Genomic DNA, 56,027 nt, shown 5'->3' on the forward strand with positions numbered 1-56,027 from the left:
GCCAGGGTCGCTCGGCGGCCCTGCGCGGCCTGTCGGAGCGCACCGACGTCGACGATCTGCAATCCTTCGTCAGTGCCATGGTCCAGGCCGACTCGTTCGGCATCCCCGTCGCCCAGGTGCTGCGCGTGCAGTCCAGCGAGATGCGCGTGAAGCGCCGCCAGCGCGCGGAGGAGAAGGCCCAGCAGGTGCCGGTGAAGATCACGGTGCCGCTGATCTTCTGCATCCTGCCCTGCCTCTTCATCGCCGTCATGGGCCCGGCCGTCATCAGCATCATGGACAAGTTCTAGTGGGCCGCCCCCGGTGAAGGACCTCCAGCCGCTCTCCATCAGCGCCGCCGCACGGACCTTCGTGCTGGTGGCCCTGCTGGTCCCGGTGTCCCGTGGGCTGGAGCTGTCGGCGGCCTACGCCCTGGTCGCGGCCGGACTGACCTGGCTCCTGGCGAGCCTGGCCGAGCGGCGCAGCGCCGCGTCGGCGCTGCCGCTGTTGGTGCTCGAGGCGCTGGTGGTCGGCGTGGCCGCCGGCTACGGCCTGCCGGGCACGATCGCGATCCTCGGCACCCTCGCCGTGCCGCCCTTCGTCGCCGGGCTGAGCCGCGGACTGGTCGGCACCGCGGTGGCCCTGGGCGTCGAGCTGGCGGCCCTGCTGGTCGCGGTGCAGCTGCTGCACGGCGGCGCGAGCGGCGAGCAGGCCTTCAGCATCGTCACCTGGACCATCACCGGTCTCGGGCTCGGCCTCATCGCGACCTTCCTGCGCTCCTCCATCGCCCGCACCAACGACCCCCTCGAGCCCTACCGCTTCGCCCAGGAGCTGCTGCGCCAGCTCATCGACCTCAGCGGCGGCTTCAGCTCCGGCCTCGACCCCAACGCCCTGGGCGGGGCCATCCTCAGCGGGGTGCGCGACGAGATCCCGACCTCGACCCTGGTGCTCTACGTGCCCCGCGGCGACGGCCTCACGCCGCTGCTCACCCGCTCGCTCGAGGGCGAGGACCTCGGCGACAGCGAGCTGCGCGCCGAGCGCTCGTGGGCCGGGGCCGCGATCCTGGTGGAGGGCCGCTCCTTCGCCTTCCCGCTCTCCACCGGCGCGGGCGTCGCCGGCATCGTCGCCGGCACGCTCTCGGAGCGGCTCGACCCGGTGCCGCTCGACCTGCGCGACCGCCTGGTGGGCCTGGCCCGCGGGCTCGGCCCCAGCGCGGTGCACCTCGACACCGCCCTGCTCTTCGCCTCCTTCCGCGACGCCGCCACCGCCGACGAGCGCCGCCGGCTCTCCCGCGAGATGCACGACGGGGTGGCCCAGGAGATCGCCTCCCTGGGCTACGTCGTCGACGCCCTGGCCGCCCGGCCCGCCGACCCCCAGCAGGCCGAGCGGATCGAGATGCTGCGCGAGCGGATCAGCGCGATCGTCGCCGACGTGCGCCGCTCGGTCATCAACCTGCGCACCACGGTCGGCGAGAGCGAGAGCCTCGGCGCCGCGATCGGGGCCATCGCCCGCAACCTCAGCGAGGTCTCGGGCCTGGCCATCGAGGTCACCCTCGACGAGCACACCGGCCGGCTGCGCCCGGAGGTCGAGGCCGAGCTCTTCCGGATCACCCAGGAGGCCGTCAACAACGCGGTCAAGCACGCCCGCTGCACCACCGTGCGCGTGCACTGCCAGGTCCACCCGCCGCGCGCGTCGATCAGCGTGGTCGACGACGGCCGCGGCCTCGGCGAGCCGCGCACCGACTCCTTCGGCCTCGGCATCATGCGCGAGCGGGCCCGTCTGGTCGGGGCCGACCTCACCGTCGAGGACCTCCCCGGCGGCGGCGTCGGCGTGCGGGTGAGCCTCGGCGACCGGCTGGCGCCGCAGGACTCGTCCCAGCCCTCGGGCCCGGCGGCAGACAACGAGCCCGTGAGCACCACTACAGTGAGGGCATGACCGACCAGCCGATCCGTGTCCTGCTGGTGGACGACCACGAGCTCATCCGCACCGGACTCTCCGGCGTCTTCGAGCTCGAGGCCGACATGACCATCGCCGGGGTGGCCGCCACGGTCAGCGAGGCCATCGCCTCCTTCGACACCCTGGCGCCCGACGTGGTCGTCACCGACCTCCAGCTGCAGGACGGCACCGGCCTCGACGTCGTGCGCGCGGTGCGCAAGCAGAGCACCACCGTCGGGCTGGTCGTGCTGACCATGCACTCCGGCGACGACCAGATCTTCGCCGCCATGGAGGCCGGCGCCTCGGGCTTCGTCGGCAAGGACGCCCCGTCGGCCGAGGTCATCCGCGCCGCGCGGCACGCCAAGGTCTCCCCGCGGTCCTTCGTCTGCACCGGTCTGGTCGGGGCCATGATGCGCCGCACGGCCGCGGAGTCGACCCGGCTCACCGACCGCGAGCACGAGGTGCTGCTGCTGCTCGCCGACGGCCTGGGAGCCGCCGCCATCGGCGACAAGCTCTACCTCAGCGAGTCGACCGCCAAGTCCCACATCGCACGGATCTACCAGAAGCTCGGCGCCGCCAACCGCGCCCAGGCCCTCGTCACCGCCATGCGGATCGGCCTGCTGTCGAGCATCGCCCCGGGCGGACGCTCCTGAGGCTCCGCCGACCGGGCCATGGGCCCGCGGCGGGCGGTGCCGGGGGGTAGTCCGAAGGGACTACCCGGGTCGGAGCGGTGGGCCGATCCGGCAGCGGGTGATCCCTAGCAGGATCAGTGGTGTGAGGTCCCCCGACCTCGACGACAGATCCACGGACCACATGGGAGCCCCTAGACATGATCACCTACCTGAGCATCCTGCTCAACGCCCTCCGTACCGACCGCGACGACGAGCGCGGCGCGTCCGCTGTCGAGTACGGACTCCTCATCGCCGGCATCGCGGCCCTCGTTGTGCTCGTCGTGTTCGCCTTCGGCGGCACCATCAGCGGCATCTTCAGCGAGACCTGCACCGACATCACGGCCAACGGTGCGCCCGCCGGCACCGACTGCACGCCCTGACCTCATGCGCGCCACGTCAGAGACGGGCGCGTCAGCGGTTGAGTACGGCCTGCTGATTTCGGGCGTCGCTGCCCTCGCGGCCGCCGCGGCCTTCGCGTTCGGCGGCGGCGTCGACGGACTCTTCGGGGAGACCTGCGACACCGTGAGCGCCAGCACCGCCTCAGCAACCGACGGCTGCTGAGGCCGGCACCCCAGCACAGCACGACCCCGTCAGGGGAGGGACGAGCAGCCCCCGTCGACCACAGCGGTGGTCGACGGGGGCTGCTCCGCGTCCGGCGACGTCCCGTTGTCAGCCGGGGGCGTCGGCGAGGGCCCGCAGCTCGCGCCGCCAGTCCTGCGTGAGGCTCTCCACGCTGAGGCCCGAGACCCGCCTCAGGGTGGTGCCGAGGTCCTCGCCGCGGCTGGTGGCCTCGTAGAGCCGCACGAGCGCCTGCTGGCCTGCGCGCTCGGCGACGAATCGGCAGGCCAGCCAGGCGCTCTCGTAGGTCGCCCCGAGATGGGTCTGCGCGACGTCGAAGTCGGAGGTGCCGGGCAGGGCCGCGGGCAGGCCCTCGCGCCGCACCTGGGCGATGGCCTGTGCCGCGGTCGTGGCGAGGGGCAGGTCGACGTCGCGCAGGGCGACGTAGTCGGCGAAGCCCTCGACCAGCCAGAGCGGTGCCCGGCTGGTGGGGGCGTCGGTGACCGCGTGGGTAGCCTCGTGGCTCATCACCACCTGGGCGCCGGTCGGGCGCAGCCCCGACATCTCCTCGGGGTTGACGAAGACGTGCAGCGGGCCGCCCGGCTCGTCGCGGCCGTCGACGGGGGCGGTCACCGCGGCGACACCGGCGTAGGTGCCGGCGGGCACGTCGAGCAGCGCGTCGAGCTGGTCGGCGCCGGCGGGCACCTCAACCACCAGGCGGGGGCGGTCGGCGGGCACCACGCGCGCGACCACCGGCACGGCGCGGCGGGCCAGGGCGGCGTACTCGCGCAGCTCGGCGGCGTCGCCGGCGACCATCACCAGCGTGTCGGGGGTGCGGGCCACCCGCAGCGGCTCGGCGAGCCACAGCGGTGTGCGCAGGCCGCCTCCCCCGGCCGAGACGAGGGCGACGCGGTCGGGCTCGGCCCGCAGCGTGAACGCCACCTCGGTGCGCGCGGGCGCCGGGTCGAAGCCGCGCAGGCGCCAGGTCACCTCGACCGCAGCCGACCAGGTGCCGGCCGCGTCGACCGCGCTCGCCTGCTCGACGTAGCGCAGCGTCACGCCGGTGAGCCGCAGGGCGTCGGCGTTGTCGACCACGGCACGCAGGCGCTCCGCCGCGGCCGCGTCGTCACCGGGGGCCAGGGCGGCCGCCGCCGCGGCGTCGCCGCTCGCGATCGCCTGCTGCAGCCGCTGCAGCGCCGCGCTGGCCAGGCCGGGCTCGGCCTCCCCCGCCGCGGCCGGGTCGGGACCGGCCGGTGCGACGTAGGGCGAGTCGGCGACCCGCCACACCGCGAGCCCGGCGAGCACCAGCACGCACAGCGAAAGGCCGGCCACCCACGTGCGTGGGCGACCGGCCTTCGAGGTCGGGGCGTCGGTCAGGGCTCAGCCCGGGCGGACGGCGCCGACGTAGGGCATCGACATCACCGGGGCGGTGGTGACACCGCTGCCGGGGTTGGCGGCGTGCACGATCATGCCGTTGCCGATGTACATGCCCACGTGGCTGATCGGGCTGTAGTAGAAGACCAGGTCGCCGGGCTGGAGGTCGCTGGAGCTGACCTGCGGGCCGGAGGAGAACTGGGCGCTCGAGCTGTGCGGCAGGGAGACGCCCGCCTGGGCCCAGGCCATCATGGTGAGGCCCGAGCAGTCGAAGGCCGACGGACCGGCGGCGCCGTAGACGTAGGCGTCGCCGACCTGGGCGAGGGCGTACTGCACCGCGGCGGCGGCGCGGCCCGAGGCCGGCACGCTGGTCGGCGCGGGCGCGGCCGTGCGGGCCGAGCTGTCGCGCGAGACGACGGCCTCGCGAGCCTCGGTCTCGAGGCGGTCGAGCAGCGACTCGGCCTCGGCGAGCTTGTCGTCGATGGTCGCCTTCTCCTCGGCGAGCTGCTCCTTGGTCTCCGCGACGTCGGCGGCGCGCTGCGCGACGGCCTGCGCCCGGATGTCGAGGGCCTTCGTCTCGAGGGTGTAACTGTCGAAGAGCTCGTCCTGCACGGAGTCGAAGGACGACATCGTGGTCATCTGGGCCAGGAAGGCGCTGGGGTCGTCGGAGACGACGACCTGGCCGACGGCGGAGATGCTCTCGCCCTCGTACTGGCGCACGACGGAGTCGCGGACCTGCTCGCGCACGGCGTCGAGTCGGGCGTCCTGGCGGTCCTCGTCGGCGTTGAGCGCCGCCAGGTCCTTCTGCAGGTCGGCCAGCTCGATGCGGGCGTCGTTGAAGCGCTCCGAGGCCTGCTCGGCCTCGTGGTAGAGACGGTCGACGCGTGCCTCGACGTCGTCGATGTCGGGCTCGGCCTGGGCCGGCGAGGTGGGGATGAGCCCGATCGCACCCACGAGGGTGAGTCCGACGAGGGCGGTGCTGAGTCGTTTCCGGCCGTGCTGCACGAGCGGACGGTCTCCCTTGCTGTCGTACGCCTACCGGGTGAGCTGACGGATTCGGGCACGACTCGCCCTACGCCCGCTCCTCGCACCGGTGGGTGCGCCTCGCGGGAGATTCACCCCAGAAGAGTTGGTTCCCCGGCTCCGGCGCCGCCAGGCGGCGTCGGACTCAGCGTGGTGCCCGCGCGAACCGGATGGTCCACTGCCACGGGCACCTGAGCACGTGAGGCTAGTCGCCTCACCCCGGCGGACAAAACCCGCCCGCCGGATCGCCCCGGCGCGTCGGGCGCCTTCACGCAATCTTTACCCCCGTCAGCCCCTCGGGTCCCAGTGACCACAGGAGTCACATCCGGCGCGGGGGTCCGCGTCACGCGGACTCGGCGCCCGGGGTGTCGACCGCCCGCACCAGCCGCAGCGGCGGCACCAGGCCGCCGGCGGCGAGCGCCTCGAGCGCGGCCGCCTCGTCGTCGTCGAAGGTCAGCTCGGGCGGCGGCCCGAGCAGCACGGTGACCACGCAGTCGTGGCAGGCCAGGCCCCGGACCACGCAGCTGTCGCAGTCGATTCTCGTCGTCATGGGCGAGACGCTCGCAGGCGCCACCGACAGTCCTGCGCCGCACCGGGCGGGAGCGCGTGTCGCAGGGGCCGGGTCCGTGGGCCGGCGGGTCGGTGGGCGGTGGGTCGGCCCCGGCGTCGGCCCCGGTGTCAGACCCGGCCCAGCAGTCCCGCGAGGGCGTGGACGCCGACGACGCGTGCTCCCGAGCGGGTGACGTCGGCACGCAGGCTGCGGTCGTCGGTGACCACGAGCACCGTGCGGCCGGCGGGCTCGGCCGCCACGAGGTCGCGCAGCACGTCGTCGGCGATCACCCCGGGCGGGCTGAAGAGCACCTTGACCCCGCGGGGCGGGCTGACGGGGGGCCGGTGCTCGGAGTCGGCGGCGTCGAAGACCACCGTGGTCTCGGCCCCCGTGCGCGCGACCAGCGGCGCCAGGGCGGCCAGCAGCCGGATCCGCTGGGCCTCGAGCGACGAGCCGCCCCACACGCCCTTGCTGACGTTGTAGCCGTCGACGAGCAGCCGTCCGTGGGGCAGGGCGAGCAGCTGCTCGAGCACCGCCGGGCTCACGGTGTCGGCGACGCCTCCGGGGGCGCGGGGTCCGCGCTCCGCCGCCACCTCGGCCTCGACCCGGTCGGCCGGGCTGCCGCTCACCGGCGGCAGGGCCAGCTCGCGGCGCAGCCCCGCGGCGGCGTCGATGACCGAGTCGAGCAGCAGACGGGCGCGCAGGCTGACCTCGTCGCGCTCGCTGCGGGCCGCGCGGCGCTCGGTGCGGCCGGTCGCCTCGAGCCGCTCGACCTGCGCCTGCAGCCGTCGTACGCCGCTCCGCTCGGCCGCCAGTGCGTCCTCGGCGGCCCGGCGGGCCCGGGTCTGCTCGTCGAGCTCGCCTCGGAGCCCGTCGAGGACCGCGTCGTCGACCGCCTGGTCGCCGCGGCGCGCCTCGGCCAGCCGGCGCCGCAGGCCCGCCACCTCGGCCTTGTAGTCCTCGACCTGCTGGCGGTGCAGGGCGCGTTGCTCGCGCAGGGCCTGCTCGGCCGCCTCCGCGCGGCGTCGCCACCGCGACTCCTGCTCGGCCTCCTGCTGTGCGGCCCGGGCCGCGGTCAGGTCGACCGCGGCGGCGACCGGCTCCTGCCAGCCCTCGGGGCGCACCAGCCAGGCCAGCGCGGCCGCCTCGACCGGGTCGTCCAGGCCCGCCAGGTCGGCGAGGGCCGACGACCGGCGCGCGGCGACCTGCACCGCCACCCGCTCGCGCAGGCGCTGGTCTACCAGCGCTGCGGTGAGGGCGGTCGCACCGAGGCGCGCGCGCCGGGACGGCGTGAAGGCCGCGACCCGTCGCAGCGACGGCGGCAGCGCGGCCACGTCGGGCAGCACCTCGGCGCTCAGCGCCACCACCCGGGCGCGCACCGGCTCGGGGAGGTCCCCGAGGTCGGAGGGGGCGGCCGGGTCGGACATGGAGGGGCACCTCGCGGGGAAGTCGGGCGGGTCGGGACGGGCGAGTCGGGCGGGTTGGGGCGGGGCGGGCGGCTCGGGGCGGGCACCGCGCGGTGGGCCCACGGCCCCCGGAGCACGACCCGGGGCACGACCCGGACCGCGCCCCTGCGGACCGCCAGCCTATGCCGCGCGTCGCCACCGGACTGTCGGTGCGCCGCTCTAGCGTCGCCCACCATGAGCAGCAGCACGCGAGAGGCGCCCTCGCCCTGGGAGGCCCAGCGCAGCTTCGACGAGCTCGGGCGCCCCCTGCGCGACCTGACCTTCTGCGTGGTCGACCTCGAGACCACCGGGGGCTCGGCCGCGGGTGGCTCGATGATCACCGAGATCGGCGCGGTCAAGGTCCGTGGCGGCGAGGTCCTCGGCGAGTTCCAGACCCTGGTCGACCCCCGCGGCGAGATCCCGCCGTTCATCGCCGTGCTCACCGGCATCACCAACGGCATGGTCGCGGGCGCACCGCCGATCGAGTCGGCGCTCCCGGCCTTCCTGGAGTTCGCCGCGGGCTGCGTGCTCGTCGCCCACAACGCGCCCTTCGACGTCGGCTTCCTCAAGCACTTCGCCGAGCAGCAGCAGCGGCCGTGGCCGCGCTTCGAGGTGCTCGACACCGCGCGGCTGGCCCGCCGCGTCATCACCCGCGACGACGCTCCCAACTGCAAGCTCTCCTCGCTGGCGGCCCTCTTCGGCGCCACCACGACCCCCAACCACCGCGCCCTGTCCGACGCCCGCGCCACCGTCGACGTGCTACACGGCCTCATGGAGCGGCTGGGGGGCCTCGGCGTGCACACCCTGGAGGAGCTGCAGACCTTCTCGGCGCGGGTGAGCACCGCCCAGCGCAAGAAGCGCCACCTCGCCGAGGGCCTCCCCCACGCCCCGGGGGTCTACCTCTTCCGCGACGACCGCTCCCGGGTGCTCTACGTCGGCACCTCGCAGGACCTGCGCACCCGCGTCCGGTCCTACTTCACGGCCTCCGAGACCCGCTCCCGCATGGGCGAGATGGTCGGGCTGGCCGCCACGGTCACCGGCATCGAGTGCGCGACGCCGCTGGAGGCCCAGGTGCGCGAGCTGCGGCTCATCGCCGAGCACGAGCCGCGCTACAACCGCCGCTCGCGCAACTCGCGCAAGGTGCACTTCGTCAAGCTCACCCGCGAGACCTGGCCGCGGCTGTCGCTGGTGACCCGGGTGCTCGACGACGACGCCGACTACCTCGGCCCCTTCGGCTCGCGCCGCGCCGCCGACAAGGCCCTGGCCGCGCTGCACGACACCTTCCCCGTGCGCCAGTGCTCGGGCCGCCTGCCACGGCGCCCCTCCCGCAGCGCCTGCGTGCTGGCCGAGATGGGGCGCTGCCTCTCCCCCTGCGACGGCAGCGTCGACCAGCAGACCTACGCCGCGATGGTGCGCCGGCTCAGCGACACCCTGCTGCGCCGCCCCGACGAGGTCGTGGAGTCGATCAACCGCCGCATGGAGGCGCTGGCCTCCGACGACCGGTTCGAGGAGGCAGGGGTGCACCGCGACCGCCTGGCCGCCTTCGTGCGCGCCGCGTCACGCACCCAGCGCCTCTCCGCGCTCAGCGGCTGCCCCGAGCTGGTGGCCTGCCGCCGCGAGGACGACGGCCGCTGGGCGGTGCACGTCGTGCGCCGCGGGCGCCTGGCCGCCGCCGGGGTGATCCCCACCGGCGCCGACGCCCACCAGTACGTCGCGGAGCTGCGGGCGAGCGCCGAGACCGTGGCCCCCGCGCCGGGGCCGGTGCCCGCGGCCACCGCCGAGGAGAGCGAGAAGATCCTGCGGTGGCTGGAGTCCCCCGGCGTGCGCCTGGTCGACGTCGAGGGCGAGTGGGTCTGTCCGGTGGCCGGGGCCACCCGCCACCTGGCCGTCCACGACGCGGTCGCCGAGTCGCGCCGCACCCTCGTGCCCTTCGAGGACCGCCGCGACCTCACACCCGTGCACCGCCCGGCGCGCTGAGCCCACCGCCGGCCCACGGCCCCGCCCAGCGCGCTGAGCCCATCACCGGCCCCCGGCCCCGCCCGCCCCGGCGCCCCGACCCCGGCGCCCCGGCCCGGGTCCGGGTCCGGTCGCGCGGGCTCGCGGCCCGCCGGGTCTAGGCTGGCCCGCATGCTGACTGCGATCGTCTTCGTCAAGGCCGACGTGGCCCGGATCCCCGAGGTCGCCGAGGGCATCGCCGCCCTCGAGGGCGTCTCGGAGGTCTACTCCGTCACCGGTCAGATCGACCTGATCGCGCTCATCCGGGTGCGCCACCACGACGAGGTCGCCGCCGTGGTGGCCGACCGGCTCAACAAGGTCCCGGGCGTGCAGTCCACTGAGACCCACATCGCCTTCCGCGCCTACTCCCGCCACGACCTGGAGTCGGCGTTCTCCCTCGGCCTCGACTGAGCCGCCGGCGGACCCCTCAGGCGGAGGCGGCCACCCAGCGGGCGAGCAGGTCCTGGGCGGCCCCGGTGTCGACGGCCTCGGCGGCACGCGCGATGCCGGCGGCCAGGGCCTCGTCGACGGGCTCCCCCGGCGCTGCGTGCACCGCGAGGGCGGCGCCGGCGTTGAGCAGCACGGCGTCGCGCACCGGCCCGCGCTCACCGGCGAGCAGCCGCCGCACCACCTCGGCGTTGTAGGCGGGATCGCCCCCGGCGAGGTCGGCGGTCGTCGCCGCCGCGAGGCCGTGGGCCCGCGGGTCGACCGAGGTGCGGGTGACCTCCCCGGCGTGCACGACCCACAGCGAGGACGTGGTGGTGGTGGTGAGCTCGTCGAGGCCGTCGTCTCCGCGGAACACCCAGGCGTCGACCCCGCGGGCGGCGAACACACCGGCCATGACCGGCGCGACGGCGGCGTCGGCGCACCCGACGGCCTGGGCCGCGGGGCGCGTGGGGTTGGTGAGGGGGCCGAGGAAGTTGAAGGTGGTGCCGACCCCCAGCTCGCGACGGGCCACGGCGGCGTGACGCATGGCCGGGTGGAAGGCGGCCGAGAAGCAGAAGGTGATGCCGACGCTGCCGGCCAGCTCCGCCACCCGAGCCGCGGAGAGGTCGAGGCGCACCCCGAGCGCCTCCAGCACGTCGGCGGAGCCGGACTTGGAGGAGGCCGAGCGGTTGCCGTGCTTGACCACGCGGGCGCCGGCGCCCGCGGCGACGATCGCCGACATCGTGGAGATGTTGACCGACATCGAGCGGTCGCCGCCGGTGCCGACGATGTCGAGCAGGCGACCCTCGACCGAGATGGGGGTGGCGCGCGCGCTCATCGCCTCGACGAGGCCGAGCATCTCCTCGATCGTCTCGCCCTTGGCGCGCAGCGCCACGGCGAAGCCCGCGATCTGCACCGGCGTGGCGTTGCCCTCGAGGATCTCCGCCATCGCCCAGACGGTCTGCTCCGCGCTCAGGTCGCGGCGCGCGACGAGGTCGCCGAGGACGTCGGGCCAGGTGACCACGGCGCTCAGGTCGCCGCGGGCGCGCGGTCGCGCAGCAGCGTGACGACGGTCTCGGCGAGCTGGAGGGGGTCGATGGGGTGGGGCACGGCCGCCTCGGCCCGTGACCAGGTGGCCAGCCACGCGTCCTGCGGGCGACCGGTGAGCACGATCACGGGCGGGCAGTGGTAGATCTCGTCCTTGAGCTGCTTCGCGATGCCCATGCCGCCGGCGGGCACGGCCTCGCCGTCGAGCACCGCGAGGTCGATCAGCCCGGAGTCCATGTGCTGCACGACGACCGGCTCGGTGGCGACCTCGACGTACTCCAGCTCGGGGAGGTCGGGGTGGGGGCGCCGGCCGAGGGCCAGGATCACCTGCTGGCGCGTGTGCACGTCGTCGCTGTAGACGAGCACCTTCAGGGCGGTCTTCGGGCTGGTCACGGGCGCGATGCTACCTCTCGGGATCGCGGCCGGGCGGCGGGGTCGCGGCGCTCCCCGCGCCGGCGACGGCCGCCGAGCGGGCCTCGCGCGCCTCCATCAGGTCGAGGCGACGGTCCTCGCGCGTGGCCTCCTTCATCGACGAGCGCACCCACTGGGTGAAGAGCACGCCGAAGAAGACCAGGGCGATGAGGTCGCCGGTGCCCCACAGGATCCCGCCCGCGAGGTGCTGGTCGTCCATCGGGTCGGGGAGCCAGGCTCCCATCGGTCCCTCGGAGAGCCGGGGGTACCAGTCGCCGCCGAGCAGGGTCTCCTGGCCCATGATCGTGACCCCCAGGAAGGCGTGGAACGGCAGCGTCAGCACCGTGAGCAGCACCCGGAAGGGGTAGCCCACCCGTCCCGGCACGGGGTCGATGCCCATGAGGGGCCAGAAGAAGAGGGCGCCGACCATCACCAGGTGCACGTGCATCATCTCGTGGACCCACACCGACTCCAGCGAGGCGCGGTACCACCCGGAGAAGTAGAGCGCCCACGGCGAGACGATGTAGAGGGTGAAGGTGAGCGGGGGGAAGGACAGCACCCGCCCGACCCGCGAGTGGAGCACGGCCAGGAGCCAGCGGCGGGGGGTCGCGGGGAGCGTGCGCAGCGCGAGCGTGACCGGCGCCCCCAGGGCGAGCGCCAGCGGCACGAGCATCGACAGCGCCATGTGCTGCACCATGTGCACGCTCAGCAGCGTGGTGTCGTAGGCCGCCAGCCCCGAGGCCGTCGCGACGTAGAAGGTGCCCATGCCGAGCACCACGAAGGAGACGGTCCGGCCGACCGGCCAGTGGTCCCCCCGGCGGTGCATCGCGCGCACGCCGAGCAGGTAGAGCCCGACGACCCACACGGTGCCGATCGTGGGCACCGGGGCCAGCGACCACTGGCTGAAGAAGGCGCCGAGGTCGAAGGGCGGGAGGGTCAGGTCGGAGGTCCAGGCCGTGCCCGCGGAGACCGCCGGAAGACCTCCGGTGGAGGCGGGCAGGAGCGACGACAGCGCGGCAGGATCCACGCGCTCCACGATAGGACGACTCTCATGAGGGGGTCGGGGTGGCCTCAGCCCGGGCTCAGGACATAATGCTCAGGTGGCGACAGCAGCAACTATCCCTGCATCCCGTCTGCACGGGCACCATGACCGACCGAGCATGGTCAGCGTCGGGACAATCATCTGGCTTTCGAGCGAGCTGATGTTCTTCGCGGCCCTGTTCGCGTCGTACTTCACGATCCGCGCGGTGAGCCCGGAACTGTGGGCCGAGAACACGGCGGTCCTCGACGTGCCGTTCGCCTCGGTGAACACCACGATCCTGGTCCTCTCCTCGCTGACCTGCCAGCTCGGCGTCTTCGCCGCGGAGCGGGGCCAGGTGGGCCGTGCCGGCTCCCTGCTCCAGTTCCGCAAGTGGGGTCTGCGCGAGTGGTTCTTCCTCACCTACGTGATGGGCGCGATCTTCGTCGGCGGGCAGGCGGTGGAGTACGCCAACCTGGTCCAGGAGGGCATCACCATCCAGGACTCGGCGTACGGCTCGATGTTCTACCTCACCACCGGCTTCCACGGGATCCACGTGACCGGCGGCCTGATCGCGTTCCTCCTCGTCCTCGGTCGCACCTACCTGGCCAGGCGGTTCACCCACGAGCAGGCGGTCAGCGCGATCGTCGTCTCCTACTACTGGCACTTCGTCGACGTGGTCTGGATCGGTCTGTTCGCCACGATCTACCTGGTGAAGTGACCGATTCCTACACAACAGATGTAGAGTTTTCTCAACAGACGACAGAGGATCTACTGTGCGCTTCCTGAACCGCTCCGCCGGACGACTCTCCCGGCACCGTCGTGGCCGCCTCGCGGGCCTGATGATGCTGGTCGTGGGTCTGCTGCTCACCGGCAGCATGTACGCCGCCTTCGCGCCGGCCCAGGCGGAGAGCACCGACACGCAGGCCGCCGACGTCGAGGCCGGCCGCGAGCTGTTCCTCATCGGCTGCGCCTTCTGCCACGGGCAGAACGGCGAGGGCCAGTACACCGTCAACGGCGACCAGATCGGCCCGAGCCTCGTGGGCGTCGGCGCCGCGGCGGTCGACTTCCAGGTCGGCACCGGCCGGATGCCGATGGCCCAGCCCGGCCAGCAGGCCCCCCGCAAGCCGGAGTCCTACAGCGACGAGGAGACCGCCCAGCTGGCGGCCTACGTCGCCTCGCTCGCGCCCGGTCCGGGCATCCCCGACGAGAGCGACTACAGCCTCGAGGGCCTCACCGCCGAGGAGCAGGAGGCCGCCATCGTCCGCGGTGGCCAGATCTTCCTCACCAACTGCACCGCCTGCCACAACTTCGAGGGCGCCGGCGGGGCCATGCCCCGCGGCGGCTACGCCCCCACCCTGCGGGGCGTCGAGCCGAAGTACATCTACGAGGCCATGCTGACCGGCCCGCAGGCGATGGACAGCTTCTCCAACGGCAACATCACCCCTGACGAGAAGCGTGACGTCATCGCCTACCTCGGCTCGCTCGAGGAGTCCCCGCAGTACGGCGGCTTCGGCCTCGGCGGCCTCGGCCCCGTGGCCGAGGGCCTCTTCGCCTGGGTCGTCGGCATCGGCGCCCTGGTCGGCTTCGCCATCTGGATCGCAGCCCACACGACCCGCTCGAGCAAGAAGAAGGTGAGCGCGTGACCACGACGCACGACTCCCAGGGAGGCGGCGCCGGACTCGAGCAGAGCTCCGACGGCCACCACCTCCCCGCGCTCCCGCCCGAGGAGCCGCTGGCCAACCCCGGGCTCCCGGAGCACACCTGGCGTCCCACCGACGTCGACCCCAAGGCCGAGAAGCGCGCCGAGCGCCAGGTCGCGGTGCTGTTCGGCCTGTCGGCCGTGTGCACCGTGCTCTTCGTCGTCGGCTACATCGCCCTCGGCATCGGTGACAACCACGACACGGTGCTCAACTACGGCGCCTCGACCGTGGTGCTCGGCACCACCCTGGGCGGTGCGCTCCTCCTGATCGGGATCGGCATCATCCAGTGGGCCCGCAAGCTCATGGCCGACCACGAGATGGTCGAGATGCGCCACCCCGCCCGCTCCTCCGACGAGGACCGCGAGGTCACCCTCAAGGCCCTCAACGACGGCCTCGAGGAGTCGGGCATCGCCCGACGCCCCCTGGTGCGCAACTCGCTGCTCGGTGCCGTCGGCCTCCTGGGCGCGCCGGCCATCGTGCTGCTGCGCGACCTCGGCCCCACCCCGAGCCAGGCGGCCGCCGCCGACCCCGAGAGCGGTGGCCTCGAGCGCACCATCTGGGCGCCCGGCATGCGCATCGTGCGCGACGTCGTCGGCACCCCGATCCGTGCCTCCGACCTGGAGATCGGTGACCTCGTCAACGCCGAGCCCGAGGCCATCTTCCCGACCGAGGAGAACGGCTACCCCGAGATCGAGGGCGTCGAGCTCAACGTCGCGAAGTCGAAGGCCGCGGTCATCCTGCTCCGCATGGACCCCGACGAGATCATCCCCGGCGAGGGCCGGGACAACTGGACCGTCGACGGCATCACCTGCTACTCCAAGATCTGCACCCACGTCGGGTGCCCGATCTCGCTGAACGAGCGCACCACGCACCACCTGCTGTGCCCCTGCCACCAGTCCACCTTCGACCTGGCCGACTCCGGCCGCGTCATCTTCGGCCCGGCCGCCCGGCACCTGCCGCAGCTGCCGATCATGGTCGACGACGAGGGCTACCTGGTGGCGCAGAGCGACTTCACTGAGCCCGTCGGGCCCAGCTACTGGGAGCGATCCCACGAAGACATCGGCGATCAAGGCGAGGCTGACCTATGAGCATCGACACCAGCAAGGTCGCGACGACCACCTCCGGCGCCGCGGCGACGGCCAAGCCCAACCGGGCCGGCGCCGTCGCGAACTGGGCGGACGAGCGCCTCGGCCTCGGCACGCTCGCGAAGAAGAACCTGCGCAAGGTCTTCCCCGACCACTGGTCCTTCATGCTGGGCGAGATCGCCCTGTGGAGCTTCGTGGTCCTCCTCCTCAGTGGTGTCTTCCTGACGCTCTGGTACGTCCCGAGCATGGGCGAGGTCCACTACGAGGGCTCCTACAACCAGCTGCGCGGGATCGCGATGTCGGAGGCCCTGGCCTCCACGCTGCACATCTCCTTCGACGTGCGCGGCGGCCTGCTGATGCGCCAGATGCACCACTGGGCCGCGATGCTCTTCATCGCGTCGATGATGATCCACCTGCTGCGCGTCTACTTCACGGGTGCGTTCCGCAAGCCCCGCGAGCTCAACTGGGTCATCGGCTCGCTGCTGCTGCTCCTGGGCACGCTGGAGGGCTTCACCGGCTACTCGCTGCCCGACGACCTGCTCTCCGGCACCGGCATCCGGGCCGCGGACGGCTTCATGAAGTCCATCCCGGTGGTCGGCACCTACCTGTCGTTCTTCCTCTTCGGCGGCGAGTTCCCGGGTGAGTCGATCATCCCGCGGCTCTACACCATCCACGTGCTGCTCATCCCCGGCCTGCTGCTGGCCCTGATCGCGGCCCACATGCTGCTGCTCGTCTACCACAAGCACACCCAGTGGCCCGGTCCCGGACGCACCGAGGAGAACGTCGTCGGCTTCCCGATGCTCCCGGTCTACGCCGCGAAGGCCGGCGGTTTCTTCTTCATCGTGTTCGGCGTCTGCGCCATGATGGGCGGCCTGCTGACCATCAACCCGGTGTGGAAGTACGGCCCCTACGACCCGACGAAGGTGACCGCGGGCTCCCAGCCCGACTGGTACATGGGCTGGCCCGACGGCGCGCTGCGCATCATGCCGGGCATCGAGTCGCACATCTTCGGCTACACGATCGCGTGGAACGTGTTCCTCCCGATCATCGTGCTGCCGGGCCTGATGTTCACGATCCTGCTGATGCTGCCCTTCATCGAGTCGTGGATCACCGGCGACAAGCGCGACCACCACCTGCTGGAGCGCCCGCGCAACGCCCCGACGCGCACCGCGATCATGGTGGCGCTGATGACCTTCTACGGCCTCATGTGGGCCGCGGGCGGCAACGACATCATCGCGATCAAGCTGAACCTGAGCATCAACCAGATCAGCTACTTCATGCGGGTGGCCGTCTTCGTCGGCCCGCTGCTGGCCTTCTTCATCACGCGTCGCTGGTGCATCTCGCTGCAGCGTCACGACGAGCAGAAGCTCCTGCACGGCTACGAGACCGGCATCATCATGCGCTCCCCCGAGGGCGGCTACAGCGAGCGTCACCTGCCCATCTCGGAGAGCGCGGCCTACACCCTCACCGCCCGCTCCCGCGAGGAGGTCTACGACCCCGAGGCGCAGACCGACGCCAACGGCGTGCCGGCCCCCGGCGGTCGCCTGGCCAAGCTGCGCGGACGCCTCTCCACGCTGTGGTACGCCGACAACGTGCAGAAGCCGACGGCGGCCGAGCTCGAGGAGGCCCACCACCACGCGGAGCACGAGCACCAGCTCCAGGGTGCGATGGAGGGTCGTTCCGCCGACGGTCACCAGTTCGACGGTCACCACGCCGTCGAGGGCGAGACGCTCCGCGGCGACCACTGATCCACCCGCACCACCACGACGAAGGCCCCGGACCGATCGGTCCGGGGCCTTCGTCGTACCCGCTCCCCTCCCCCACCGCGCCCACCGCGTGTACGCGTGCCAGGCCCTCCCTCGTGCGCGGGGTGAGCCCCGGACGTCACAAACGGAGCACCGAGGGGCGGCACCGGCCTCAGAGGGTGGGTGTGGCGTGGAGTCCGTCCGCACAGCACCACGGGACACCGGAGACGGCGCCCGGGGCGCCGCAGAGCGGCCTCAGAGGGCGGAGGCGGCCCGGTAGTCGGCGTAGGAGGCGTTCCAGTCGCCGTAGCCGTTGTCGAGCGTCATCGGGCGGTCGGTGCCGGTGTACTCGACGACGTCGCCGCGCAGCGTCATGGCGTAGAGCCAGGCGGCGTTCTCGGTGCTCATGCCCGTGCAGCCGTGGCTGACGTTGGCCGAGCCCTGGGACGACACCGACCACGGGGCGGCGTGGATGAACTCCCCCGAGTAGGTCAGCCGCATGGCGTACTGGACGTCGGCGATGTCGTAGGCCTCCGCGCTGCCCGCGGCGATGCCGACGGTCTCGGAGTTCATGCGGCGGCTCTCGAACTTCTCCATGATCACCTTCGTGCCCGACCGGGTGGTGAACCCGGCCTTGCCCGTGGTGATCGGGATGGTGCGCAGCAGCTCGCCGTTGCTGAAGACCTGCATCTGGTGGGTCCGGGCGTCGACCTTGTAGACGTGGGCGTCACCGACCGTGAAGTCGATGTCGCGGTCCTCCTGGCCGTAGATGCCGCCGCCGGCGTCGACGCCGTTGATGTCGACATCGACGCTGACCTTCGTGCCGGCCTTCCAGTAGGTCTTCGGCCGGTAGTGCACCTCGGAGTCGCTGAGCCAGTGCCACGTGCCCGGCTGCGCCGGGGTCGCCGTCACCGACATCGCCCGCTCGATCGCTGCGCGGTCGGTCACGGGCAGGTCGAAGGTCACCACGACGGGCATACCGACGCCGACGGTCTCGCCGTCGAGCGGTGCGACCGAGGGGAACGTCTGCTGGTCGAGGGTGAGGTCGGCCGTCGTGAAGCGCGTGACGTCGCGGACCGGCTCCCCCGCCCCGTCGTGGGCGAGCGTGGTGACGGTGTAGGGGGTGCCGGGCTCCAGCCGCTCGGAGGCCTTCCAGGACGCGGCGTCGTCGGCCATGGCGCCGGCGACCGGCCCGGCCGGGGAGGTCACCTTGACCGAGTCGAGCTCGGCGTGGGCGACGGTCACGGCGACGAGGGTGTCGACCGGCACGTCCTGGGCGGCCTTGCGCACGTTGGCCGAGACCGAGGCGGGGGCCGCCTGCGAGGTCTCGTCGGTGCCCGACCGTCCCGGCGCGGTGTCGCTGCCGGCGCCCGCCTCGGTCTGTCCCGCGTCGCAGGCGGTCAGGCCCACGCAGGCCGCCAGGGCCAGGGAGGTCATGACGGCCGCGCTCGACCGGCGGGCGCGACGGGGCAGGCTGAGCGACATGCGGGCGACTCCAGGAGGACGACGTCCCGGATCCTCCGGGACAGGTGGTGGCGTGGGCCCGGCAGGGCCGCTCCTCCAGGGTAACCGCGCAGAGTAAAAAGACCGACTCCGCACGCCGGACGGCGTGCGGAGTCGGTCACTGCGCGGTGCGGTCCGTGCGGGACCTCACGACGGGGTCTGCCTCAGTGGGCGTGCTCCCCGCGGTAGAACTCGAAGATCAGGCCGCAGGTGGCCACGGCGCCGAGCACGGTGCCGATGATGAAGAGCCACCACGCGCCCATGGCGATCGCGAACACCATCACGCCCAGGGTCAGCGCGGCCCACAGCGGCCACCACGAGTACGGCGGGAAGAAGCCCAGCTCGCCGGCGCCGTCGGCGATCTCGCCGTCCTTGCGGTCCTCGGGCCGGTCGTCCATCTTCTTGGCGTGGAAGCCGAGGTAGATGGTGACCATGAGGGTCAGCAGGGTGGTCATGGTGAGCGCCGAGGTGCCCGTCCAGTCGCCACCGGTGCTGCCGGCCTCGGTGATGAACCAGTAGGCCGGGGTGACCAGCACCAGGAAGATCGTGCAGATCGCGAAGATCCAGGCCTCGGCCTTCATCGCTGGGTACCTCCGTCGGTGCCGTGGTCGTCGGTGCCGGTCTGACCGCGCCGCTCACGCAGCAGGTCGGCACGGCCCTCCATGTCGGGTGCGTCGGCGAACGAGCCGCTGTCGGCGGCGGCGGCGTTCTGCTCCATCTCCATCGCCGCGATCTCCGGGTGGTGCAGGTCGAAGGCGGGCGACTCCGAGCGGATCCGCGGCAGCGTCACGAAGTTGTGGCGCGGCGGCGGGCAGGAGGTGGCCCACTCCAGCGAGCGGCCCCAGCCCCACGGGTCGTCGGTCTCGACGAGCGGGGCGTTGCGGGAGACGTAGACGTTGTAGAAGAAGGGGATCATCGAGGCGCTGAGCAGGAAGGCGCCCACGGTCGAGATCTGGTTCAGCGTCGTGAAGCCGTCCTCGGGGAGGTAGTCGGCGTAGCGACGGGGCATGCCCTCGACACCGAGCCAGTGCTGCACGAGGAAGGTGAGGTGGAAGCCCACGAAGAGGATCCAGAAGTGGAGCTTGCCGAGCCGCTCGTCGAGCATGCGGCCGGTCATCTTGGGCCACCAGTAGTAGAAGCCGGCGAACATCGCGAACACGACGGTGCCGAAGACGACGTAGTGGAAGTGCGCGACCACGAAGTAGGAGTCGGAGACGTGGAAGTCCAGCGGCGGGCTGGCCAGGATGATGCCGGTGAGACCACCGAAGAGGAAGGTCGTCAGGAAGCCGATCGACCAGAGCATCGGGGTGTCGAAGGACAGCGAGCCGCCCCACATCGTGCCGATCCAGTTGAAGAACTTCACCCCGGTCGGCACGGCGATGAGGAAGGTCATGCCGGAGAAGAACGGCAGGTCGACCGCGCCGGTCACGAACATGTGGTGCGCCCACACCGCCACCGAGAGGATCGCGATGCCGAGCGTGGCGCCGACCAGGCCGACGTAGCCGAAGAGCGGCTTGCGGCTGAAGACCGGCAGGATCTCGGTCACGATGCCGAAGAACGGCAGCGCGATGATGTAGACCTCGGGGTGGCCGAAGAACCAGAACAGGTGCTGCCACAGGATCGCGCCGCCGTGGGCGGTGTCGAAGACGTGGGCACCCAGCTGCCGGTCGGCCTCGAGGGAGAGCAGCGCGCCCGCGAGCACCGGGAAGGCGATGAGCACCAGCAGGCTGGTGATCAGGGTGTTCCAGACGAACAGCGGCATCCGGAACATGGTCATGCCCGGAGCACGCATGCAGATGATCGTGGTGATGAAGTTGACCGCTCCGAGGATCGTGCCGAGACCGGCCATCCACAGACCCATGATCCACAGGTCGCCACCCACGCCGGGCGAGCGGACCGCGTCGGAGAGCGGGGTGTAGGCGAACCAGCCGAAGGAGGCGGCGCCCGAGGGCGTCAGGAACCCCGACGCGGTGATGAGGCTGCCGAAGAGGAACAGCCAGTAGCTGAACATGTTCAGGCGCGGGAACGCCACGTCGGGCGCACCGATCTGCAGCGGCATGATCACGTTGGCGAACCCGAAGAACAGCGGGGTCGCGAAGAGCAGCAGCATGATCGTGCCGTGCATGGTGAAGAGCTGGTTGTAGAGCTCGTCGTTGACGACCTGCTGGCCGGGGTAGGCCAGCTCGGAGCGGATCAGCAGCGCCATGACGCCACCGATCAGGAACCACGCGAACGACGTGATGAGGTACAGCTTGCCGATCAGCTTGTGATCGGTCGTGGTCATGATCGTGACCAGCTGCTGGCCCAGCTGCTTGCGCGGCTGGCCCTGCGGCGCCGACGTGGTCGGCTGTGCTGCGGTGGCGGTCACTCTGCTGCTCCCTCGGTCTCGTCGGTGGGGGCTCCGGCCTGCGTCCGGACGAACTCGCCGCCGGTGATGGGTGCGTCGGTCTCACGACCGGCGTCGACCAGGGTCTGCAGGTAGGCGTCGTACTCCTCCTGCGGGACCACCTGGACGTTGAAGAGCATCCGCGAGTGGTAGGTGCCGCAGAGCTCGTAGCACTTGCCGGCGAACTCGCCGAGGCGCTTGGGCGTCACCTGGAAGGAGTTGTCGCGACCGGGGATGACGTCCATCTTGATCAGGAAGCCCGGCACACCGAAGTCGTGGATGACGTCGGGCGAGCTGAGCTCGAAGCGCGTGGTGGAGCCCTCCGGCACGTAGAGCGTCGGGATGTAGCCGGCGGTGCCGGCCTCCCACACGTAGCGGTCGGTCTCGGAGACGCCGTCGCCGTTCTCGTCGTCGAGGGCGTAGTTGAACGCCCACGACCACTGGAAGCCCACGACGCCGATGGTCTGGTCGGGCGGGGTGTCCTCGTCGAGGACGATGTTCTGCACACGCACGGTCTGGGCGAAGAACACGATCACCATCATGATCGGCGCGACGGTGTAGAAGATCTCCAGCGGCAGGTTGTAGCGCGTCTGCACGGGGATCTCGTCGTCGCTGCGCCGGCGGTAGCGCACCACGACCCAGAAGATGAGCCCCCACACCACGACGCCGGTGACGAGGGCCGCGATCCACGCGCCCTGCCACAGGTCGAGGGTGTGCTCACCCTGCTCGGTGACGGGCTCGGGCATCGCCAGACGCCGCGCCTCCGAGGAACAACCGGACATCAGCAGCACGCCGAGGCCGAGCGCGGCAGACAGGCCGAGGCGGCGTGCACCGCCTCGACTCACAGCTGAGCGCTGGGGAAGCCACAGACTCACGAAAGAGCCTTCCTCTCAAGCCATCTTGGGTAGTTCTCAGAGTACTTCACCGCCCCCTCACGGGGGGAGCAGGGTGGCCTACGGTTGCCACCGTGACCGACTCCGCGCCGCGACCGGCCGCGACCTACCTCGACGCCGCGTCCGGCGAGCCCCTCCATCCTGCCGCGCGCGAGGTCGTGCTCGCCGCGCTCGAGCGGGGCTACGCCGACCCGCGCCGCCTGCACGGGCCCGCCCGCGACGCCCGGCTGCTGCTCGACAACGCCCGCGCCGTGGTGGCCGAGTGCCTCGGGGTCCGTGCCGACGAGGTCAGCTTCACCGCCTCGGGCACCGACGCGGTGCACCGCGGGCTGCTGGGCCTGCTGCGGGCCCGCGCCCGCAGCGGCGACCGGGTCGTGCTGCCCAGGGTCGAGCACTCCTCCGTCCTGCACGCCCTGGAGTGGGCCGGGGCGAGCGCCGAGACCCTCGAGGTCGACCGGCTCGGTCGTGCCGACCCGGCCGCGCTCGCCGCGGCGGCCTCGGCGCCCGGGACCGCGCTGGTGGCGCTGCAGTCGGCCAACCACGAAGTCGGCACCCGCCAGCCCGTGGCCGGTCTCGTCGCGGCCCTGCGCGCGGGCGGCAGCGACGTGCCCGTCTTCGTCGACGCCCGGGCCTCGGCCGGTCGCGAGGACCTGCCGCCCGGCTGGGACGTCGCCGCCGCCTCGGCCCACCTGTGGGGCGGGCCCGCGGGCGTGGGGGTGCTGCTGGTGCGCCACGGCACGGGCTGGGTGAGCCCCTTCCCCGCCGATGACCGCGTCGACGAGCGCACCTCCGGCTTCGAGAACGTGCCGGCGGCGCTGGCCGCTGCCGCCGCACTGCGCGCCGTGGTCGCCGAGAGGGCCGAGGTCGATGCGCGGCAGCGCCGGCTCGTCGACCGCATCCGGGCGGCCGCGGCGGCCGTGCCCGACACCGAGGTCGTCGGCGACCCCGAGGACCGGCTGGCCCACCTGGTGACGTTCTCCTGCCTCTACCTCGACGGCGAGGCGCTGGTCACCGCGCTCGACCGACGGGGCTTCGGGGTGGCCAGCGGCTCGGCCTGCACGGCCTCGACCCTCGAGCCGAGCCACGTGCTGGCCGCGATGGGCGCCCTCACCCACGGCAACGTCCGGGTGTCGCTGACCGCCGCGACCACCGAGGACGAGGTCGAGCGCTTCGTGGCCGCGCTGCCCGAGGTCGTCGCCGACCTGCGGGCCGAGGTCGGCCTGTGACGCGGGGCCCCGACCCGGACGAGGCGCCCGGGCAGGGGCCGGGCCAGGTGCCGGGCGAGGACCCGACCGCGGTCGCCCTCGAGCTCGACTGCCGCGGCATGGTCTGCCCCGCGCCGGTGATCGAGCTGGCCCGCCACGTCGGCGACGTGGCGCCCGGCGAGGTGGTCGCAGTGGTCGCCACCGATGTCGCGGCCCGCGTCGACGTGCCGGCGTGGTGCCGCATGCGCGGGCACCACTACGTCGGCGCCGACGACCTCGGCGACGGCGCGGTGCGGCTGCGGGTGCGCCGGGCCTGAGCCCGGCCGACGGCGGGCGGGCCCGCCGGCACCTCAGGCCAGGCGGGCCAGGTGCGGAGCGACGTCGGCGGCCGCCTCCGCGCCGTAGGAATCCTCGAGGCGGCCCAGGAACTGCTCGGAGGTGAAGGAGTACTCCTGCGTGCCGACGGTCTCGACGACGTAGGCCGCGAGCACGCAGCCGACCTGCGCGGAGCGCTCGAGGCCGAGCCCCCAGGCCGCGGCGGCGAGGTAGCCCGCACGGAAGGCGTCGCCGACCCCCGTGGGCTCGACGGCGGTCACGCCACGGGCCGCGTGGAGCTCGATCGGCTCCTCGCCCGCCCGCAGGATCCGCACGCCCTCGGCGCCCAGCGTGGTGACCTGGGTGCCGACGCGGTCGAGCACCTCGGCGCCCGACCAGCCGGTCTTCTGCTCGATCATCGCCGACTCGTACTCGTTGGAGAACAGGATGGTCGCGCCGTCGATGAGGTCGCGGATCACGCCACCCTCGGCGAAGGCCAGCTGCTGGCTGGGGTCGGCGATGAAGGGGTAGCCGCGCTGACGGCACTCCTCGGTGTGGCGCAGCATGCCGTCGGGGTCGTCGGCGCCGATGAGGACGTAGGCCGGGGCGCCGACCTTCGCCACGATCGGGGCGAGCTCCAGCAGGCGGGCCTCGCTCATCGCGCCGGGGTAGAACGACGCGAACTGGGCGCCGGTCGTGTCGGTGGTGCACACGAAGCGGGCGGTGTGCTTGCTCTCGGAGATGCGCACGTGGTCGCAGTCGACGCCGTGGCGCTCCAGCCAGGAGCGGTAGCCCGCGAAGTCCTCGCCGGCCGCTCCGACCAGCACCGGGCGCAGGCCGAGGCGGCCCAGGCCGAAGCTCATGTTGGCGGCCACTCCCCCGCGACGGATCTCGAGGTCGTCGACCAGGAAGGACACCGAGAGCTTGTCGAGCTGGTCCACGACCAGCGAGTCGGCGAACCGGCCGCCGAAGCCCATCAGGTGGTCGGTGGCGATCGAGCCGGCGATGAGGAGCGCGGCGGGAGCGTCGACGGGGGCGTCGGCAGAGGTGGGAGGCACGTCGGCGAACACTACCCGCGGGTACTCCTGGGAGTACCCGTTGGTAGCCCCTAGCGTCGATCGCATGACTGCTGACGCCCGCGCCGACCGGCTCGCCCACGCCGACCTCGCCAGCCCCGTCGACATGCGCCGCGACTGCGTCGAGGTCGGCCGCAACCTGGGCCTGGCCGACGCCCTCGACCGGGTCGGCACCCCCGCCCCGGGCCTCACCTACGACCGCTACCCCACCGATCTCCCCAAGCGTGAGATCGCGATCTCCGAGGCCGCCCAGCGGCTGGCCAACGCGCTGCACCTGCACCTCGACTGACCTGCGGACGGGGCGCCCGGCCCCGTCGTCGGACCGGGTCCGCTCGCCGACGGTGCCGTCGGACCTCCGGCGGTGGGCCGCCTGCGGGTCGGACGCGCCCGCCGGCAGCGGCCGGTGCGGGTGCGGCGGCGGCCCGTCGGAGTGGCGGCGAACGACACGCCGGCGGTCCGTCGACCTGCCGTCTGCCGCCACGTCGCGCGACCGAGCAGCACCACCGGCCCTACGACTGGGGCCCGAGGCCCGGAGCCCGCTTCCGGCCGGCCCCACGGGCTGACGTCGCACGCCCGGGACCATCCCTCGGGTCGAGGCGGTCGGCGGTGCGGTGACCTGTCGGACGCCGTCTCGCCCAGGGCTGCCCGCCTCGACGAGCCCCACGACGGAGACCGCGACCACGGGCCCCGGGCCCGGCGCTGACCACGGCTGACCCGACGACGAACGCCCCCGACCGGAGGTCGGGGGCGTTCATCGTCCCGCAGCCGGTGTCGGCCCTCAGGGGCCGTCCGGCGCGTCTGCTGCCGCGGTGCGGCTCAGTGGAAGGAGTCGCCGCAGGCGCACGAACCCGTCGCGTTGGGGTTGTCGATGGTGAAGCCCTGCTTCTCGATGCTGTCGACGAAGTCGATCATCGCGCCGTTGAGGTAGGGCACGCTCATGCGGTCGACCACGACGGACACGCCGTCGAAGTCGGTGACGACGTCGCCGTCGAGGCTGCGCTCGTCGAAGAACAGCTGGTAGCGCAGGCCCGAGCAGCCACCGGGCTGCACGGAGATGCGCAGCGCGAGGTCGTCGCGGCCCTCCTGCTCGAGGAGGCTGTTCACCTTCGCAGCCGCCACCGGGCTGAGGTTGATGCTGTCGGTGCGGCGCTCCGTGGTGGTCTCCACCTGCTCGGTCATGTCTGTGGCTCCCGATCGTCGAGGGTGCGAGGGTGTCGCCCCGGGGAGGAGCGACGTCTACGTTCTCCTCAATGGTCGCACACCTGCGGCTATTCCCCCGCCGGTCGGCGCCTCAGCGCGACCAGGTGCGGGCGACCCGCTCGGCGAGCTCCGCCAGGGCCCCGGCGGGGTCGGCGAAGGCGCGCTCCTCGCCCACCAGGTCGACCAGGGAGTACGCCGACTCCACGCCGAGGGCCCGCATCTCGCGCGAGCCGACCAGCACCTGCCCGGCCAGCGCGACGCAGGGCCGCAGCGCCTGCTGGGCGACGTCGGCCACCCCGGAGGGCACCTTGCCCGCGCGGCTGGAGAAGTCGAAGGCGCCCTCGCCGGTGAGCACGAGGTCGGCGGCCCGGGCCCGCTCGGCGAGCCCCACGGCGTCGACGACCAGGGCGATGCCGGGCTCCCGGGTGGCCCCGAGCAGCAGCAGCGCGTGACCGAGGCCCCCGGCGGCCCCGGCGCCCTTCTCCAGCGACGTGCGCCGGTCGGTGGCCCCCGCCCACTCCTCGAGCCAGCCGTCGAGGACCGGCAGCCGGTCCTCGCCGACGCCCTTCTGCGGACCGAAGACCTTGGTGGCCCCGAAGAGGCCGGTCAGCGGGTTGTCGACGTCGGAGGCGGCGACCAGCCGCACGTCGCCGACCCGCTCGCGGGCAGCGTCCAGGTCGACCTGCGTGACGCCGGCCAGGCCCGCGGGCCCGGCGTCGAGGGCGACATCGGCGGTGGCCCCCAGGGCGGCGAGGAGGCCGGCTCCCCCGTCGTTGGTGCCGCTGCCGCCCAGACCGAGGACCACGGTGGAGACGCCGGTGCCCAGCGCGGCCTCGAGCAGCTCCCCCACCCCGCGGGTGGTGGCGCTCTCGGCCCCGGCGGCGCCGGTGAGGTGCAGTCCGCAGGCCTGCGCGGTCTCGACGTACGCCGTGCCGTCGAGCACCAGCACCGTGGCCGGCGTGGGCGCACCGGTCGGGCCGGTGACGGTCACCGCCAGCAGGTCGCCGCCCCGCGCGGCGTGGAGGACGTCGACGAAGCCGGGCCCGCCGTCGGACATGGGCGCCAGGTCGACCTCGTCGTCGGGCGCCTGCCGGCGCCAGCCGCGCGCGACCGCCTCGGCGGCCTCGACCGCGGAGAGCGTGCCGGCGAACTTGTCGGGAGCCACGAGGATGCGCATGCGACCATCCTCACACCCTGCGACGTGCGGCCCCGGGGACCTAGGGTCCCGGTCATGGGCGCAGACGTGGACGGCTGGGTGCTGAGGCCGATGGAGCACGGTGACGTGGCGGCGGCCGAGACGCTCAGCGGCGCGGCCTTCGAGGCCGTCGACACCGCCACCCGGAGGCCCGGTCGGCCCGAGCCGGGCCACCGTGGGCCCGAGCGGGTCGCACGATGGGTCACCCGCACCGCACGCTTCCTCGAGACCGACCCCGGCGGCTGCTGGGTGGCCGAGGACGCCGCGGGACTGGTGGGGTTCGCCACCTCGGTGAGGCGGGAGCGGCTGTGGGTGCTGGTCACCTTCGCGGTGCGCCCGGGATCGCAGGGTCGCGGCGTCGGTGCGGCCCTGCTCGCCCGCGCCGAGACGCACGGAGCCGGGTGCGACCGCGCGATGCTGTCGGCCTCGGAGGACCAGGGGGCACTGCGGCGCTACTGGGCGGCGGGCTTCAGCCTGCACCCCCAGCTGCTGCTCCACGGGCGCCTCGACCGGTCCCTGCTGCCGTCGGTGAGCGGGCTGCGGGAGGGCACCGCGGCGGACCGCACCTGGATGGACGACCTCGACCGCGTGCTGCGCGGCGGACCGCACGGGCCCGACCACGTCTCCCTGTCGGAGATGGCGCCGCTGGTCGTGGCCGGCGACCGCTCCGGCTACGCCTACGCCGGCCCCACGGGCCCCGCCCTGCTCGCCGCTCGAGACGAGGCCACCGCCCGCGACCTGCTCGTGGAGTGCCTGGCCCGGGTGGAGGACCGCGCGGGCTCCTCGGTGCAGGTCGGCCACGTCACGAGCCTCAACGTCTGGGCCGTCGACGTGGCCCTCGGGCTGCGGCTCGCGCTCGACACGCAGGGCCACCTGGCGGTGCGCGGCATGGCCCCGCCCACGCCGTACGTCCACAACGGCGCGCTGCTCTGAGGCCGCCGGGCGGGGCCGGGGCACGCGTTGGGGCGTCCGGCGCCGCACGGGGGATGCGCCGGCGCGCGGGTGGCAGGAATACGATCGGGGCATGACGACCGTCGACCTCCCGCTGCTGCCGCTGGGCCGCGGCACCGACCTGTCCGCCGAGCGCGGCGTCGAGTGCCCGGGCGACCTCCCCCCGGCCTCCGACCCCGACCTGGTCGCACGCGCCCGGGCGGCGAAGGAGGCGCTGGGCGACAAGGTCTTCGTGCTCGGCCACCACTACCAGCGCGACGAGGTCATCGCCTTCGCCGACGTCACCGGCGACTCCTTCAAGCTGGCCCGCGACGCCGCGGCCCGCCCCGACGCGGAGTACATCGTCTTCTGCGGCGTGCACTTCATGGCCGAGTCGGCCGACATCCTCACCGGCCCCGACCAGCAGGTCATCCTTCCCGACCTCGCCGCCGGCTGCTCCATGGCCGACATGGCGCGCCTGACCCAGGTCGAGGCCGCGTGGGCCGCCCTCGAGGCCGCCGGCGTCGCCGACTCGGTCGTGCCGGTGACCTACATGAACTCCTCGGCCGACATCAAGGCCTTCTGCGGTCGCCACGGCGGGGTGGTGTGCACGTCGAGCAACGCCGAGGTCGCCCTCGAGTGGGCCTTCGAGCAGAAGGGCGGCGTCGCGGGCGGTGCGAAGGTCCTGTTCCTGCCCGACCAGCACCTCGGCCGCAACACCGCCGTGCTGCAGATGGGCCTGGGCCTCGACGACTGCGTCGTCTACGACCCCCACCGCCCCGACGGCGGCCTGAGCCCCGAGCAGCTCTCCGACGCGACCATGATCCTGTGGAAGGGCCACTGCTCGGTGCACGGCCGCTTCTCCGCCGAGGTCGTCGACCAGCTGCGCGCCACGATCCCCGACGTGCAGATCCTCGTGCACCCCGAGTGCACCCACGAGGTCGTGCTGAAGGCCGACCTGGTGGGCTCCACCGAGTTCATCATCAAGACCATCGAGGCCGCACCGGCAGGCTCGAGCTGGGCCATCGGCACCGAGCTCAACCTCGTCAAGCGGCTGGCCGCCGCCCACCCCGACAAGCGCATCACGTTCCTCGACAAGACCGTGTGCTACTGCTCCACGATGAACCGCATCGACCTGCCCCACTTCGTGTGGGCCATGGAGTCGCTCGTCGCGGGCACCGTGGTCAACCGCATCGAGGTCGACCCCGAGACCGAGAAGTGGGCGCTCGTGGCGCTCGAGCGGATGCTCGCCCTGCCCGGGCGCACCGCCAAGGACTGACCCGACCCGTACGCCGGGGCCGCCCCGCGGTCCCGGCCGCGGGCCGGGCCGACGGGTCGGCAGGTCCGAGCGGCAGGTCAGAGCGGCAGGGCGAACCAGACGGTGGCCCCGCCGCCGGCGGTCTCCGCGACGCCGACGTCGCCGCCGTGGGCCTCGACGATGCGGCGCACCGTGGCCAGGCCGATGCCGAAGCCCGGCACCTGGGTCGCGACGCGGGCCAGGGGCTCGAAGACGCGGTCGCGCTGCTCGGCGGGGATGCCGATGCCGTGGTCGACGACCTCCACGCGCCAGCCGTCGACGCCCTGGCCCGCCTCGGGGTCGAGCGGGTCGGCCACCCCGGGGCCGAGGACCACGGTCGGTCGGGCGCGGACCTCGATGCGGGCCGGCTGCCCGGGCCGGGTGAACTTCGCGGCGTTGGCCACGAGGTTCTGCAGGACGGCGCGCAGCTGCACGTGGTCGCCCGGCACGGTGGGCAGCGGGTCGATGGTCAGCTCGGCGCCGACCAGCGCGGTCTCGAGGTCCTCGTGGACCTCGGCGGCGACCTCGTCGAGGTCCACCGGCTCCCGCGTCAGCTCGGCCCCCACGCGCGCGAAGGCGAGCAGGTCGTCGATCATCGACTGCATGCGCGTCGCGCCGCCGCGGGCGCGGCGCACGAGGAACTGGAGGTCGTCGGACTCCGGGTCGACCTCCTCCTCGATCATGCTCAGCGACATGGCGACGGCGGTGAGCGGGTTGCGCAGGTCGTGGCTGACCTGGCCGGCGAAGGCGGCCAGCTGCTGGTTGGAGCGCTCCAGCTCGACCCGCGCACCCTCGAGCTCGACGACGGAGGCCGCGAGCTCACGGCTGCGCAGCTCGAGCTCCAGGAGGTCGACCACACGGTCCGCGAGCTTCGTCAACGCGCCCTCCTGGGCCGACGACAGCTCGCGCGGCACCGTGTCGAAGACGCACAGCGTGCCGATGACCACTCCGCCCGGGGTGGTCAGCTGGTGGGTGGCGTAGAAGCGCACGGCGCCGAGCACCCCGGTGACGAAGGGGTTGTCCCGGAAGCGCTCGTCCTGGGAGGCGTCGGGCACGATGACCGGCTCGTCCTCGTGGAGGACCGCGGCGCACATCGAGTCCTCCCGGCTGCACACCGAGGCGTCGAAGCCCTTGGTGGCGATCTGGTGCTGGGAGGTGTCGGAGATGAGGTTGATGGTGGCCATCGGCACGTCGGCGACCTGGGCGGCCACCTCGACCAGGGCGACCAGGTCGTCGCGCGGCGGGTCGACGAGCACCTGGTAGCGGTCGATCTCCACCACGCGCTGGCGGTCGAGGGCCGAGCCGTCGCCGTCCGGCGCCACCGGCGGCGCGGGGTGGGGCCGGGACTGCTCCGAGAGGGACACGACGCTCCTGGGGGGTGAGACCGCGGCCCCCGCGGGGGGACGTGGGCGCGGTGGATGGGTCCTGGGGCAGACCCTAGTGCCTGGGAGCACGCGTGTGCGCCGTACGGCCGGGTCGGGGCCGCGGGGTCACAGGCCCGGTGCGCCCCAGACCGCGAGCCAGCGCGACATGTCCTTCTCCACGGGCAGCTCGCCGGCCAGGGTCTCGCGCAGGGAGATCTCGGCGAGGTTGTCGCGCTGCTGCGGACCCGACGGGGCGAAGGGGTAGAAGGTGCCCTGCTTGTAGAGGTAGACCAGCCCCACCCGACGCCCGGAGGCGTCCTGGAAGGGCACCAGGGAGCACAGCAGCCCGGGACCGAACCCGTGGGCCTCCAGGGTCGTGTTGACCGCGTGGAGGTCGGTGCACAGTCCCGCGACGTCGTCGGGGTCGTCGTCGACCACCAGCCAGGTGAAGCCGAACTCGTCGCGGCTGGTGCGCACCTCGGGCGCGTCGGGGGCGTCGCGCAGCAGCGCGAGGATGTCGGCCTCGACCTGCCCGAAGGCGGCGCCGCCGGCGGCGCGGTAGCACACCGCCCCGGAGCCGGTGGGCCGCAGACCGGCCGAGGCCTGCAGGGTGATCGCCGCGCTGGGCACGAGGAAGAGCGCGTCGAGGTTGGCCTGCTTGGGGGTGGTGCGCCCCAGGAACGCGTCGAGGAAGCCCATCAGAGCGCCGGCCGTCCGAGCTCGGCCTGGATGCGGGCCAGCTGCTCGAGGCGCTGCTCGAGCGAGGGGTGGGTGCTGGTGAGGGTCTTCAGCGAGGCACCGCGCACGGCGGGGGCGATGAAGAAGGCGTTCATCGACTGCGTGGCGCGCAGGTCCTTCTGCGGGATCGTGTTGATCTCGCCGGTGATCTTCTGCAGCGCGGAGGCCAGTCCCTGGGGGTTCATCATGAGGTAGGCCCCCGAGCGGTCGGCCGAGAGCTCGCGGTAGCGCGAGAGGACCTTGATGAGCACGAAGCTCACGGCGTAGGTGACCACGCTGACCAGCAGCACGAGCAGCCACACCGGGAGCCCGTTGTTGTTGTCGCGGCGCCCGCCGCCGAAGATCGCGCCGTACTGCGCACCCTGGGTGAGCGTGCCGGCGAGGATGCCGGCCGAGGAGGCCGCGGTCATCACCAGCACGTCGCGGTGCGCGACGTGGGAGAGCTCGTGGGCGAGCACGCCCTCCAGCTCCTCGGCGTTCAGGGTCTGCATGATGCCGGTGGTGACGACGACGACGGCGCGCTCCGGGGAGCGCCCGGTGGCGAAGGCGTTGGGCAGCCGGTTGTCGGCGATGCCGACCCGCGGCTTGGGCATGTCGGCCAGGGCGCACAGCCGGTCGATCATGCCGTGCAGCTCGGGGGCCTGCTGCGGGGTCACCTCGCGCGCACGCATGGCCTTCATCGCCACGGTGTCGGAGGAGTACCACTGCCACCACACCAGCCCGAGGCCGGCCACGCCGATGAGCAGACCGAGACCCGGGCTGCGGAAGACCGCCATCAGCCCGACGACGAGCACCACGAAGAGCAGCCCGAGCAGGAACATCACGAGGGTCATCCGCGCGGTGAGGCCGCGGTCCTTGACGAAGCGGGAATGGGCCATGGACCCAGTGTCCCCGACCTGCCCAAGAGGACCCTGTGAGCGGCCTGGGCCGGCGCGGACGGGGCCCGACGGAGGGTCAGCCGGGGATGAGCCCGTCGTCGGCGAGCATCTCGCGCACCTCGGCCAGGCTGGCGTCGGCGGGCGGGAGGATGAGGTCGGACTCGTCGAGGCTGTCGAGGGCGTGGGCCACGCCGACGGTGCGCACGCCCTCGAGCAGGGCGTGCAGCGCCGGGGCGAAGGCGTCCTGGTCGCCGGCCTCGACGGCGGTCTCGACCGCGGCGTCGAGCGCGTTGAGACGGTCGAGGGCATTGTCGGCGACGTCGTACTGCCCCTCGCCGAGGATCCGCACGATCATGCCTGGCCGTCCCGGGGCTGCTCGGCCTTCTGCGGCTCGGCGGCGAGGATGTCGCCGCCGTCGCCACCCTCGATGGCCTGCGGCTGCGCGGGGGCGGAGACGCCCTTGAGGCGGGCGAGCTCGGCCTCGACGTCGGACTGCGAGCTCATCGCGTCGAGCTCGCGGCTGATGTCGTCGCCGCGGTTGAGGGAGCTGGCGTCGTCGAGCGCACCGGAGGCGATCAGCTCGTCGATGGCACCCGCGCGGGCCTGCATCTGCGCGGTCTTGTCCTCGGCACGCTGCATGGCCAGGCCGATGTCGCCCATCTCCTCGCCGATGCCCGACATCGCCTCGTTGATGCGGGTCTGGGCCTCCGCGGCGGTGTAGGTGGCCTTGATCGTCTCCTTGCGCGTGCGGAAGGACTCGACCTTGGCCTGCAGGCGCTGCTGGGCGAGGGTCAGCTTCTCCTCCTCGCCCTGGAGCTGCGCGTGCTGGGCCTTGAGGTCGTCGATCTGGCCGTTGAGGGCCGACTTGCGCGTCAGTGCCTCGCGGGCGAGGTCCTCGCGGCCCATGTCGATGGCCTTCTGGGCCTGGCCCTGGAGCTTGGCGCCCTGCTGCTCGAGCTGGTTGACCTGCAGCTCGACCCGCTTGCGGCTGGTGGCGACGTCGGCCACGCCGCGGCGGACCTTCGAGAGCAGGTCGAGCTGGCGCTGGTAGCTGTAGTCCAGCGTCTCGCGGGGGTCCTCCGCACGGTCGAGGGCGGTGTTGGCCTTCGACCTGAAGATCAGGCTGATGCGCTTCATGAGGCTCATGGGGTGCTGGTCCCTCTTCCGGACGGGTGCGGCTGTGGTGCTCACCCTACGGCCGCGCGGCAACACCGGCCACGGCCACCGGGGCACGGGCACGCACGGGCGGCCGGGCGGCACCTCCGGCGCACCGTCACCGCACCGCCACCGCACCGCCGACGGCGCCACGACGCCGGTAGGCTGGCACCGGGCAGGTGCGCGGGGCCGCCCTCACGCTCAGCACCCTCTCCGTCCGCTCCCCGCCCGTCACGAGGTCACCGCGTTGTTTGGTCGCAGCAAGTCCGACACCACCACCGAGGCGCCGCCGGTCGTCAAGCCCGGCGGCAAGGGGCGCCCGACGCCCACCCGCAAGGAGGCCGAGGCCGCCGCTCGGGCCCGCGCCAAGGTGCCGCGCACGCGTCGCGAGCAGGCCCAGGCCCAGCGCGCCGCCCGCGTGGAGTCGAGCCAGAAGGTCCGCAAGGCGATGAAGGAGGGCGACGAGCGCTACTTCCTGGCCCGCGACCGGGGGCCCGTGCGCAGCTTCATCCGCGACTTCGTCGACGTGCGCTTCTCCTTCATCGAGCTGATGATCCCGCTGCTGATCATCACGATGATCCTCACCTACTCCGGCAACGCGACGCTGGCCGGCATCGGCAACACCATCCTCTTCGGCACGCTGCTGCTCGTCGTGCTCGACATGGTCTTCCTGCGCTTCAAGATGCGACGCGAGCTCAAGCGGCGCTTCCCCGACACCGCACTCAAGGGCACGACGTACTACGCGCTCACCCGGGCGCTGCAGATGAAGTTCATGCGGCTGCCCAAGGCGAAGGTCAAGCTCGGCCAGAGCCTGCCCGAGCACTACCGCTGACCCGGCAGCCCGGGCATCACGTCCCGGCACGACACCGCCCCCCGACCGTCTCGGTCGGGGGGCGGTGTGCGTCAGGGGCGGCGGCGCCCCGGCGTCGTCGAGGCTCGGTGTCGAGGCTCGGTGTCGAGGCTCGGTGTCGAGGCTCAGCGGTCGGAGAAGTCCCGGGTCCTCGGCGACTGGGTCTTGGCCGGGTCGCGCTCGACGACGGGGTCGAGCACCTCGTCGATGCGGCGCAGCGCCTCGTCCTCCAGCCTCACGCCGGCGGCCTTCACGTTGTCGGTGACCTGCTCGGGGCGGCTGGCGCCGATGATCGCGGAGGAGACGTTGGGGTTGTGCAGCACCCAGGCGATCGCCAGCTGGGCCAGGGTCAGGCCGGCCTCGTCGGCGATGGGCTGCAGCTGCTGCACGCGCTCGAGCACGTCGTCCTTCATCCAGCGGCTGATCATGTCGGCGCCGCCCTTGCTGTCGGTGGCGCGCGAGCCGGCGGGAGCGTCCTGGCCGGGCTTGTACTTGCCGGTGAGCACGCCCTGCGCGATCGGCGACCAGACGACCTGGCCGATGCCGAGCTCCTCCGAGGTCGGCACGACTTCCGACTCGATGACGCGCCACAGCATGTTGTACTGCGGCTGGTTGGAGACGAAGGGGATGCGCAGCTCGCGGGCCAGCGCGTGGGCGGCGCGGATCTCCTCCGCGCGCCACTCCGAGACGCCGATGTAGAGCGCCTTGCCGGAGTGGACGACGTCGGCGAAGGCCTCCATCGTCTCCTCGAGCGGGGTCTCGTAGTCGTAGCGGTGGGCCTGGTAGAGGTCGACGTAGTCGGTGCCGAGGCGCGAGAGCGAGCCGTCGATCGACTCCATGATGTGCTTGCGCGACAGGCCGTGGTCGTTGTGGGCGCCGGGGCCGGTGGGCCAGTAGACCTTGGTGAAGATCTCCAGGCCCTCGCGCCGCTCGCCGGCGAGCGCCCGGCCGAGCACGCTCTCGGCGGCGGTGTTGGCGTAGACGTCGGCGGTGTCGAAGGTCGTGATGCCCTCCTCCAGCGCCTGCCGCACACAGGCCAGGGCGGCGTCCTCCTCGACCTGCGAGCCGTGGGTGAGCCAGTTGCCGTACGAGATGGCCGAGATCTTCAGGCCGCTCTTTCCGAGGTTACGAATCTCCATGCCTCCGACCCTAGACCCGGGGGGCAACGGCCCGGGGTCGCCGGGTGCTGCGAGGATCGCGCCATGACCTCTGCCGGCCCCGACGTGTCCGTGCGGGTGGCGTGGGCCGACGACGCCGCCGCCATCGCCGCCCTCCAGCTGCGCGCCTGGCCCGACCTGTACGCCGGGGCCGTGCCGGTCGACGCGCTGCCGAGCGGCCCCGAGGCGGAGGCGGCCGCGGCCGAGACCTGGGCCCGGTCGCTGGCCCGGCCCGCCGACGCCCGCAACCGCGTGCTCGTCGCCCTCGAGCGCAACCGGCCCACCGGCTTCGTGGTGCTCACCCCCGCCGCCGACCCCGACTGCGACCCGGTGGCCGACGCGGAGGTCGTCGAGCTCGTCGTGGCCGCGGCCGACCGCGGGCGCGGCCACGGGTCGCGGCTGCTGCAGGCGGCGGCCGAGACCCTGCAGGCCGACCGCTTCACCCGGGCCGTGCTGTGGTCGATCGCGGCCGACGACGCCCTGCGGGCCTTCCTGGTGGGCGCGGGCTGGGCCGCCGACGGCGCCCACCGTCGCCTCGACCTCACCGGTGACGGCACCACCGTGGTCTCGCAGGTGCGGCTGCACACCTCCCTGGTCTGACGCGGCCACCGTGACCACCCCACCCGGCGACGGCGCACAGCGTCCCGCGGCCCAGGAGCCCACCGGGGAGCCGGGCGGAGGCCCGGGCCGTGAGCGTGTGCAGCGGCGCGCGATCGTGCGCGACGGCCTCGGCATCGGGCTCGCCACCGGCGCCTACGGCCTCTCCTTCGGCGCGGTGTCGGTCTCGTCGGGACTGGGCGTGGCCCAGACCTGCGTCCTGTCGCTGCTGATGTTCACCGGGGCCTCGCAGTTCGCGCTCGTCGGCGTGCTCGCCGTCGGCGGCAGCCCCGTCTCGGGTGCGGTCACCGCGCTGCTGCTCGGCACCCGCAACACCCTCTACGGGCTGCGCCTCGCCCCGCTGCTGGCATGGCGCGGGCGTCGCCGGGCGCTGGCCGCCCACCTGCTGATCGACGAGTCGACCGCGATGGCGGTGGCGCGCCCCACGACCGCGCTCGCCCGTCTGGGGTTCCTGTCGACCGGCCTGGCCGTGTTCGCGCTGTGGAACCTCGCCACCCTCCTCGGCGCCCTCGCCGGCGGGTCGCTCGGCGACCCCCGCGCCCTCGGCCTCGACGCCGCGGTGGGTGCGGCGTTCCTGGCCCTGCTCTGGCCGCGGCTGCGCGACCTGCCGACCCGCCTGGTGGCGCTCGCCGCGGCCGGTGTGGCGCTGGGCGCCGTACCCCTCACGGCCGCGGGCGTGCCCGTGCTCGTCGCGGGCGGGGTGGCGCTGCTGGTCGGCGTGCTGCGCCGTGAGCGGCCCGACCCGGGCGGTCCGGTCGCGTGAGCGCGACGTGGCTCGCCGTGCTGGGCGCGGGCGTGGGCTGCTACCTGCTCAAGCTGGCCGGGCTCTCGGTGCCCGAGCGGGTGCTGGAGCGTCCGGTCGTGCGGCGGGTGGCCGACCTGCTGCCGGTGGCGCTGCTGGCCGCGCTCGTCGCCGTGCAGGTGCTGGCCGGCGACCGGCGGCTCGAGGTCGATGCCCGCCTGGCCGGTCTGGGCGCGGCGGTGCTGCTGCTCCTGGCCCGGGCGCCCTTTCTCGTCGTCGTGGTCGGGGCCGCGGCGACCGCAGCACTCCTGCGCCTGGCCGTCTGACCGCCCGGCGACACCTGGTCGCCGGGCGCCGCGACGCACGACGGCCCCCGGCCGGAGCCGGGGGCCGTGCGTGGTCGGGCAGGGGCGCGACCGGGTCGGGTCAGGCGGGCTGGACCTGGCCGAGCACCTCGAGCACCTCGTCGGTGGTGGAGGCCCGCTCCAGCCGGGCGACCTGGTCGTCGTCGAGGAACACCTCGGCGATGCGACCCAGCAGCTTGAGGTGGTCCTTGCCGACGGCGGCGATGCCCACGACGAAGCGCACCTGCTTGCCCTTCCAGTCCAGCCCGTCGGAGTAGCGCACGAGCGAGATCGCGGTGCGGTGCACCGAGGACTTGGCCTCGTTGGTGCCGTGCGGGATGGCCAGGCCGTTGCCCATGAAGGTGGACACCGACGCCTCGCGCTCGTGCATCGCCTCCACGTACGCCGGCTCCGCGGCCCCGGCGGCGACGAGCAGTCGGCCGGCCTCGGTGATGGCGTCGTCGCGGGTGCGGGCCGTGCCGTCGAGCACGATCGACTCGCGCGCCAGCAGCGCGCCGCCGAGGGCGCCCTCCTCCTCCGCCGACGCCGGGGTCGGGGCACCGCCCACGCCGTTGCGCTGGCGCAGCAGGTCGACGATCTCGTCGTAGGCGGGGCTCTGCATGAAGTTGTCGACCGACACGTGGAGGGCCGAGCCGCTGCGCTGCCGGGCCCGGTCGGTGAGGTCCTGGTGGGAGACCACGAGGTCGACGTCGTCGCGCAGGTTGGAGATCGCCTTGTTGGTGACGCTGACGTCGGAGAAGCCGGCGGCCTGAACCTTCTTGCGCAGCACCGAGGCGCCCATCGCGGAGGAGCCCATGCCGGCGTCGCAGGCGAAGACGATCGAGTGGATCGCCCCGGTGCCCGCGCCCGCACCGGTCAGCGCGGAGGACACCGACGACTTCTTGCCCTTGCGGGCCTCCATGTCCGCGGTGGCCGCGGCGAGGTCGCCGGCGTCCTCGGAGCGGTCGAGCTTGAGCAGGAAGGAGGCGACGAGGAACGACACGCCCGCGGCCACGACGACCGAGGCCGTGACCCCGAGCAGGCTGCTGGGCGGGGCTGCCGCCCACACCGCGATGATCGAGCCGGGCGAGGCCGGCGAGCGCAGGCCGGAGTCGAAGATCAGGTTGGTGGCGATGCCGGCCATGCCGCCGGAGATCACGGCGAGCACCAGGATCGGCTTCATCAGCACGTAGGGGAAGTAGATCTCGTGGATGCCGCCGATGAACTGGATGACGATGGCGCCGGGGGCCGAAGCCTTGGCCGCACCCTTGCCGAAGAACATGAAGGCCAGCAGCAGACCGAGGCCCGGGCCGGGGTTGGCCTCGAGCAGGAAGAGGATCGACTTGCCGTTCTCGGCGGCCTCGGACGTGCCGAGCGGGGTGAGGATGCCCTGGTTGACGGCGTTGTTGAGGAAGAGGATCTTGGCCGGCTCGATGAAGATCGACGTCAGCGGGAGCAGGTTGTTCTCGACCAGGGTGTCGATGACGTTGGAGGCCGCGTCGCTGAAGGCCTCCACGAAGGGTCCGGCCACGACGAAGCCGATGACCGCGAGGAAGCCGCCCCAGATACCGGCGGAGAAGTTGTTGACGAGCATCTCGAAGCCGGGGCGGATCTTGCCGTCCCACAGCGCGTCGAGCTTGCGCATCGACCAGCCGCCGAGCGGGCCCATCACCATGGCCCCGAGGAACATCGGCACGCTGGCGCCGGTGATGGCACCCATGGTGGCGATGGCGCCGACCACGCCGCCGCGCATGTTGCCGTCGTACATCATCTTGCCGCCGGTGTAGCCGATGAGCAGCGGCAGCAGGTACGTGATCATCGGGCCGACGATCCCGGTGCCGTCGGCGCCGGACCCCCAGGCGCCGAGGTCCTCGACGAAGCCGTATCCCCCCGCGTAGCCCAGCTTGTCGCCGATCAGGGTGATCCAGCCGGTCTCGATGAACAGGGCCGTGATCAGGCCCCAGGCGATGAACGCCCCGATGTTGGGCAGGACCATGTTGGACAGGAACGTGCCGAACCGCTGGACGTGGACGCGTGCCCCCGACCTTCCGGGTGCTGTGTGGGTGGTGCTGGCCATGGCGCCTTCTCTCGAACAGCCCGGCCGAGCCGGGATCCCGTGTCGAGGCGGGTCGGACGATCTGTGACCGCGGTCACCCACCTTCGTTTCGCTGTTTATATCCCCCACCATGGGGGGTCGTCAAGCAACAAACCAACACAAGCGGGTGCGTTTCCACACAAACGCGGGTAGGGTCGGCGCGAGCCCCGGCCCCGCGGCCGAGGTCTAGGGTGATCCGTGGGTGACCGCGGTCACTCCCGTCGACAGCACCCCTGGAGGAGACACATGAAGGCCCTGCGGTTCTACGCCCCCGAGGACGTCCGGCTCGAGGACGTGCCCGAGCCCGAGTGCGGGCCCGGCGAGGTCAAGCTCAAGGTGAAGAACTGCTCCACCTGCGGCACCGACGTGAAGATCTTCCACAACGGCCACCAGAACCTCACTCCCCCGCGCACCATCGGCCACGAGATCGCCGGCGAGGTCGTCGAGGTCGGTGCCGACGTCAACGCCACCTACGGCAGCAGCTGGGCCGTCGGAGACCGGGCCCAGGTCATCGCCGCCGTGCCGTGCGGGGAGTGCCACGAGTGCCGCAAGGGCTGGATGGCGGTCTGCCAGAACCAGACCTCGGTCGGCTACCAGTACGACGGCGGATTCGCCGAGTACATGATCGTGCCGCAGCAGGTGCTCAAGGTCGACGGGCTCAACCGGATCCCCGACAACGTCGGCTACGACGAGGCCTCGGCCGCCGAGCCCTTCGCCTGCGCGATCAACGCCCAGGAGCTGCTCGACATCGAGGAGGGCGACACCCTCGTGGTCTTCGGCGCCGGCCCGATCGGCTGCATGCACATCCGCATCGCCCGCGGCGTGCACAAGGTCGGCAAGGTTTTCCTCGTCGACGTCAACGCCGCCCGCCTGGCGATGTCGGCCGACGCGGTGCAGCCCGACGAGGTCATCAACGGCGCCGAGGTCGACGTGGTCGAGCGGGTCATGGAGCTCACCGACGGTCGCGGCGCCGACGTCATCATCACCGCCACCGCGGCCAACGTCACCCAGGAGCAGGCCATCGCCATGGCCGCGCGCAACGGCCGCATCTCCTTCTTCGGCGGGCTGCCCAAGACCGACCCGACCATCACCTGCGACTCCAACGTCGTGCACTACCGCCAGCTGCACATCCACGGCGCCAACGGCTCGGCCCCCGAGCACAACAAGCGCGCGCTGGAGTACATCTCCACCGGCCAGGTGCCGGTCAAGGACCTCATCACCGAGCACGTGCCGCTCGAGCGCGCCCTCGACGCCTTCGCGATCGTCAAGGCCGGCGAGGCCATCAAGGTCACCGTCGAGCCCTAAGCCGTCCCACCGACAGCGACACAGCGGTCCAGGGACGCATGAAGGCCCGCACCCCGAGGGGTGCGGGCCTTCGTCGCGTCCGGTCCCTCCCCCACGGAGGACCGGGTCCGCGACCAGGTGGGACCGTGCCGTTTCCGTCCGGCACGAGCCCACGGTCGGGGGGCGTGCCGGTCAGGCCACGCTCACGGCGGTCCAGGCCGCGGCCACGGCCGACTCCTGGGCGCTGCCGGCGCCGTAGAGGTCGCGGGCGGCGGACAGCGTCGCCGCCCGGGCCTGCGAGTAGGTGGTGCCGGAGGTCATGTAGACCGTCAGCGCGCGGAACCAGATCGCGTCGGCCTGGTCGCGGCCGATGCCGGTGACCGTGGAGCCGTCGCAGGTCGTCGAGCGGTGCGCGACCCCGCCGATCGTCTTGGCGCCCGAGCCCTCGGCGAGCAGGTAGAAGAAGTGGTTGCCCACGCCCGAGGAGTAGTGGACGTCGAGGTTCTTGGTGTCGGCGGAGTAGCAGTTGGGCGAGCTGCCGTCGGCGATGGGGTCGTCCATGCGCCGGAAGCCGACCTTCTCCTTCAGGTCGAACTCCTCGCCGATCAGGTAGTCGCCCGGGTCGGCGGGGTTGGCGGCGTAGAACTCGACCATGGTGCCGAAGATGTCGGAGGTGGCCTCGTTGAGACCGCCCGACTCCCCCGAGTACGTCAGGCCGGCGGTGTTCTCGGTGACGCCGTGCGACATCTCGTGGCCCGCGACGTCGAGGGAGACGAGCGGACCGAAGTTGGTGCCGTCACCGTCGCCGTAGGTCATCTTCTCGCCGTCCCAGAAGGCGTTGACGTAGTTCTTGCCGTAGTGGACCCGGTTGTAGGAGCCCGAGCCGTCCCCGAAGATGCCCTCGCGACCGTGCACGTCGGAGTAGTAGTCCCACGTGACGTCGGTGCCGTACTGCGCGTCGACGCCGGCGGAGTCGGGGTCGCTGGTCGTGCCGTTGCCGAAGCTCGTCGTGGGGCTGGAGACGACCTTGCCGGTGGCGCAGCCGACGCCGAGCACACCGCACAGGGCGGAGTCCTGCTTGCCCGCGAGATCGACGGTGTAGGTGCCGCCGCGGGTCACGTCGCGCAGCTCGTACGCCGACCCCGCGGGGGCGACCTGCAGCGGCACCGTGCCGCCGTAGAGCGACTGGCCGGAGCCGTCGACGGTCTGGATCTGCTCCTCGCGCCGCAGCACCTGCCCGGTGCGGGCGTCGACGTAGCTGGCCAGACGGCTGGGGGTGCCGTCGTCCTGGCGACCGGTCGTGACGACCTCCCACGCGAGGCGGGGCGTGCCGGCCAGGGCGTCGACGACCAGGCGGGGAGCCTGGTCGGCGGAGACCTCCATGCGGGCGATCGAGCGGGTGTCGGCCGCCGGGGCGGTGGCCCGCGCGGCGGCACGGGAGGCCGCGACGGTGGGCGTGACCGCCAGGTCGAGCGGGGTGTCGAGCGACTGGCTCACCCCGCGCCAGGCGTCGGAGGCCCCCTGGTGGACCACCAGGTCCCCGCCCAGCACGGGCAGGCCGCGGTAGGTGCGCTCCATGCGCACGTGGGTGGCGCCGCTGGGGTCGAGCATCGTCTGGGTGGCGCGCACCTGCTGGCCCGGGGCGTCGAGCGCGGCGCGGGGGTGGGCGGCGAGCGCCGCGACCGCGTCGCGCGCCGCGCCGGTGGCGCCGTCGAGCTGCTGCACCGTGCCACCCGCGGCGGGGCCGGCGGACGGGCCCTCCCCGGGGCCCGCGAGCGCGCCGGTGGTCTGGGCGCCGAGCGCCCCCAGCGCCAGCACTGCGGCCGCCGCGATCCCCGTGGTCCTTCTCATGCGTGCATCCCTCTCGCCTGCGCCGTCCGGAGGGACGGCGTCGGGGACGACCCTGCCAAGCGGGGGGCGCGCGCGGAACCGGCGCCGCACCTCAGGTTCGTGCATCGCACGAACCTGCAGATGTCCGCGACGCCGCGTCAGCGCAGGGCCTGCGGACGGATCGCCGGCCAGCGGCGCCCGGCCCCTCGGGTGCCGGTCCGGCCCCGGGGCCGGTCGGCCCCCCGTCGACCCTCAACCCAGGTCGAGCAGGTGCTCCAGCCCCACCGTGAGGCCCGGGCGCGACCCGATCACGCGCAGGGAGGCGAGCACCCCGGGGGTGAAGGAGGCCCGGTCGAGGGAGTCGTGGCGGATGGTGAGGGTCTCCCCCACGCCGCCGAGCACGACCTCCTGGTGGGCCACGAGACCGCGCACCCGCAGGGCGTGGACCGGCACGCCGTCGACGTCGGCCCCGCGGGCCCCGTCGAGCGCGGTCGACGTCGCGTCGGGCGCAGGGCCCAGCCCCGCCTCGCGGCGGGCGGCGGCGACGAGCTCCGCCGTACGACGGGCCGTGCCGGAGGGTGCGTCGGCCTTGTCGGGGTGGTGGAGCTCGACGATCTCCACCGACTCGTAGTGGGGCGCCGCCAGCGCCGCGAAGCGCATCATCAGCACCGCGCCGATGGAGAAGTTGGGGGCGATGAGCACCCCGGTGCCCGGGGAGTCCTCCAGCCAGCCGCGCAGCGTGGTCAGGCGCTCCTCGTCGAAGCCGGTGGTGCCGACGACGGCGTGGACGCCCTCGGCGACGCAGCGCTCGAGGTTGCCCATGACCACGTCGGGGTGGGTGAAGTCGACGACGGCCTCGACCCGCTGCTCGGCCAGCACGTCGAGGGAGTCGCCGGCGTCGACCTGCGCGACGAGCTCGAGGCCCTCGGCCCCGCGCACCGCGGCGCAGACGGCGCTGCCGACCTTGCCGCGCGCGCCGAGCACACCGACCCTCAGGGCTCCCGGGGCGTGCCCCTGCCGACCGTCCTGCGACTGCGCTGCTTCCACGGCGCCAACCTACCGGCCACGCGCTCGCGGACTTCTGGCAGTCTTGCCCCCATGGTGCTGCAGACGATCCCGGCCCGGATCCGCTGGTCGGTCGACCTCATGGACGTCCAGCCGGGTGACCACGTGCTCGAGATCGGCTGCGGACCCGGCGCGGGCGCGGAGCTGATCTGCAGCCGGCTGGAGACCGGCAAGCTCTTCGCGATCGACCGCTCGGAGTCCGGCGTCGACCGCACCAAGCGCCGCTGCGCGCGCTACGTCGAGTCGGGGCGCCTCACCGTGCGCCAGATCGACCTGGCCACGCTGCGGGTGCCGGTCAAGCGCCTGAACAAGGTCTACGCCTTCAACGTCAACCTCTTCTGGGTGCGCGACTGCGCCGACGAGATCGCGCTGCTGCACGAGCGGGTCGTGCCGGGCGGCGCGGTCTACCTCTTCTTCGAGGCCACGCGCCCCGAGGAGGTCCCGACCATCGTCGAGAAGTGCTCCGCCGCGCTCGCCGAGGGCGGCTTCCGCGTGCAGGTCGTGCAGCGCAAGGTGCCCTCGGTCGTCGGCATCGTCGGACGGCGCTGAGCGCGCCGCCCGACGACGCCCGCTGCAGGGCGCGTGGGACGGGGCCGGCTCAGGCCGGCCCGACCACCGCGAGGATCTCGGGGCGGGCGAAGATCTCGGCCGCGATCCGCCGGGTCTCCTCCAGGGTCACCGCGTCGATGCGCTCGATGACCTCGTCGATGCCGAGCAGCTCGTCGTAGACCAGCTCGGCCTTGCCCAGCCGCGACATCCGCGAGCCGGAGTCCTCCAGGCCCAGCACGAGGCCGCCGCGGAGCATGCCCTTGCCGCGCTCGAGCTCCTCGGCGGTGATGCCGTCGGCGGCCACCCGGGCCAGCTCGGCGCGCACCACGGCGAGCACGTCGTCGAGCCTGGCCGGCAGGCAGCCCACCGAGACCCCGACCAGGCCGGAGTCGAGGTGGTGGCTCTCGAAGGAGTAGACCGAGTAGGCCAGTCCGCGACGCTCGCGGACCTCCTGGAAGAGCCGGCTGGAGGTGCCGCCACCGAGGGCGGTGTTGATGACCCCGAGCGCGAAGCGGCGGGGGTCGTTGCGGGTGATGCCCTCCATGCCGAGCACGACGTTGACCTGCTCGAAGGGGCGGGTGGTGGCGACCGTGCCGGGGCGCACGGGCAGCAGCGCCCGCCCGCCGGCCGCGTCGTCCGCGCCACCCGGGGCCAGGGTCACCGGCTCCTCGTCGCCGTCGAGGAAGCCCCCCCGGCCGAAGGCGGCCTCGACCTGCGCCACGACCACGTCGTGGTCGACGTTGCCGGCCACCGCGACCACCATGGTGGCGGGGCGGTAGTGGCGCCGGTAGAAGGCCACGATGCGCTCGCGCGTCATCGCGGTGATCGACTCCTCGGTGCCCGCGATCGAGCGGCCCAGCGGTGAGGTGGAGCCCCACGCCTGCTCGGCGAAGAGGTTGTGCACCACGTCGTCGGGGTCGTCGTCGTGCATCGCGATCTCGTCGAGGATGACGTCGCGCTCGGCCTCGACGTCGTCGGCGTCGATGCGGCTGGCGGTGATCATGTCGCCGAGCACGTCGACGGCCAGGGGCAGGTCGTCGTCGAGCACCCGGGCGTGGAAGCAGGTGTACTCCTTGGCGGTGAAGGCGTTGAACTCACCGCCCACCGCGTCGAGCGCGATGGAGATGTCCAGCGCCGAGCGCTCCGCGGTGCCCTTGAAGAGCAGGTGCTCGAGGAAGTGCGAGCAGCCGTGCAGGGTGTCGTCCTCGTCGCGGGAGCCGACGCCGACCCACACCCCGATGCTGGCCGAGCGGACCCCGGCCATGTGCTCGGTGATGACCCGCAGACCCCCGGGCAGGACCGTACGCCGCACCAGCGACACCACGGCGCCCGCGGCGTCGGTGACGGTCTGCAGCGTGTGGGCCGTGCCCGGGCCGCGGGCGGCGAGCCCGCGGTCGGACGGGGCGGAGGGGCCGGACGCGCCGGCCTGGGAAGCGGTCGACCCGCCCGAGGTGCTCGGGCGGGTCGACCGGGGTGCAGCAACCACGAAGGGTCAGGCCTCCTCGGGGGCGGTCTCCGCGGCGGCGTCGTCGCCGCCCTCGGTCTCCTCGACCACGGGGATCAGGGAGAGCTTGCCGCGGTCGTCGATCTCGGCGATCTGGACCTGGACCTTCTGGCCCACCGCGACGACGTCCTCGACGGCGTCGACGCGCTTGCCGCCGGCCAGGCCGCGCAGCTTGCTGATGTGCAGCAGCCCGTCCTTGCCCGGCATCAGCGACACGAAGGCGCCGAAGTTGGTCGTCTTCACGACGGTGCCGAGGTAGCGCTCGCCGACCTCGGGCATCGTCGGGTTGCCGATCGCGTTGATCGCCGCCTTCGCGGCGTCGGCGGCGGCACCGCTGGTGGCGCCGATGTAGACGGTGCCGTCGTCCTCGATGGAGATCGAGGCGCCGGTGTCGTCCTGGATCTGGTTGATCATCTTGCCCTTCGGGCCGATGACCTCGCCGATCTTGTCGACGGGCACGCGCACGGTGATGATGCGCGGCGCGGTCTCGGCCATCTCCTCGGGCTCGTCGATGGCCTCCGCCATGACGTCGAGGATCGCCAGGCGCGCGTCGCGGGCCTGGGTCAGGGCCGCGGCGAGCACCTCGGCGGGGATGCCGTCGAGCTTGGTGTCGAGCTGCAGGGCGGTGACGAACTCGCGCGTGCCGGCGACCTTGAAGTCCATGTCGCCGAAGGCGTCCTCGGCGCCGAGGATGTCGGTCAGCGCGACGTACTGCGTCGAGCCGTCGACCTCGCCGGAGATGAGGCCCATCGCGATGCCGGCGACGGCGGCGCGCAGCGGCACGCCGGCCTGGAGCAGCGACATCGTCGAGGCGCAGACCGAGCCCATCGAGGTGGAGCCGTTGGAGCCCATGGCCTCGGAGAGCTGGCGGATCGCGTAGGGGAACTCCTCGCGGGTGGGCAGCACGGGCAGCAGGGCGCGGCGCGCGAGCGCACCGTGGCCGACCTCGCGGCGCTTGGGCGAGCCCACGCGGCCGGTCTCGCCGGTGGAGAACGGCGGGAAGACGTACTTGTGCATGTAGCGGCGCGACTTCTCCGGGGAGAGGGTGTCGAGCTGCTGCTCCATCTTGAGCATGTCGAGGGTGGTGACACCCAGGATCTGGGTCTCGCCGCGCTCGAAGAGCGAGGAGCCGTGCACGCGCGGGATCACGCCGACCTCGGCGTGCAGCGGGCGGATGTCGGCCAGGCCGCGACCGTCGATGCGGACCTTGTCGCGCAGGACGCGCTCGCGCACGAGCGCCTTGGTCAGCGAGCGGAAGGCGGCGCCGAGCTCCTTCTCGCGACCCTCGAACTGGCCGGCGAGCTTCTCCAGGACGGCGGCCTTGACCTCGTCGGTCTTGGCCTCGCGCTCCTGCTTGTCGCCGATGGTCATCGCGGCGGCCACGTCGGACTGCGCGGCGGCCTCGACGGCGGCGTAGACGTCGTCCTCGTAGTCGAGGAAGATCGGGAACTCCTGCACGGGCTTGGCGGCCACGTTGGCCAGCTCGACCTGCGCCTCGACCAGCTGCTTGATGAAGGGCTTGGCCGCGTCGAGGCCGCCGGCGACGATCTCCTCGGTCGGGGCCTGCACGCCGCCCTGGACCAGGGTCCAGGTCTGCTCGGTGGCCTCGGCCTCGACCATCATGATGGCGACGTCGCCGGTCTCGGTGACGCGGCCGGCGACGACCATGTCGAAGACGGCGCGCTCGAGCTCGGAGTGCTTCGGGAAGGCGACCCAGCGGCCGTCGATGAGGGCGACGCGCACGCCGCCGACCGGGCCGGAGAAGGGCAGGCCGGAGAGCTGGGTGGAGATCGACGCGGCGTTGATGGCCAGCACGTCGTAGGGGGTGTCGGGGTTGAGCGCCATCACCGTGATGACGACCTGGACCTCGTTGCGCAGGCCCTTCTTGAAGGTCGGGCGCAGCGGGCGGTCGATGAGGCGGCAGGTGAGGATGGCGTCCTCGCCCGGGCGACCCTCGGAGCGGAAGAAGGAGCCGGGGATCTGGCCCGCGGCGTACATCCGCTCCTCGACGTCGATCGTCAGGGGGAAGAAGTCGAAGTGGTCCTTGGGGTGCTTGCCCGCGGTGGTCGCGGAGAGCAGCATCGTGTCGTCGTCGAGGTAGGCCGTGACGGAGCCGGCGGCCTGGCGGGCCAGCAGCCCGGTCTCGAACTTGACGGTGCGGGTGCCGAAGGGACCGTTGTCGATGACGGTCTCGACGGCGGAGATCACGGGCTCAGCCGTGGTGTTCTCGGTCAAGGGGTGTCCTTGTTCTGTGCTCGCGGAGCGGACCGCGGCGTCCCCGCTCGAGGTGGCGGGCGTCTTGCGACGAGGATCCCGCGTGGGTGACCCTCCCGATAGCTGCTGGGAGGGGGCCGGTCTTCGATCGAGGCCCGCAGCGCGTCCGCCTCCTGGCGGGTCTGAGGGCCACTACCGAGGACCGGGCCGACGATGCGGGTCGCTCCTGGTGGGTGGAGATGGTGTGGAGATTCAGTTGTTCCGTCTCCGAGCGTAGTGCCCGGAGCCGTAAATGCGAGGGAGCGGCTGCCCGCGAGGGGCAGCCGCTCCGCCCGTCAACGCGGTGTCAGCGACGCAGGCCGAGACGCTCGACGATCGAGCGGTAGCGGGCGATCTCCGTCTTCTGCAGGTAGTTCAGCAGGCGACGGCGCTGGCCGACGAGCAGCAGCAGACCACGACGGCTGTGGTGGTCGTGCTTGTGCTGCTTGAGGTGCTCGGTGAGGTGGCTGATGCGGTGGCTCAGCAGCGCGATCTGCACCTCGGGCGAGCCGGTGTCGCCCTCGGTCGTGGCGTACTCGGCGATGATCTTCTTCTTGGTCTCCGCGTCGGTACCGATCGACATGCGGTCTCCTTCCGTGCCCGAGGTGGGCGTTCGCTGCGCGGCGCGCCGGGGCCTGTTCTCCCGGGCACTCTCGTTCCGCGGCCGTTGGACGGCGGTGTTCGTGTGAGGGTCGTGCGAGGTGGTGCCGCTGCCCGCGGCGACGGCGTGCGACGTGCTGCGGGCAACCGGTGAAGGTTACCGCGCGCACACCGGGGCCCCCAAAAGGGCGTCAGCCGACGCTCACGTCGACCCAGGCGGGGGTCGCGTCGACGCGACCGCCGCCGTCGCGCGCCCGGGCGCCCATCCGGTAGGACCCCGGCGCGAGCGCCGGCCAGGTCCACGACCAGGTGGTGGGGCTGGCGAAGCGCGCGGCGGGCGTCGAGGCGCCGTCGTTCCAGGTGAAGGGCCCCCACGCCCCGGTCGCGGCGTCCCACCACCGGCCTGTGGCCCGGTCCTGCAGCGCCACGTCGACCCAGCCCACCCCCGAGAGGTCGGTGGCCCGGCCGGCGAGGACGACGTCGCCCGGCGGGAGCGCCTGCCCCGCGGTCGGCGACGTCACCCGGGTCTCGGCACCGGTCCGGTCGGGCTCGGCGAGGTCGACGACGAAGGAGGCCGAGGCGCCGACGGGGTCCTCTCCCCCGCCGGTGTCGACCGCGCGGGCGACCACGACGTACTGCTCCGCGGCCGGCGGGGTCCAGGTCGCGCTCCACGCGGAGGCGGTGGCGCCGGGGGCCGCCAGCGTCGCGGTCGACCAGGTCGGGTCGGCCGCCCAGCCGCTGCCGGTCCACCAGCGGCCGCTGCGCACGTGCTGCACCGCCCAGCGCACCGCGGCCACGCCGCGGTCGTCGCCCGCGTCGCCGGAGAGGGCGACCGTGCCGGGCAGGAGGGTGGTGCCGGGCGGGGTCACGGTGGTGCTCGGCGCCACCGGGTCGGGCTCGCGCACCGAGACCTCGGTGCTGCGCACCGGCGCCGAGACCGTGCCGTCGGCGTCGCGGGCCCGGGCCTCGAGGTGGTAGTCGTGGTCGGTCTCGGCGCCGGGGAAGACCCAGCGCCACCGGGCCGAGGTGGGGCTCCCCGACCACGGGGCCAGACCCCAGGTCTGCGCGGTCGCCCAGGTGGCCGTGGTCGGGTCCCACCACAGGCCCGTGGCCCGGTCGCGCACCGACACCTCCACCGAGGCCAGCGACCGGTCGTCTCCCGCCAGGCCCTCGACCACCACCGGGCCGGGCGTGACCGAGCCCGTGGCCGGCGAGGTCAGGGTCAGCGTGGGCCGTGAGAAGAGGTACGCCGGGCGCGCGCGGCCCGGGTCGAGCACGACGACCCGGTCGTTGGAGGAGTCCGCGACGTAGAGCAGGCCCGCCGCGTCGTGGGTGATGCCGGCGGGGTTGCGCAGCTGCAGCGGACCCGAGCCCACCGAGCCCCAGCGCCCGAGGAAGGCCCCGCCGGTCGTGAAGGCCTGCACCCTCGACTGCGCCTCGTCGGTGGCGTAGACGACGCCGTCGGAGACAGTGACGCCCCACAGGCCGGTGAACTTGCCGGCCGCGGTGCCCCTGCCGCCGAAGCTGCGCAGCGCCGGACCGCCGGTGGGGCCGTAGACGTAGATCTTCTGCTGGTTGGTGCCCGTGTCGGCGACGTAGACCAGACCGGTGGCCTCGTCGACGGCCACGGTCCGCGCGTTGCGCGCGATGGTGGCGACCTGCGCGCCGGTGTCGGCGTCGAGCACCTTGACCTGGGCGCTGCTGTTCTCGTAGGTCGACCCGGGGTCCGCGACGTAGGCGTAGCCGCTGCCGAAGGCCATGCCGAAGGGCTTCTCGAGCATGCCGGGCTCGTTGTTGCGCCGGTTGCCCTCCTCGCCGACCTGGAAGAGGAAGCCGGCCTCGTCGTCGTAGACGAAGATCGTGCCGCCGGCGTTGTTGCTCACCCAGACGCGGTCGCGCGCGGCGTCCACGGCGATGCCGCGGGGGTACTTCACGCCGTAGGGCGGGGTGTTGCCGCGCCCGCCCCAGCAGCCGGTCCACGTGCCGTCGGCGGCGTAGCGGCAGAAGCGCTGGTTCCAGGAGTCCGCCACCCAGACCTCGCCGGTCGCGGGGTCGACGCCGACGTCGCGCGGCTGGCCCAGCTGCCCGCCGGGGCGCTCGGGCAGCGGGGTCGGCTCGACCCCGCGCGAGGCGCCGGTCAGGGGGTCGAAGGCCTGGATGCGGTAGTTGCCGTACTCGCTGACCCACAGGTCACCCTCGGGCCCGAAGGCGAGCTGGCGCGGGGCGACGAGGCGCCCCGGCTCGGTGCCGTGGCCGCCGATCTGCAGCAGCGGTCGGCCGTCGAGGTCGAAGACCTCGACCTGGTCCTGCACCGCGTCGACGACGTAGAGGCGCCCGGCCTCGTCGTCGACCACCACGCTGCGCAGGTCGCCCGAGAGCGCGCCGGGCACGTCGGCCTCGCCGGAGGTGCCGATCGAGCGGATCAGGGTGCCGTCGGGCGAGAGCACCTGGACCCGACGGTTGACGGCGTCGGCGAGGTAGACCCGTCCGTCGGAGCCCACGTCGATGCCGTAGAACTGGCCCGGCTTCTGGCCCGGGAAGGACAGGTCCCACGAGGAGACCTGGGCACCCCCGCCGGGGGCCAGGCGGATCAGCCGCGAGGGGTCGGCGTCGGTGTTCCACAGGTGGCTGTCGAGCACCCACACGTAGCCCTCGTCGTCCACGGTGACCCACGCGGTGTAGGTCTGGGAGCCGGACGTCGGGTCGACCACGACGTCGGGCAGCCGCGTGCCGTCGGCGGCGTAGTGGGCCAGGGTGTCGGGCTTGGGCTTGCCGACGTAGGTCTCGCCGGTGCGCGGGTCGACGGCCACCGAGGCCAGGACCGACTCGGGGTCGCCCGAGGCCGCGCTGGGCTGCGGGAGCACGCCGGTGGAGCGCCAGTCGGCGTCGAAGGTGCGCACCTGGTAGTTGAAGTAGTCGCCGACGATCCAGCGCTGCGAGACGGGGTTCCACGCCAGGCCCCAGGGGAAGAGGCTGGCGCGACCGGTGCCGCCGATGGTGCGCACCAGCGCGGGAGGCTTCCACGGCTCGGCCGCCGACGCTGCGCCGGAGCCGATCCCGGCCCGGTGCGGGCCCGGCGCCGGGAGGAGGGGGAGGAGGGGCAGGGCGAGGGCGAGGAGCGCGACGAGCGCCCCGGTCACCGCACGGCGCGCGACAGGCTTCACCCAGCGAGTCTGCGAGCGCGCCGCCGCACCCGCGACCCCCATTGTGGGGAGCCGGTCCGGGCGGAGCCGGTCCGGCCGGGCTCCCCCGGCCCGGACCCGCTCAGCCCTCCAGCAGCGCGAGCACCGCGGCCCGCGCGGCCTGCGGGTCGGGCGCCGAGAGCGCGGCCTCCGCGGCCTCCTCGCACGTGGCCATCGACACGGTGCCGAGGCGGGCGCCGACCGACCGCACCGCGGCCGAGGCCATCGACAGCGAGGTGACCCCCATGCCGACCAGCGCGCAGGCCAGCAGCGGGTCGGCCGCGGCCTCGCCGCACACCCCCACGGGCTTGCCGGCCTCCTGGCCCGCGTGGGCGGTGATGGCGATCAGCTGCAGCACCGCGGGCTGCCACGGGTCGGTGAGGTGCGCCAGGTCGGTGGCCATGCGGTCGGCCGCCATGGCGTACTGCGTGAGGTCGTTGGTGCCGATCGAGAGGAAGTCGACCACCTCGAGCATCCGGTGGGCGAGCAGGGCGGCGGAGGGCACCTCGACCATGACCCCGGCCTTCAGCCCGCGGGAGCGCACCGCCTCCGCGAACCCGGCCGCCTCGGCGACCGTGGCGACCATGGGCGCCATCACCCAGGTCTCGGTGCCGGTGCGCTCCGCAGCAGCGGCGATGCCGTCGAGCTGACGCTCCAGGAGACCGGGGTTGTCGAAGGAGAGCCGCAGCCCGCGCACGCCCAGGGCGGGGTTCTCCTCCCCGTCGTGGGTGGCGAAGGCGACCGGCTTGTCGGAGCCGGCGTCGAGGGTGCGCACGACGACGTAGCGCTCACCGGAGAAGGGCGACAGGACGTCGGAGTAGATGTCGGCCTGCTCCTCGACCGAGGGCTCCTCGGTGCGGTTGAGGAAGCACAGCTCGGTGCGGAAGAGCCCGACGCCCTCGACGGGGCCGGTGGCCGCGCCCGCGGCGCTCTCGCCGTCGGCGACGTTGGCCAGGATCTTCACGCTCGTGCCGTCGGTGGTGCGCCCCGGGCCGGTCCAGCCCTCGACCGCCGCGCGGACCTCGCGGTCGGCCGCGACCCGGCGGGCCGTGTCGGCCTCGTCGGGGTCGAGCTCGACGACGCCGGTGGACCCGTCGACCAGCAGGCGGGTGCCCGAGCGCAGGCCCATGGCGCCCGCCGTGCCGACCACGCAGGGGATGCCGAGCTGGCGCGCGATGATCGCGGTGTGGCTCGTGGGCCCGCCGCGCTCGGTCACCAGCGCGACGACCACCGTGGGGTCGAGTCCCGCCGTGTCGGAGGGCGCGAGGTCCTCGGCCACCAGCACCGACGGCTCCTGCGGCGTGGGCACGCCCGGCTCGGGCTCGCCCACGAGGTGCGCCAGCACCCGGCGCTCGATGTCGCGCAGGTCGGTGACCCGCTCGGCCATCAGCCCGCCCATCTGCGTGAAGACACCCACGAACTGCTCGACGCCGGCGGCCAGGGCGCTCAGCAGGTCCTCACCGGAGCGCAGGTGCTTGCGCACGGCGATGCGCAGGCCCTTGTCACGGGCCAGGCCCGCGCTGGCGGTGAGCACCTCCGCGGCCGCGCCGTGGGCGCTGCCCGCGCGGCGCTCGAAGCCGGCCGCGACCGCGCCCGCGGCGTCGTCGTAGGCCCGCAGGGCGGCCTCCTCGTCGAGGGAGGCGCCGTCGAAGGCCTCGATGGCGGCGGGGCTGATCTCGGAGCGGACCACGAGCGCGGGCCCGGTCGCCAGCCCGGGCACCACCGGGGTGCCGAGGAGCTGGTCGGTGGACGTCTGGGTGACCATGGCCACAACTTATCCCCGGAATCACTTGACAGTCAAACAGAAACGGGGATAAAACAACATGAACGCAGAACCACGCCGGCCGAGCCGGTGACCGACCAGACCGGCAGGAGCCGGCAACCGAGAGGGGGGACGAGGGCAATGTACGCAGAGGAACGCCAGCAGGCCATGGCCCAGCTCGTCGCCGACCGCGGCCGGCTGTCGGTGACCGCGCTCGCCGAGACCTTCGAGGTCACCACGGAGACCGTCCGCCGCGACCTGTCGGCGCTCGAGCGGATGGGCCTCGTGCGGCGTGTCCACGGCGGGGCGATCCCGGCCCACACCCTCGCCGCCATCGAGTCCGGCCTGCTCGAGCGCGACCAGGCCAACGTCGCGCAGAAGGACCGCATCGCCCAGGCCGCGCTCGACCTGCTGCCCGCGCCCGGCTCGGTCGTGCTCTTCGACGCCGGCACCACCACCGCCCGCCTGGCCAGCCTGCTGCCCCGCGACCACCAGCTGATCGTGCTCACCCACTCGGTGCCGATCGCTGCCCGCCTCGCGACCGTGCCCCACATCGAGCTCCACCTGCTGCCCGGACGCGTGCGCACGACGACGCAGGCCGCCGTCGGCGCCGACACGGTGGCCGCCCTCGAGCTGGTGCGCGCCGACGTCGCCTTCGTCGGCACCAACGGCATCACCGTGGGCCACGGCCTCAGCACCCCCGACCACGACGAGGCCGCCACCAAGCGGGCCATGGTCGCCGCCGCACGCCAGGTCGTCGTCCTCGCCGACGCCGCCAAGGTGGGGCAGGAGGCCCTGGTGCGGTTCGCGTCGCTGGAGGACGTCGACCTGCTCGTCACCGACGACGCCATCGACCCCGAGCACGCCGTCGGGCTCAAGGACCACGACGTGGAGGTCGTCATCGCATGATCGTCACCCTGACGCCCAACCCCAGCCACGACCGGACGGTCACGCTCGACGCCCCGCTCGAGCGCGGCGCCGTGCAGCGCGCGGCCTCGGTGCTCTCGCAGGCCGGTGGCAAGGGCGTGAACATCTCGCGCGCCTCCGTGGCCGCAGGAGTGCCGTCGATCGCGGTGCTTCCCGCACCCTCCGACGACCCCTTCGTGCTGGAGCTGCTGGCCGCCGGGATCGACTGCCGCCCCGTCGACGGCACGGGCAGCCCGCGGGTCAACATCACCATCACCGAGCCCGACGGCACGACGACCAAGCTGAACAGCCCCGGGCCCGACGTGACCCCCGAGGTGCTGCGGGCGCTGGTGGACTCGCTGCGCCGCCGGGCGGGCAGCGCCGACTGGATCGTCCTGGCCGGCTCGCTGCCCCCCGGCGCGCCCAGCTCCTGGTACGCCGAGGTCGTCACCGCCCTGCGCGACACCCCCGCCCGGGTGGCGGTCGACACCAGCGACGCCCCGCTGCGCGCCCTCGTCGACGCCCTGCCCGGGGCGGCGCCGTACCTGATGAAGCCCAACGGCGACGAGCTGGCCTCCTTCACCGGCGGCGACGCCGAGGAGCTCGAGCGCGACCCGCACGCCGCGGCCCGCGCCGCCCGGCTGCTGGTCGACCGCGGGGTCTCCACGGTGCTCGCCACCCTCGGCGGCAACGGCGCCGTGCTCGTGACCGCCGACGGCGCGTGGCACGCCTCTCCCCCGCCCACCACCGTGGTCTCCACGGTCGGTGCGGGCGACTCCAGCCTCTTCGGCTACCTGCTGGGCGACCTGCGCAAGCACTCGCCCGCCCAACGACTCGCGCTCGCCGTCGCCTACGGCAGCGCGGCCGCCGGACTCCCCGGCACCACCATCCCGCTGCCCGCCCAGGTCCGCCCGGACCTGGTCGCGGTGCGCGACCTGCTCGACACCCAGGAGGGTGAACGTGTCTGACCTCATCACTGCCGACCTGGTCCGCCTCGACGCGGACCTCGGCTCGGAGAAGCACGACGTGATCCGTGCGCTGGCGGCGACGGTCGGTGAGGCCGGCCGCGCCACCGACGTCGCGCAGCTCGCCGACGACGCGATCGCCCGCGAGGGCACGTCGCCCACCGGCCTGCCCGGCGGCATCGCCATCCCCCACTGCCGCACCGCCGGCGTGGAGGAGCCGACGCTCGCCTTCGCCCGGCTCTCGCCGCCGGTCGACTTCGGCGCCAAGGACGGGCCCGCCGACCTCGCCTTCCTCATCAGCGCTCCCGCGGGCGGCGACGCCACCCACCTGCAGCTGCTGACCAAGCTGGCCCGCGCCCTGGTGAAGCCGGCCTTCACCGACGCCCTGCGCGCCGCCGAGACGCGCGAGGAGGTCGTGGAGATCGTCGCCGACGTGCTCGGCACGGCCCCCGCGGCCAAGCCGGCCCCCGCGGCCGCGGCCGCCGCGGGCTCGTCGGCGTCCGCCGGCGTCGCCACCGCCACCGCGCCCGCCGCCGCCACCCCGGCCGCCGCCACCGCCACCCGGCGCCGCCTGGTCGCCGTCACGGCGTGCCCCACCGGCATCGCCCACACCTACATGGCCGCGGAGGCCCTCGAGGCCGCCGCCGAGCGGGCCGGGGTCGACCTCGCCGTCGAGACCCAGGGCTCGGCCGGCTCGACGCCGCTGGGCGCCGACGTGATCCGCCAGGCCGAGGCCGTCATCTTCGCCGTCGACGTGGGGGTGCGCGACCGGGCCCGCTTCGCCGGCAAGCCGTTGGTCTCCTCGGGCGTCAAGCGGCCGATCGACGCCGCCGACGCCATGATCGCCGAGGCGCTGCGCAACGCCGACGACCCCGGCGCTCCGCGCGTCGAGGGCTCCGGCTCCGACGCGGGCGCCGGCTCGGGTGCCGGCACCGGCGGCGGCGAGACGTGGGGCGGCCGCACGCGGCGGGTCCTCATGACCGGCGTGTCCTACATGATCCCGTTCGTGGCCGCCGGCGGTCTGCTGATCGCCCTGTCGTTCCTCTTCGGCGGCTACGAGATCGTCGGGCCCTACGGCGAGATCGCGGTCAACAACACGCTGTTCAACCTGCCCGACGTCGACGCCCTCGGCCTCGACCACGCCCTCTTCGGCTCCGGCCTCATGGCCTACATCGGCGCGCTCTTCTTCATCATCGGCAAGACCGCGTTCATGTTCTTCATCCC

General features: G+C 73.3%; 53 protein-coding genes and 1 riboswitch (2 of these 54 running past the window's edge). Of the genes, 25 read left to right on the top strand and 28 right to left on the bottom strand.

Annotated features, from left to right (window positions below):
• The 5 genes from M3673_RS02385 to M3673_RS02405 all read left to right on the top strand — a co-directional run.
• A protein-coding gene (locus M3673_RS02385; protein ID WP_251531252.1) for a type II secretion system F family protein crosses the window boundary here: on the top strand, nt 1–287 show its 3' portion. 634 nt of this gene lie to the left of the window's left edge; only the last 287 of its 921 coding nucleotides appear in the window; its start codon lies beyond the left edge, outside the window; its stop codon occupies nt 285–287.
• Nucleotides 288–300: 13 nt separating this feature from the next.
• Complete coding sequence (locus M3673_RS02390; RefSeq protein WP_251531254.1) at nt 301–1,911, top strand: sensor histidine kinase; 1,611 nt, start codon at nt 301–303, stop codon at nt 1,909–1,911.
• Nucleotides 1,908–2,564: a response regulator transcription factor gene (locus tag M3673_RS02395; RefSeq protein WP_056862464.1), complete on the top strand. Its 657-nt coding sequence runs from the start codon at nt 1,908–1,910 to the stop codon at nt 2,562–2,564. The genes M3673_RS02390 and M3673_RS02395 overlap by 4 nt, the downstream gene beginning before the upstream one ends.
• Before the next feature lie 176 nt (nt 2,565–2,740).
• Entirely contained in the window at nt 2,741–2,962 is a 222-nt protein-coding gene (locus M3673_RS02400; RefSeq protein WP_251531256.1) for a Flp family type IVb pilin, read from the top strand.
• 4 nt (nt 2,963–2,966) lie between these two features.
• Nucleotides 2,967–3,143, top strand: coding sequence for a Flp family type IVb pilin (locus M3673_RS02405; RefSeq protein ID WP_251531259.1), 177 nt, complete (start codon nt 2,967–2,969; stop codon nt 3,141–3,143).
• A gap of 108 nt (nt 3,144–3,251) precedes the next feature.
• On the opposite strand, the gene M3673_RS02410 is transcribed toward M3673_RS02405, so the two are convergent.
• The 4 genes from M3673_RS02410 to M3673_RS02425 all read right to left on the bottom strand — a co-directional run bounded on the left by M3673_RS02410 (nt 3,252) and on the right by M3673_RS02425 (nt 7,514).
• On the bottom strand, nt 3,252–4,472 hold the full coding sequence (locus tag M3673_RS02410) for a basic secretory family protein (RefSeq protein ID WP_251531261.1): 1,221 nt from the start codon (nt 4,470–4,472) through the stop codon (nt 3,252–3,254).
• Between the two features lie 48 nt (nt 4,473–4,520).
• On the bottom strand, nt 4,521–5,519 hold the full coding sequence (locus M3673_RS19520) for a C40 family peptidase (RefSeq protein ID WP_056904554.1): 999 nt from the start codon (nt 5,517–5,519) through the stop codon (nt 4,521–4,523).
• Nucleotides 5,520–5,531: 12 nt separating this feature from the next.
• A riboswitch (cyclic di-AMP (ydaO/yuaA leader) is annotated at nt 5,532–5,698 on the bottom strand.
• A gap of 182 nt (nt 5,699–5,880) precedes the next feature.
• Nucleotides 5,881–6,087: a hypothetical protein gene (locus M3673_RS02420; RefSeq protein ID WP_193664864.1), complete on the bottom strand. Its 207-nt coding sequence runs from the start codon at nt 6,085–6,087 to the stop codon at nt 5,881–5,883.
• 128 nt (nt 6,088–6,215) lie between these two features.
• Nucleotides 6,216–7,514, bottom strand: coding sequence for an NYN domain-containing protein (locus M3673_RS02425; protein WP_251531262.1), 1,299 nt, complete (start codon nt 7,512–7,514; stop codon nt 6,216–6,218).
• A 213-nt stretch (nt 7,515–7,727) separates the two neighbouring features.
• Between M3673_RS02425 and M3673_RS02430 the strand changes: the two genes are divergently transcribed.
• Nucleotides 7,728–9,509, top strand: coding sequence for a DEDD exonuclease domain-containing protein (locus M3673_RS02430; RefSeq protein ID WP_251531264.1), 1,782 nt, complete (start codon nt 7,728–7,730; stop codon nt 9,507–9,509).
• Between the two features lie 150 nt (nt 9,510–9,659).
• Complete coding sequence (locus M3673_RS02435; RefSeq protein ID WP_056862456.1) at nt 9,660–9,938, top strand: Lrp/AsnC family transcriptional regulator; 279 nt, start codon at nt 9,660–9,662, stop codon at nt 9,936–9,938.
• 16 nt (nt 9,939–9,954) lie between these two features.
• Here M3673_RS02435 and trpD read toward each other — a convergent pair whose 3' ends face one another.
• Genes trpD through M3673_RS02450 form a run of 3 tightly spaced genes read right to left on the bottom strand, consistent with a single transcriptional unit; the run spans nt 9,955 to nt 12,438 of the window.
• Nucleotides 9,955–10,977, bottom strand: a complete 1,023-nt coding sequence (trpD, locus tag M3673_RS02440) for an anthranilate phosphoribosyltransferase (RefSeq protein ID WP_251531266.1) — start codon at nt 10,975–10,977, stop codon at nt 9,955–9,957.
• Nucleotides 10,978–10,982: 5 nt separating this feature from the next.
• The gene (locus tag M3673_RS02445) at nt 10,983–11,393 is read right to left on the bottom strand and encodes a response regulator transcription factor (protein ID WP_056862454.1); all 411 of its coding nucleotides are present in this window, start codon (nt 11,391–11,393) and stop codon (nt 10,983–10,985) included.
• A gap of 10 nt (nt 11,394–11,403) precedes the next feature.
• Complete coding sequence (locus M3673_RS02450) at nt 11,404–12,438, bottom strand: cytochrome c oxidase assembly protein (RefSeq protein WP_228942163.1); 1,035 nt, start codon at nt 12,436–12,438, stop codon at nt 11,404–11,406.
• 106 nt (nt 12,439–12,544) lie between these two features.
• Between M3673_RS02450 and M3673_RS02455 the strand changes: the two genes are divergently transcribed.
• The 4 genes from M3673_RS02455 (at nt 12,545) to M3673_RS02470 (ending at nt 16,965) form a co-directional block, all read left to right on the top strand.
• Nucleotides 12,545–13,150, top strand: a complete 606-nt coding sequence (locus M3673_RS02455) for a heme-copper oxidase subunit III (RefSeq protein ID WP_227489313.1) — start codon at nt 12,545–12,547, stop codon at nt 13,148–13,150.
• Between the two features lie 121 nt (nt 13,151–13,271).
• Nucleotides 13,272–14,075, top strand: coding sequence for a cytochrome c (locus M3673_RS02460; RefSeq protein WP_056862923.1), 804 nt, complete (start codon nt 13,272–13,274; stop codon nt 14,073–14,075).
• Nucleotides 14,072–15,220 (top strand): ubiquinol-cytochrome c reductase iron-sulfur subunit, encoded by a 1,149-nt coding sequence (locus M3673_RS02465; protein WP_056862451.1) that lies wholly within the window; start codon nt 14,072–14,074, stop codon nt 15,218–15,220. Before M3673_RS02460 ends, M3673_RS02465 begins: the two co-directional genes overlap by 4 nt.
• Complete coding sequence (locus tag M3673_RS02470; protein ID WP_193664872.1) at nt 15,217–16,965, top strand: cytochrome bc complex cytochrome b subunit; 1,749 nt, start codon at nt 15,217–15,219, stop codon at nt 16,963–16,965. Before M3673_RS02465 ends, M3673_RS02470 begins: the two co-directional genes overlap by 4 nt.
• A gap of 252 nt (nt 16,966–17,217) precedes the next feature.
• Here the strand turns inward: M3673_RS02470 and M3673_RS02475 are convergent, their stop codons facing one another.
• The 4 genes from M3673_RS02475 to coxB form a co-directional block, all read right to left on the bottom strand.
• Nucleotides 17,218–18,447, bottom strand: coding sequence for an Ig-like domain-containing protein (locus tag M3673_RS02475; RefSeq protein ID WP_251531268.1), 1,230 nt, complete (start codon nt 18,445–18,447; stop codon nt 17,218–17,220).
• Nucleotides 18,448–18,629: 182 nt separating this feature from the next.
• Entirely contained in the window at nt 18,630–19,046 is a 417-nt protein-coding gene (locus tag M3673_RS02480; RefSeq protein WP_056862448.1) for a cytochrome c oxidase subunit 4, read from the bottom strand.
• Nucleotides 19,043–20,773 carry a cytochrome c oxidase subunit I gene (gene ctaD / locus M3673_RS02485; protein ID WP_374108185.1) on the bottom strand — a complete coding sequence of 577 codons (1,731 nt, stop codon included), beginning with the start codon at nt 20,771–20,773 and terminating at the stop codon, nt 19,043–19,045. Before ctaD ends, M3673_RS02480 begins: the two co-directional genes overlap by 4 nt.
• 56 nt (nt 20,774–20,829) lie before the next feature.
• A complete protein-coding gene (coxB, locus tag M3673_RS02490; RefSeq protein WP_228942166.1) occupies nt 20,830–21,597 on the bottom strand; it encodes a cytochrome c oxidase subunit II in 768 nt (255 codons plus the stop codon).
• 221 nt (nt 21,598–21,818) lie between these two features.
• Here coxB and M3673_RS02495 point away from each other — a divergent pair, with 221 nt between their 5' ends.
• Together M3673_RS02495 and M3673_RS19525 are read left to right on the top strand one after the other, a co-directional pair.
• Nucleotides 21,819–22,970: an aminotransferase class V-fold PLP-dependent enzyme gene (locus tag M3673_RS02495; RefSeq protein WP_251531270.1), complete on the top strand. Its 1,152-nt coding sequence runs from the start codon at nt 21,819–21,821 to the stop codon at nt 22,968–22,970.
• The gene (locus M3673_RS19525) at nt 22,967–23,266 is read left to right on the top strand and encodes a sulfurtransferase TusA family protein (RefSeq protein ID WP_251531272.1); all 300 of its coding nucleotides are present in this window, start codon (nt 22,967–22,969) and stop codon (nt 23,264–23,266) included. Before M3673_RS02495 ends, M3673_RS19525 begins: the two co-directional genes overlap by 4 nt.
• A 33-nt stretch (nt 23,267–23,299) precedes the next feature.
• On the opposite strand, the gene M3673_RS02505 is transcribed toward M3673_RS19525, so the two are convergent.
• Entirely contained in the window at nt 23,300–24,241 is a 942-nt protein-coding gene (locus M3673_RS02505; RefSeq protein ID WP_251532764.1) for a carbohydrate kinase family protein, read from the bottom strand.
• Between the two features lie 145 nt (nt 24,242–24,386).
• Here M3673_RS02505 and M3673_RS02510 point away from each other — a divergent pair, with 145 nt between their 5' ends.
• Nucleotides 24,387–24,629: a hypothetical protein gene (locus M3673_RS02510; RefSeq protein ID WP_251531273.1), complete on the top strand. Its 243-nt coding sequence runs from the start codon at nt 24,387–24,389 to the stop codon at nt 24,627–24,629.
• 527 nt (nt 24,630–25,156) lie between these two features.
• On the opposite strand, the gene erpA is transcribed toward M3673_RS02510, so the two are convergent.
• Entirely contained in the window at nt 25,157–25,519 is a 363-nt protein-coding gene (gene erpA / locus M3673_RS02515; protein WP_056862443.1) for an iron-sulfur cluster insertion protein ErpA, read from the bottom strand.
• A 112-nt stretch (nt 25,520–25,631) separates the two neighbouring features.
• Nucleotides 25,632–26,717 (bottom strand): glycerate kinase, encoded by a 1,086-nt coding sequence (locus M3673_RS02520; protein WP_251531275.1) that lies wholly within the window; start codon nt 26,715–26,717, stop codon nt 25,632–25,634.
• A gap of 54 nt (nt 26,718–26,771) precedes the next feature.
• Between M3673_RS02520 and M3673_RS02525 the strand changes: the two genes are divergently transcribed.
• Nucleotides 26,772–27,668 carry a GNAT family N-acetyltransferase gene (locus tag M3673_RS02525; RefSeq protein WP_251531277.1) on the top strand — a complete coding sequence of 299 codons (897 nt, stop codon included), beginning with the start codon at nt 26,772–26,774 and terminating at the stop codon, nt 27,666–27,668.
• Between the two features lie 91 nt (nt 27,669–27,759).
• On the top strand, nt 27,760–28,944 hold the full coding sequence (gene nadA, locus M3673_RS02530; protein WP_193664884.1) for a quinolinate synthase NadA: 1,185 nt from the start codon (nt 27,760–27,762) through the stop codon (nt 28,942–28,944).
• A gap of 77 nt (nt 28,945–29,021) precedes the next feature.
• Here the strand turns inward: nadA and M3673_RS02535 are convergent, their stop codons facing one another.
• The 5 genes from M3673_RS02535 to M3673_RS02555 all read right to left on the bottom strand — a co-directional run bounded on the left by M3673_RS02535 (nt 29,022) and on the right by M3673_RS02555 (nt 33,088).
• On the bottom strand, nt 29,022–30,326 hold the full coding sequence (locus M3673_RS02535; RefSeq protein ID WP_251531279.1) for a GAF domain-containing sensor histidine kinase: 1,305 nt from the start codon (nt 30,324–30,326) through the stop codon (nt 29,022–29,024).
• 126 nt (nt 30,327–30,452) lie between these two features.
• A complete protein-coding gene (locus tag M3673_RS02540) occupies nt 30,453–31,025 on the bottom strand; it encodes a hypothetical protein (protein ID WP_251531281.1) in 573 nt (190 codons plus the stop codon).
• A complete protein-coding gene (htpX, locus tag M3673_RS02545; protein ID WP_251531283.1) occupies nt 31,025–31,942 on the bottom strand; it encodes a zinc metalloprotease HtpX in 918 nt (305 codons plus the stop codon). The genes M3673_RS02540 and htpX overlap by 1 nt, the downstream gene beginning before the upstream one ends.
• Nucleotides 31,943–32,018: 76 nt before the next feature.
• Nucleotides 32,019–32,297 carry a hypothetical protein gene (locus M3673_RS02550; protein WP_251531285.1) on the bottom strand — a complete coding sequence of 93 codons (279 nt, stop codon included), beginning with the start codon at nt 32,295–32,297 and terminating at the stop codon, nt 32,019–32,021.
• Nucleotides 32,294–33,088, bottom strand: coding sequence for a PspA/IM30 family protein (locus tag M3673_RS02555; RefSeq protein WP_193664891.1), 795 nt, complete (start codon nt 33,086–33,088; stop codon nt 32,294–32,296). The genes M3673_RS02550 and M3673_RS02555 overlap by 4 nt, the downstream gene beginning before the upstream one ends.
• A gap of 256 nt (nt 33,089–33,344) precedes the next feature.
• Here M3673_RS02555 and M3673_RS02560 point away from each other — a divergent pair, with 256 nt between their 5' ends.
• On the top strand, nt 33,345–33,929 hold the full coding sequence (locus M3673_RS02560) for a DUF3043 domain-containing protein (protein WP_056862435.1): 585 nt from the start codon (nt 33,345–33,347) through the stop codon (nt 33,927–33,929).
• Between the two features lie 143 nt (nt 33,930–34,072).
• Here the strand turns inward: M3673_RS02560 and M3673_RS02565 are convergent, their stop codons facing one another.
• Nucleotides 34,073–35,086 carry an aldo/keto reductase family protein gene (locus M3673_RS02565; RefSeq protein WP_056862434.1) on the bottom strand — a complete coding sequence of 338 codons (1,014 nt, stop codon included), beginning with the start codon at nt 35,084–35,086 and terminating at the stop codon, nt 34,073–34,075.
• 63 nt (nt 35,087–35,149) lie between these two features.
• Here M3673_RS02565 and M3673_RS02570 point away from each other — a divergent pair, with 63 nt between their 5' ends.
• From M3673_RS02570 to M3673_RS02580, 3 genes are read left to right on the top strand one after another with little or no spacing between them, the layout of a single operon-like run.
• The gene (locus M3673_RS02570; protein WP_251531287.1) at nt 35,150–35,704 is read left to right on the top strand and encodes a GNAT family N-acetyltransferase; all 555 of its coding nucleotides are present in this window, start codon (nt 35,150–35,152) and stop codon (nt 35,702–35,704) included.
• A 10-nt stretch (nt 35,705–35,714) separates the two neighbouring features.
• Entirely contained in the window at nt 35,715–36,485 is a 771-nt protein-coding gene (locus tag M3673_RS02575; RefSeq protein WP_251531289.1) for an AzlC family ABC transporter permease, read from the top strand.
• Nucleotides 36,482–36,790, top strand: coding sequence for an AzlD domain-containing protein (locus M3673_RS02580; protein WP_056862432.1), 309 nt, complete (start codon nt 36,482–36,484; stop codon nt 36,788–36,790). Before M3673_RS02575 ends, M3673_RS02580 begins: the two co-directional genes overlap by 4 nt.
• A 100-nt stretch (nt 36,791–36,890) precedes the next feature.
• On the opposite strand, the gene M3673_RS02585 is transcribed toward M3673_RS02580, so the two are convergent.
• Nucleotides 36,891–38,885 carry a PTS mannitol transporter subunit IICBA gene (locus tag M3673_RS02585; protein ID WP_251531291.1) on the bottom strand — a complete coding sequence of 665 codons (1,995 nt, stop codon included), beginning with the start codon at nt 38,883–38,885 and terminating at the stop codon, nt 36,891–36,893.
• Nucleotides 38,886–39,149: 264 nt separating this feature from the next.
• On the opposite strand from M3673_RS02585, the gene M3673_RS02590 reads away from it, so the two are divergent.
• Nucleotides 39,150–40,208 carry a zinc-dependent dehydrogenase gene (locus M3673_RS02590; RefSeq protein WP_056862430.1) on the top strand — a complete coding sequence of 353 codons (1,059 nt, stop codon included), beginning with the start codon at nt 39,150–39,152 and terminating at the stop codon, nt 40,206–40,208.
• 171 nt (nt 40,209–40,379) lie between these two features.
• Here M3673_RS02590 and M3673_RS02595 read toward each other — a convergent pair whose 3' ends face one another.
• Nucleotides 40,380–42,038, bottom strand: coding sequence for a M4 family metallopeptidase (locus M3673_RS02595; RefSeq protein WP_251531293.1), 1,659 nt, complete (start codon nt 42,036–42,038; stop codon nt 40,380–40,382).
• A 231-nt stretch (nt 42,039–42,269) separates the two neighbouring features.
• Complete coding sequence (dapB, locus tag M3673_RS02600; protein ID WP_251532765.1) at nt 42,270–43,013, bottom strand: 4-hydroxy-tetrahydrodipicolinate reductase; 744 nt, start codon at nt 43,011–43,013, stop codon at nt 42,270–42,272.
• Nucleotides 43,014–43,115: 102 nt separating this feature from the next.
• Here dapB and M3673_RS02605 point away from each other — a divergent pair, with 102 nt between their 5' ends.
• Entirely contained in the window at nt 43,116–43,631 is a 516-nt protein-coding gene (locus M3673_RS02605; protein WP_056862428.1) for a trans-aconitate 2-methyltransferase, read from the top strand.
• A gap of 49 nt (nt 43,632–43,680) precedes the next feature.
• On the opposite strand, the gene M3673_RS02610 is transcribed toward M3673_RS02605, so the two are convergent.
• From M3673_RS02610 to ptsP, 5 genes are all read right to left on the bottom strand, one after another.
• Entirely contained in the window at nt 43,681–45,117 is a 1,437-nt protein-coding gene (locus tag M3673_RS02610) for a pitrilysin family protein (RefSeq protein WP_308196081.1), read from the bottom strand.
• A 6-nt stretch (nt 45,118–45,123) separates the two neighbouring features.
• A complete protein-coding gene (locus M3673_RS02615) occupies nt 45,124–47,370 on the bottom strand; it encodes a polyribonucleotide nucleotidyltransferase (RefSeq protein WP_193664904.1) in 2,247 nt (748 codons plus the stop codon).
• Between the two features lie 325 nt (nt 47,371–47,695).
• Nucleotides 47,696–47,971 (bottom strand): 30S ribosomal protein S15, encoded by a 276-nt coding sequence (rpsO, locus tag M3673_RS02620; protein WP_056862426.1) that lies wholly within the window; start codon nt 47,969–47,971, stop codon nt 47,696–47,698.
• A 208-nt stretch (nt 47,972–48,179) separates the two neighbouring features.
• Nucleotides 48,180–51,152 carry an NHL repeat-containing protein gene (locus M3673_RS02625; RefSeq protein ID WP_251531295.1) on the bottom strand — a complete coding sequence of 991 codons (2,973 nt, stop codon included), beginning with the start codon at nt 51,150–51,152 and terminating at the stop codon, nt 48,180–48,182.
• A 100-nt stretch (nt 51,153–51,252) separates the two neighbouring features.
• On the bottom strand, nt 51,253–52,935 hold the full coding sequence (gene ptsP / locus M3673_RS02630) for a phosphoenolpyruvate--protein phosphotransferase (protein WP_056862916.1): 1,683 nt from the start codon (nt 52,933–52,935) through the stop codon (nt 51,253–51,255).
• A gap of 138 nt (nt 52,936–53,073) precedes the next feature.
• On the opposite strand from ptsP, the gene M3673_RS02635 reads away from it, so the two are divergent.
• The 3 genes in view from M3673_RS02635 to M3673_RS02645 are tightly spaced (each overlapping or abutting the next) and all read left to right on the top strand, a layout consistent with a single transcriptional unit that may run on beyond the window.
• Nucleotides 53,074–53,841, top strand: a complete 768-nt coding sequence (locus tag M3673_RS02635) for a DeoR/GlpR family DNA-binding transcription regulator (RefSeq protein WP_251531297.1) — start codon at nt 53,074–53,076, stop codon at nt 53,839–53,841.
• Nucleotides 53,838–54,806, top strand: coding sequence for a 1-phosphofructokinase family hexose kinase (locus tag M3673_RS02640; protein WP_193664910.1), 969 nt, complete (start codon nt 53,838–53,840; stop codon nt 54,804–54,806). Before M3673_RS02635 ends, M3673_RS02640 begins: the two co-directional genes overlap by 4 nt.
• On the top strand, nt 54,799–56,027 hold the 5' portion of the coding sequence (locus tag M3673_RS02645; protein ID WP_374108172.1) for a fructose-specific PTS transporter subunit EIIC. Its footprint extends 892 nt past the window's final position; the window shows 1,229 of its 2,121 coding nt (coding positions 1–1,229); its start codon is at nt 54,799–54,801; its stop codon lies beyond the right edge, outside the window. The genes M3673_RS02640 and M3673_RS02645 overlap by 8 nt, the downstream gene beginning before the upstream one ends.

Source organism: Nocardioides sp. P86 (genome assembly GCF_023712465.1).
Taxonomy (GTDB): domain Bacteria; phylum Actinomycetota; class Actinomycetes; order Propionibacteriales; family Nocardioidaceae; genus Nocardioides; species Nocardioides kribbensis.

Bases quoted from the DNA above. Each gene is read 5' to 3' on its own strand.
- M3673_RS02570 (WP_251531287.1), top strand. From the start codon at position 35,150: ATGACCTCTGCCGGCCCCGACGTGTCCGTGCGGGTGGCGTGGGCCGAC.
- M3673_RS02405 (WP_251531259.1), top strand. From the start codon at position 2,967: ATGCGCGCCACGTCAGAGACGGGCGCGTCAGCGGTTGAGTACGGCCTG.
- M3673_RS02640 (WP_193664910.1), top strand. From the start codon at position 53,838: ATGATCGTCACCCTGACGCCCAACCCCAGCCACGACCGGACGGTCACG.
- M3673_RS02400 (WP_251531256.1), top strand. From the start codon at position 2,741: ATGATCACCTACCTGAGCATCCTGCTCAACGCCCTCCGTACCGACCGC.
- M3673_RS02425 (WP_251531262.1), bottom strand. From the start codon at position 7,514: ATGTCCGACCCGGCCGCCCCCTCCGACCTCGGGGACCTCCCCGAGCCG.
- M3673_RS02590 (WP_056862430.1), top strand. From the start codon at position 39,150: ATGAAGGCCCTGCGGTTCTACGCCCCCGAGGACGTCCGGCTCGAGGAC.
- M3673_RS02540 (WP_251531281.1), bottom strand. From the start codon at position 31,025: ATGGGCTTCCTCGACGCGTTCCTGGGGCGCACCACCCCCAAGCAGGCC.
- M3673_RS02550 (WP_251531285.1), bottom strand. From the start codon at position 32,297: ATGATCGTGCGGATCCTCGGCGAGGGGCAGTACGACGTCGCCGACAAT.
- M3673_RS02605 (WP_056862428.1), top strand. From the start codon at position 43,116: ATGGTGCTGCAGACGATCCCGGCCCGGATCCGCTGGTCGGTCGACCTC.
- M3673_RS02475 (WP_251531268.1), bottom strand. From the start codon at position 18,447: ATGTCGCTCAGCCTGCCCCGTCGCGCCCGCCGGTCGAGCGCGGCCGTC.
- M3673_RS02510 (WP_251531273.1), top strand. From the start codon at position 24,387: ATGACTGCTGACGCCCGCGCCGACCGGCTCGCCCACGCCGACCTCGCC.
- erpA (WP_056862443.1), bottom strand. From the start codon at position 25,519: ATGACCGAGCAGGTGGAGACCACCACGGAGCGCCGCACCGACAGCATC.
- M3673_RS02525 (WP_251531277.1), top strand. From the start codon at position 26,772: ATGGGCGCAGACGTGGACGGCTGGGTGCTGAGGCCGATGGAGCACGGT.
- M3673_RS02430 (WP_251531264.1), top strand. From the start codon at position 7,728: ATGAGCAGCAGCACGCGAGAGGCGCCCTCGCCCTGGGAGGCCCAGCGC.
- coxB (WP_228942166.1), bottom strand. From the start codon at position 21,597: ATGCCCGAGCCCGTCACCGAGCAGGGTGAGCACACCCTCGACCTGTGG.
- ptsP (WP_056862916.1), bottom strand. From the start codon at position 52,935: ATGGTCACCCAGACGTCCACCGACCAGCTCCTCGGCACCCCGGTGGTG.
- M3673_RS02505 (WP_251532764.1), bottom strand. From the start codon at position 24,241: ATGGGCTTCGGCGGCCGGTTCGCCGACTCGCTGGTCGTGGACCAGCTC.
- htpX (WP_251531283.1), bottom strand. From the start codon at position 31,942: ATGGCCCATTCCCGCTTCGTCAAGGACCGCGGCCTCACCGCGCGGATG.
- M3673_RS02635 (WP_251531297.1), top strand. From the start codon at position 53,074: ATGTACGCAGAGGAACGCCAGCAGGCCATGGCCCAGCTCGTCGCCGAC.
- M3673_RS02460 (WP_056862923.1), top strand. From the start codon at position 13,272: ATGATGCTGGTCGTGGGTCTGCTGCTCACCGGCAGCATGTACGCCGCC.
- M3673_RS02435 (WP_056862456.1), top strand. From the start codon at position 9,660: ATGCTGACTGCGATCGTCTTCGTCAAGGCCGACGTGGCCCGGATCCCC.
- M3673_RS02565 (WP_056862434.1), bottom strand. From the start codon at position 35,086: ATGGAGATTCGTAACCTCGGAAAGAGCGGCCTGAAGATCTCGGCCATC.
- M3673_RS02555 (WP_193664891.1), bottom strand. From the start codon at position 33,088: ATGAGCCTCATGAAGCGCATCAGCCTGATCTTCAGGTCGAAGGCCAAC.
- M3673_RS02420 (WP_193664864.1), bottom strand. From the start codon at position 6,087: ATGACGACGAGAATCGACTGCGACAGCTGCGTGGTCCGGGGCCTGGCC.
- M3673_RS02470 (WP_193664872.1), top strand. From the start codon at position 15,217: ATGAGCATCGACACCAGCAAGGTCGCGACGACCACCTCCGGCGCCGCG.
- M3673_RS02520 (WP_251531275.1), bottom strand. From the start codon at position 26,717: ATGCGCATCCTCGTGGCTCCCGACAAGTTCGCCGGCACGCTCTCCGCG.
- rpsO (WP_056862426.1), bottom strand. From the start codon at position 47,971: ATGTCGATCGGTACCGACGCGGAGACCAAGAAGAAGATCATCGCCGAG.
- M3673_RS02585 (WP_251531291.1), bottom strand. From the start codon at position 38,885: ATGGCCAGCACCACCCACACAGCACCCGGAAGGTCGGGGGCACGCGTC.
- M3673_RS02480 (WP_056862448.1), bottom strand. From the start codon at position 19,046: ATGAAGGCCGAGGCCTGGATCTTCGCGATCTGCACGATCTTCCTGGTG.
- nadA (WP_193664884.1), top strand. From the start codon at position 27,760: ATGACGACCGTCGACCTCCCGCTGCTGCCGCTGGGCCGCGGCACCGAC.
- M3673_RS02395 (WP_056862464.1), top strand. From the start codon at position 1,908: ATGACCGACCAGCCGATCCGTGTCCTGCTGGTGGACGACCACGAGCTC.
- M3673_RS02595 (WP_251531293.1), bottom strand. From the start codon at position 42,038: ATGAGAAGGACCACGGGGATCGCGGCGGCCGCAGTGCTGGCGCTGGGG.